The 56,388-nt window shown below is 41.3% G+C and carries 55 protein-coding genes (1 of these 55 cut by a window edge); 11 read left to right on the top strand and 44 right to left on the bottom strand.

What is annotated here, in order from left to right; translation table 11 throughout:
* Positions 1 to 763 precede the first annotated feature (763 nt).
* Entirely contained in the window at positions 764 to 1,228 is a 465-nt protein-coding gene (locus AC07E5_RS04005; RefSeq protein ID WP_004976754.1) for a MarR family winged helix-turn-helix transcriptional regulator, read from the top strand.
* A gap of 54 nt (positions 1,229 to 1,282) precedes the next feature.
* Here the strand turns inward: AC07E5_RS04005 and AC07E5_RS04000 are convergent, their stop codons facing one another.
* The 5 genes from AC07E5_RS04000 to AC07E5_RS03980 form a co-directional block, all read right to left on the bottom strand.
* The gene (locus AC07E5_RS04000) at positions 1,283 to 1,960 is read right to left on the bottom strand and encodes an SOS response-associated peptidase family protein (RefSeq protein WP_096901413.1); all 678 of its coding nucleotides are present in this window, start codon (positions 1,958 to 1,960) and stop codon (positions 1,283 to 1,285) included.
* A gap of 115 nt (positions 1,961 to 2,075) precedes the next feature.
* Entirely contained in the window at positions 2,076 to 3,518 is a 1,443-nt protein-coding gene (locus tag AC07E5_RS03995) for an aldehyde dehydrogenase family protein (protein ID WP_136144233.1), read from the bottom strand.
* Positions 3,519 to 3,717: 199 nt separating this feature from the next.
* Positions 3,718 to 5,883: a malate synthase G gene (locus AC07E5_RS03990; RefSeq protein WP_096901411.1), complete on the bottom strand. Its 2,166-nt coding sequence runs from the start codon at positions 5,881 to 5,883 to the stop codon at positions 3,718 to 3,720.
* Positions 5,884 to 6,241: 358 nt separating this feature from the next.
* On the bottom strand, positions 6,242 to 7,396 hold the full coding sequence (gene zapE, locus AC07E5_RS03985) for a cell division protein ZapE (protein ID WP_004976758.1): 1,155 nt from the start codon (positions 7,394 to 7,396) through the stop codon (positions 6,242 to 6,244).
* 89 nt (positions 7,397 to 7,485) lie between these two features.
* The gene (locus AC07E5_RS03980; protein ID WP_171501106.1) at positions 7,486 to 8,493 is read right to left on the bottom strand and encodes a helix-turn-helix transcriptional regulator; all 1,008 of its coding nucleotides are present in this window, start codon (positions 8,491 to 8,493) and stop codon (positions 7,486 to 7,488) included.
* Positions 8,494 to 8,661: 168 nt separating this feature from the next.
* On the opposite strand from AC07E5_RS03980, the gene AC07E5_RS03975 reads away from it, so the two are divergent.
* Together AC07E5_RS03975 and AC07E5_RS03970 are read left to right on the top strand one after the other, a co-directional pair.
* Positions 8,662 to 10,140, top strand: a complete 1,479-nt coding sequence (locus AC07E5_RS03975; RefSeq protein WP_498624655.1) for a flavin-containing monooxygenase — start codon at positions 8,662 to 8,664, stop codon at positions 10,138 to 10,140.
* 67 nt (positions 10,141 to 10,207) lie between these two features.
* Positions 10,208 to 11,113: a LysO family transporter gene (locus AC07E5_RS03970; protein WP_278517450.1), complete on the top strand. Its 906-nt coding sequence runs from the start codon at positions 10,208 to 10,210 to the stop codon at positions 11,111 to 11,113.
* Between the two features lie 121 nt (positions 11,114 to 11,234).
* On the opposite strand, the gene pyrF is transcribed toward AC07E5_RS03970, so the two are convergent.
* The 28 genes from pyrF to AC07E5_RS03830 all read right to left on the bottom strand — a co-directional run bounded on the left by pyrF (position 11,235) and on the right by AC07E5_RS03830 (position 33,295).
* Positions 11,235 to 11,915: an orotidine-5'-phosphate decarboxylase gene (gene pyrF / locus AC07E5_RS03965; protein ID WP_019836519.1), complete on the bottom strand. Its 681-nt coding sequence runs from the start codon at positions 11,913 to 11,915 to the stop codon at positions 11,235 to 11,237.
* 182 nt (positions 11,916 to 12,097) lie between these two features.
* On the bottom strand, positions 12,098 to 12,463 hold the full coding sequence (locus AC07E5_RS03960) for a lipopolysaccharide assembly protein LapA domain-containing protein (RefSeq protein WP_004976771.1): 366 nt from the start codon (positions 12,461 to 12,463) through the stop codon (positions 12,098 to 12,100).
* A gap of 17 nt (positions 12,464 to 12,480) precedes the next feature.
* Positions 12,481 to 12,786, bottom strand: coding sequence for an integration host factor subunit beta (locus tag AC07E5_RS03955; RefSeq protein ID WP_004976773.1), 306 nt, complete (start codon positions 12,784 to 12,786; stop codon positions 12,481 to 12,483).
* Between the two features lie 159 nt (positions 12,787 to 12,945).
* Entirely contained in the window at positions 12,946 to 14,622 is a 1,677-nt protein-coding gene (rpsA, locus tag AC07E5_RS03950; protein WP_278517454.1) for a 30S ribosomal protein S1, read from the bottom strand.
* A 119-nt stretch (positions 14,623 to 14,741) separates the two neighbouring features.
* Positions 14,742 to 15,434: a (d)CMP kinase gene (gene cmk, locus AC07E5_RS03945; protein ID WP_154320795.1), complete on the bottom strand. Its 693-nt coding sequence runs from the start codon at positions 15,432 to 15,434 to the stop codon at positions 14,742 to 14,744.
* Between the two features lie 16 nt (positions 15,435 to 15,450).
* Entirely contained in the window at positions 15,451 to 15,882 is a 432-nt protein-coding gene (locus tag AC07E5_RS03940; protein WP_278517456.1) for an SRPBCC family protein, read from the bottom strand.
* A gap of 101 nt (positions 15,883 to 15,983) precedes the next feature.
* The gene (gene tadA, locus AC07E5_RS03935; protein WP_004976782.1) at positions 15,984 to 16,475 is read right to left on the bottom strand and encodes a tRNA adenosine(34) deaminase TadA; all 492 of its coding nucleotides are present in this window, start codon (positions 16,473 to 16,475) and stop codon (positions 15,984 to 15,986) included.
* Positions 16,476 to 16,502: 27 nt separating this feature from the next.
* Positions 16,503 to 17,624 carry an enoyl-CoA hydratase/isomerase family protein gene (locus tag AC07E5_RS03930; protein ID WP_498624651.1) on the bottom strand — a complete coding sequence of 374 codons (1,122 nt, stop codon included), beginning with the start codon at positions 17,622 to 17,624 and terminating at the stop codon, positions 16,503 to 16,505.
* Positions 17,621 to 18,334 carry a uracil-DNA glycosylase gene (gene ung, locus AC07E5_RS03925; RefSeq protein WP_278517459.1) on the bottom strand — a complete coding sequence of 238 codons (714 nt, stop codon included), beginning with the start codon at positions 18,332 to 18,334 and terminating at the stop codon, positions 17,621 to 17,623. The genes AC07E5_RS03930 and ung overlap by 4 nt, the downstream gene beginning before the upstream one ends.
* 37 nt (positions 18,335 to 18,371) lie before the next feature.
* Positions 18,372 to 18,968 carry a 6-pyruvoyl trahydropterin synthase family protein gene (locus AC07E5_RS03920; RefSeq protein ID WP_104851897.1) on the bottom strand — a complete coding sequence of 199 codons (597 nt, stop codon included), beginning with the start codon at positions 18,966 to 18,968 and terminating at the stop codon, positions 18,372 to 18,374.
* Positions 18,969 to 19,150: 182 nt separating this feature from the next.
* Positions 19,151 to 20,134 carry a type II secretion system minor pseudopilin GspK gene (gene gspK / locus AC07E5_RS03915; RefSeq protein ID WP_278517462.1) on the bottom strand — a complete coding sequence of 328 codons (984 nt, stop codon included), beginning with the start codon at positions 20,132 to 20,134 and terminating at the stop codon, positions 19,151 to 19,153.
* 13 nt (positions 20,135 to 20,147) lie between these two features.
* A complete protein-coding gene (gene gspJ, locus AC07E5_RS03910; protein ID WP_498624649.1) occupies positions 20,148 to 20,771 on the bottom strand; it encodes a type II secretion system minor pseudopilin GspJ in 624 nt (207 codons plus the stop codon).
* Complete coding sequence (gspI, locus tag AC07E5_RS03905; RefSeq protein ID WP_004976793.1) at positions 20,768 to 21,148, bottom strand: type II secretion system minor pseudopilin GspI; 381 nt, start codon at positions 21,146 to 21,148, stop codon at positions 20,768 to 20,770. Before gspI ends, gspJ begins: the two co-directional genes overlap by 4 nt.
* Positions 21,138 to 21,689, bottom strand: a complete 552-nt coding sequence (locus tag AC07E5_RS03900; protein WP_178318413.1) for a prepilin-type N-terminal cleavage/methylation domain-containing protein — start codon at positions 21,687 to 21,689, stop codon at positions 21,138 to 21,140. Before AC07E5_RS03900 ends, gspI begins: the two co-directional genes overlap by 11 nt.
* 6 nt (positions 21,690 to 21,695) lie before the next feature.
* Positions 21,696 to 22,310 (bottom strand): TetR/AcrR family transcriptional regulator, encoded by a 615-nt coding sequence (locus AC07E5_RS03895; protein WP_004976797.1) that lies wholly within the window; start codon positions 22,308 to 22,310, stop codon positions 21,696 to 21,698.
* 93 nt (positions 22,311 to 22,403) lie between these two features.
* Positions 22,404 to 23,177, bottom strand: a complete 774-nt coding sequence (locus tag AC07E5_RS03890; RefSeq protein WP_004976800.1) for a TatD family hydrolase — start codon at positions 23,175 to 23,177, stop codon at positions 22,404 to 22,406.
* 24 nt (positions 23,178 to 23,201) lie between these two features.
* Complete coding sequence (locus AC07E5_RS03885; RefSeq protein ID WP_026438361.1) at positions 23,202 to 23,543, bottom strand: PilZ domain-containing protein; 342 nt, start codon at positions 23,541 to 23,543, stop codon at positions 23,202 to 23,204.
* 10 nt (positions 23,544 to 23,553) lie between these two features.
* Positions 23,554 to 24,543, bottom strand: a complete 990-nt coding sequence (locus AC07E5_RS03880; protein ID WP_178318412.1) for a DNA polymerase III delta subunit-related protein — start codon at positions 24,541 to 24,543, stop codon at positions 23,554 to 23,556.
* Positions 24,544 to 24,557: 14 nt separating this feature from the next.
* Positions 24,558 to 25,319: a 3-deoxy-manno-octulosonate cytidylyltransferase gene (gene kdsB / locus AC07E5_RS03875; protein ID WP_498624646.1), complete on the bottom strand. Its 762-nt coding sequence runs from the start codon at positions 25,317 to 25,319 to the stop codon at positions 24,558 to 24,560.
* 11 nt (positions 25,320 to 25,330) lie between these two features.
* Positions 25,331 to 26,344 (bottom strand): tetraacyldisaccharide 4'-kinase, encoded by a 1,014-nt coding sequence (gene lpxK, locus AC07E5_RS03870; protein ID WP_178318411.1) that lies wholly within the window; start codon positions 26,342 to 26,344, stop codon positions 25,331 to 25,333.
* Positions 26,345 to 26,347: 3 nt separating this feature from the next.
* Positions 26,348 to 28,075 (bottom strand): lipid A export permease/ATP-binding protein MsbA, encoded by a 1,728-nt coding sequence (gene msbA, locus AC07E5_RS03865; RefSeq protein WP_178318410.1) that lies wholly within the window; start codon positions 28,073 to 28,075, stop codon positions 26,348 to 26,350.
* Complete coding sequence (locus AC07E5_RS03860; protein WP_178318409.1) at positions 28,075 to 28,497, bottom strand: ExbD/TolR family protein; 423 nt, start codon at positions 28,495 to 28,497, stop codon at positions 28,075 to 28,077. Before AC07E5_RS03860 ends, msbA begins: the two co-directional genes overlap by 1 nt.
* A gap of 9 nt (positions 28,498 to 28,506) precedes the next feature.
* On the bottom strand, positions 28,507 to 29,154 hold the full coding sequence (locus AC07E5_RS03855; RefSeq protein WP_004976814.1) for a MotA/TolQ/ExbB proton channel family protein: 648 nt from the start codon (positions 29,152 to 29,154) through the stop codon (positions 28,507 to 28,509).
* Between the two features lie 31 nt (positions 29,155 to 29,185).
* Positions 29,186 to 30,073: a ParB/RepB/Spo0J family partition protein gene (locus AC07E5_RS03850; protein ID WP_131261484.1), complete on the bottom strand. Its 888-nt coding sequence runs from the start codon at positions 30,071 to 30,073 to the stop codon at positions 29,186 to 29,188.
* Positions 30,070 to 30,852: a ParA family protein gene (locus AC07E5_RS03845; protein WP_096901175.1), complete on the bottom strand. Its 783-nt coding sequence runs from the start codon at positions 30,850 to 30,852 to the stop codon at positions 30,070 to 30,072. Before AC07E5_RS03845 ends, AC07E5_RS03850 begins: the two co-directional genes overlap by 4 nt.
* 22 nt (positions 30,853 to 30,874) lie before the next feature.
* Positions 30,875 to 31,507, bottom strand: coding sequence for a 16S rRNA (guanine(527)-N(7))-methyltransferase RsmG (rsmG, locus tag AC07E5_RS03840; RefSeq protein WP_131261485.1), 633 nt, complete (start codon positions 31,505 to 31,507; stop codon positions 30,875 to 30,877).
* 84 nt (positions 31,508 to 31,591) lie between these two features.
* Positions 31,592 to 32,281: an N-acetylmuramate alpha-1-phosphate uridylyltransferase MurU gene (murU, locus tag AC07E5_RS03835; protein WP_070154601.1), complete on the bottom strand. Its 690-nt coding sequence runs from the start codon at positions 32,279 to 32,281 to the stop codon at positions 31,592 to 31,594.
* Positions 32,282 to 33,295, bottom strand: coding sequence for an aminoglycoside phosphotransferase family protein (locus AC07E5_RS03830; RefSeq protein WP_498624642.1), 1,014 nt, complete (start codon positions 33,293 to 33,295; stop codon positions 32,282 to 32,284).
* A 120-nt stretch (positions 33,296 to 33,415) separates the two neighbouring features.
* On the opposite strand from AC07E5_RS03830, the gene AC07E5_RS03825 reads away from it, so the two are divergent.
* Both AC07E5_RS03825 and AC07E5_RS03820 read left to right on the top strand, forming a co-directional pair.
* Positions 33,416 to 35,863 (top strand): LPS-assembly protein LptD, encoded by a 2,448-nt coding sequence (locus AC07E5_RS03825; RefSeq protein WP_498624640.1) that lies wholly within the window; start codon positions 33,416 to 33,418, stop codon positions 35,861 to 35,863.
* The gene (locus AC07E5_RS03820; RefSeq protein ID WP_104851883.1) at positions 35,863 to 37,161 is read left to right on the top strand and encodes a peptidylprolyl isomerase; all 1,299 of its coding nucleotides are present in this window, start codon (positions 35,863 to 35,865) and stop codon (positions 37,159 to 37,161) included. The genes AC07E5_RS03825 and AC07E5_RS03820 overlap by 1 nt, the downstream gene beginning before the upstream one ends.
* A gap of 169 nt (positions 37,162 to 37,330) precedes the next feature.
* Here the strand turns inward: AC07E5_RS03820 and hfq are convergent, their stop codons facing one another.
* The 4 genes from hfq to tsaE form a co-directional block, all read right to left on the bottom strand.
* On the bottom strand, positions 37,331 to 37,849 hold the full coding sequence (hfq, locus tag AC07E5_RS03815; protein ID WP_498624638.1) for an RNA chaperone Hfq: 519 nt from the start codon (positions 37,847 to 37,849) through the stop codon (positions 37,331 to 37,333).
* Positions 37,850 to 37,941: 92 nt separating this feature from the next.
* The gene (miaA, locus tag AC07E5_RS03810) at positions 37,942 to 38,886 is read right to left on the bottom strand and encodes a tRNA (adenosine(37)-N6)-dimethylallyltransferase MiaA (protein ID WP_168419030.1); all 945 of its coding nucleotides are present in this window, start codon (positions 38,884 to 38,886) and stop codon (positions 37,942 to 37,944) included.
* 6 nt (positions 38,887 to 38,892) lie between these two features.
* Positions 38,893 to 40,872, bottom strand: a complete 1,980-nt coding sequence (gene mutL, locus AC07E5_RS03805) for a DNA mismatch repair endonuclease MutL (protein WP_498624636.1) — start codon at positions 40,870 to 40,872, stop codon at positions 38,893 to 38,895.
* Positions 40,865 to 41,341, bottom strand: a complete 477-nt coding sequence (tsaE, locus tag AC07E5_RS03800) for a tRNA (adenosine(37)-N6)-threonylcarbamoyltransferase complex ATPase subunit type 1 TsaE (RefSeq protein WP_096901184.1) — start codon at positions 41,339 to 41,341, stop codon at positions 40,865 to 40,867. The genes mutL and tsaE overlap by 8 nt, the downstream gene beginning before the upstream one ends.
* Positions 41,342 to 41,557: 216 nt before the next feature.
* Here tsaE and AC07E5_RS03795 point away from each other — a divergent pair, with 216 nt between their 5' ends.
* The 3 genes from AC07E5_RS03795 (at position 41,558) to AC07E5_RS03785 (ending at position 43,476) form a co-directional block, all read left to right on the top strand.
* Positions 41,558 to 42,472, top strand: coding sequence for a pseudouridine synthase (locus AC07E5_RS03795; protein ID WP_498624634.1), 915 nt, complete (start codon positions 41,558 to 41,560; stop codon positions 42,470 to 42,472).
* Between the two features lie 110 nt (positions 42,473 to 42,582).
* Positions 42,583 to 42,939: a type II toxin-antitoxin system RelB/DinJ family antitoxin gene (locus AC07E5_RS03790; protein WP_498624632.1), complete on the top strand. Its 357-nt coding sequence runs from the start codon at positions 42,583 to 42,585 to the stop codon at positions 42,937 to 42,939.
* Positions 42,940 to 43,032: 93 nt separating this feature from the next.
* Complete coding sequence (locus AC07E5_RS03785; protein ID WP_004976850.1) at positions 43,033 to 43,476, top strand: GNAT family N-acetyltransferase; 444 nt, start codon at positions 43,033 to 43,035, stop codon at positions 43,474 to 43,476.
* Positions 43,477 to 43,577: 101 nt separating this feature from the next.
* Here AC07E5_RS03785 and AC07E5_RS03780 read toward each other — a convergent pair whose 3' ends face one another.
* The gene (locus tag AC07E5_RS03780) at positions 43,578 to 44,300 is read right to left on the bottom strand and encodes a pseudouridine synthase (protein ID WP_104851878.1); all 723 of its coding nucleotides are present in this window, start codon (positions 44,298 to 44,300) and stop codon (positions 43,578 to 43,580) included.
* Between the two features lie 158 nt (positions 44,301 to 44,458).
* Here AC07E5_RS03780 and AC07E5_RS03775 point away from each other — a divergent pair, with 158 nt between their 5' ends.
* Positions 44,459 to 44,914 carry a DUF441 domain-containing protein gene (locus tag AC07E5_RS03775; RefSeq protein WP_004976854.1) on the top strand — a complete coding sequence of 152 codons (456 nt, stop codon included), beginning with the start codon at positions 44,459 to 44,461 and terminating at the stop codon, positions 44,912 to 44,914.
* A gap of 85 nt (positions 44,915 to 44,999) precedes the next feature.
* On the opposite strand, the gene AC07E5_RS03770 is transcribed toward AC07E5_RS03775, so the two are convergent.
* The 5 genes from AC07E5_RS03770 to AC07E5_RS03750 form a co-directional block, all read right to left on the bottom strand.
* Positions 45,000 to 46,175, bottom strand: a complete 1,176-nt coding sequence (locus AC07E5_RS03770; protein WP_498624629.1) for an MFS transporter — start codon at positions 46,173 to 46,175, stop codon at positions 45,000 to 45,002.
* A gap of 130 nt (positions 46,176 to 46,305) precedes the next feature.
* A complete protein-coding gene (locus tag AC07E5_RS03765; protein ID WP_004976859.1) occupies positions 46,306 to 47,226 on the bottom strand; it encodes a LysR family transcriptional regulator in 921 nt (306 codons plus the stop codon).
* Between the two features lie 283 nt (positions 47,227 to 47,509).
* Positions 47,510 to 48,493 carry an ion transporter gene (locus tag AC07E5_RS03760; RefSeq protein WP_498624627.1) on the bottom strand — a complete coding sequence of 328 codons (984 nt, stop codon included), beginning with the start codon at positions 48,491 to 48,493 and terminating at the stop codon, positions 47,510 to 47,512.
* A 140-nt stretch (positions 48,494 to 48,633) separates the two neighbouring features.
* Positions 48,634 to 50,346, bottom strand: coding sequence for an AAA family ATPase (locus AC07E5_RS03755; RefSeq protein ID WP_019837405.1), 1,713 nt, complete (start codon positions 50,344 to 50,346; stop codon positions 48,634 to 48,636).
* A gap of 103 nt (positions 50,347 to 50,449) precedes the next feature.
* Complete coding sequence (locus AC07E5_RS03750; RefSeq protein ID WP_498624625.1) at positions 50,450 to 52,453, bottom strand: hypothetical protein; 2,004 nt, start codon at positions 52,451 to 52,453, stop codon at positions 50,450 to 50,452.
* Between the two features lie 465 nt (positions 52,454 to 52,918).
* Here AC07E5_RS03750 and mdh point away from each other — a divergent pair, with 465 nt between their 5' ends.
* Positions 52,919 to 54,091, top strand: coding sequence for an iron-dependent methanol dehydrogenase (gene mdh / locus AC07E5_RS03745; protein WP_004976867.1), 1,173 nt, complete (start codon positions 52,919 to 52,921; stop codon positions 54,089 to 54,091).
* A 246-nt stretch (positions 54,092 to 54,337) separates the two neighbouring features.
* Positions 54,338 to 55,333 carry an alpha/beta hydrolase gene (locus tag AC07E5_RS03740; RefSeq protein ID WP_498624624.1) on the top strand — a complete coding sequence of 332 codons (996 nt, stop codon included), beginning with the start codon at positions 54,338 to 54,340 and terminating at the stop codon, positions 55,331 to 55,333.
* A 47-nt stretch (positions 55,334 to 55,380) separates the two neighbouring features.
* Here AC07E5_RS03740 and AC07E5_RS03735 read toward each other — a convergent pair whose 3' ends face one another.
* A protein-coding gene (locus tag AC07E5_RS03735; RefSeq protein ID WP_180112444.1) for a sigma-54-dependent transcriptional regulator family protein crosses the window boundary here: on the bottom strand, positions 55,381 to 56,388 show its 3' portion. Its footprint extends 174 nt past the window's final position; 1,008 of the gene's 1,182 nt are visible here — the last part of the coding sequence; its start codon lies beyond the right edge, outside the window; the stop codon is at positions 55,381 to 55,383.

The following is a 56,388-nucleotide window of genomic DNA, read 5'->3' as shown; positions in this document are numbered from 1 at the left end:
TTGTTCCATTTTAGAGATTTGTTTAAGATAAGATATAACTCATTGAGATGTGTCATAGTATTCGTCGTTAGAAAACAATTATTGTGACATTATTTCAATGAGTTATCTATTTTTGTCGTGTACAGAGTTTTTTTGAATAAAACTAAACAGTACGATCTATAAGATGGTTTTTACTTTATTTTTCACATTCTTAATTTTTTTAGAGCGATGACAGCCAAACAAAAGCCGTGAGAATGGATTAAAAATGTCAAATGAATTGTAATGTATTTTTAGACGCATTAGTCATAGATTACAACTGTAAGCCAACCCACACTTTAATCTAAACTTAAAATATTGATAAAAAACAACTATTGTTAAAAGATTAGACCAAAGCTTATAATTTTTTTGCAAAATTCAACGCAATAACCCGCACTTTTACCTAAAAGCCAAGTGTACAAATGTATTTTTTTAACTAAAATGCAGCCTAAGTTGATGGTTAAATTGATAATTCAACTTATAAAACCAGATAACTCACTACTAATCCAAACTAAAACAATTCTATAGGATTAATTGATATGACACATGAATATGGATTGAACTTAAACAAATGCCTACGCGCTTGGAAAAATAGCCATTTCAAAGCCAGCTTCTAAATCGAGATTCATCATATTTCGTCAGATTTCAACCAAATTTTAGCCACTGAAAGCATCTTGCTAAGCACATGAGTTTTCACATAAAATGTGAAATATCAAAAATACAATTAAAACAATGCAGGGAATATGCAATGTCCAAGAAATATTCAAAATTTCTACCATCCGCCGACCAATATGATATTGAACAATTTCCGTATTATTGGGTCACACAAGTACATGCTCAATATGTACAGAATGTCGATCAGGCACTTAAAAAGTATGGTTTAGATAATTCTCGCCGTCGTATTTTATTGGCATTAAGGTCAAAAGCACATGCGAGTGTGTCTGATTTGTCAGACATGGTGGTGTCAAAAATGTCAACTACAACTAAAATTGTTTATCGTTTAAAAGATGAAGGTTTGGTTGAAACTTATTCTTGTGATGATGATGCGCGTATCACTCGTGTCGTGCTTACTGAAAAAGGTAATGAGATGACCAACAAAATTAATGATCTGACTAGCGTTGTTTTAGAGCAGTCATTTGATGGTTTAACTCCACTACAAATTGAAAAAATGATGGAAAGTTTACGTCATATTTTTAATAATTTAGCACGCTAAACATCACGTTATTGTTCCACATCTGTTCTTATCCTATATAAGCACAAGATGTACTTAAAGATCGAAAAAATTGAGCTGGGGGCTTACTTTTTCGATCTTTGCTTTTGGTACATGTGAACACTCAAACTCGTCTAAAGGAAAGCCCTGCACAAAGCTGTGTATGTTCGGTGTTTTCAAACTTAGCCATTCATCTAAACGTGCATGTGGAATAACAATAACAGAACGTTTGACTGGCCCAGGCTCATGAAATTCCTTCATCATCGCGTGATCAATTGCGTCCATGGTAATCATACTCGCAGAACGGACAATTTCTTCCGTGCCTTGCCCATCCTTTAAACGGCAAATTTCATACAGTGCTGCAATAAAAAAGGCCTGTCCATCTTTACGACGTACACCCCAACGCTGCGGTTTACTGTCTATATATTTGGATTCATAAAATTCTGACACAACAATCGCGCCAAATTTACACTTATAAGCAGCTTCACTAAAACTTGGTTTTTCTAATAAAGTTTCGTTACGGCAATTATAGGTTTTTTGCGCAATACTTCTGTCTTCCGCCCATTTGGGAATCAAGCCAAAATTCACCGAGCGCCACTCTAAACCTTGTTCAGACTTAAACAATAGTGGCACACTCGAATTTGGATACGCTTCTTCAGCATATTCAAACGGAATTTCAGGCAGACCTAATGCAGATAATTGCGCTATGCTTATTGGTTTAAAATTGGCACACATATACAAATTGGATGATTAGACACACGCACTATATTATGCGTTTTGATAATGAACAGTAAGTGCGCACCCACGCATTCCTTCTTACTCAAACAAAACGCAGGACAAATAATTACCGTTAAGCTGGCAATGTCAGCCAATGCGTGCGGGTAAATTCTTCAAATATCCAGCGCCCATTAAAACGACCCAAGCCTGAGTTTTTCTCACCACCAAACGGTGCATTGGCATGATCGGCAACGGTAATACCATTAATATGTGTCATTCCAACATCAAACTGTGCTGCAAATTCTGCACCGCGTTCTACATTTGTAGTGCATACAGCAGCAGATAAACCATAGCGTGTATCGTTCGCTAACTGTAAGGCATGTGCGGTATCTGCTGCTTTGAGAATCGGTAAAATAGGTCCAAAACTTTCATTTTGTACAATTTCTGAATCGGCAGCGACATTCACAAAAACATGTGGTGCAACTAAGTTCCCCGTAACCCCGCCCGCATAAACCAATTCTGCACCCTGCGCCTGTGCTTTTTGAATAATATGCTGATGCTTTTTCACCTGTTCTGCATTAATAATTGGCCCAATCAAGGTGTCATTTTTATTCGGATCACCTACTACTAATTGCGACACACTTGCTAACAATTTTTCAAGATAGGCTGCATAAATAGACTGATCGACAATGACCCGATTGGTACTCATGCAAATTTGACCTTGATGCAAAAAGCGCCCCATCACAGTTAGTTCTACGGCCAAATCTATATCTGCATCATCCAAAATGACTAAAGGTGCATTGCCACCGAGTTCTAAGGCGACACGTTTTAAATGCTCACCCGCAACGGCCAGTTGCCCTACATGCTGTCCAACTTCTGTAGAGCCTGTAAATGAAATCATTTTAGGAGTTGCATGCTCAACAAAGTAATCACCAATTTCACGACTCGCACCCGCCACCACATTGAGTACGCCTGCAGGCAAGTCTGCTTCTTCGAACAGTTTACCGAGTATAGTTCCACCTGTGACTGGCGTATCACTGGCAGGTTTGAGCACTACACTATTACCACAAGCAATCGCTGTAACCACTGAACGCATAGACAAATGGAAAGGGAAATTCCACGGACTGATCACAGCAATAACACCCAAAGGTTTACGCAAAACAACACTACGGACTTTCGGATCTTTGCTTTCCAGTTGCGTCGTGGTCATTTGCTCGGGAAATTGTGCAGCTTCTTGAATAATCCCTAAAGCAGCATCGACTTCGATATTGGCTTTTAAACGGGTACTGCCCGACTCATCAATCAGCCACTGGATAATTTCTTCGCGTCGTTGCTGAATGACTTGCTCTAAGTTCTTAATGATGTATTGACGCAGACTTGTGGATTGAATCAATTGTTCATCAAAAGCTTTTTGCGCTGTACTATAGGCACTATCAACATCTACCACGCTGGCGCCCTGCATCTCAAAAATTGTAGTTTGATGATATGGATTCAAGTTTGGAATGGTTTTAGTAGATGTCCCAACCGACCACTTGCCGCCAATAAATTGTTGATTCAAATCTTGATATGCTGGCATGTATTTGTCCTTGCGCTACTTTTTATATATGACTTTCACTCTACTCCGCAGCTTGATGTTTTTCTAGCAGCAAGTACATCCTGTAACTATTCAGCTGCAAAATTTTCAAAAAACCATAAGCAAAATACAGGCAACAAAAAAGCCTCCGAAGAGGCTCATTTGTTTGTATTACACAATCAGTAAATCAAATCCTAAAGGATTAATCACCTGTATAACCTTTTAACTTTAAACGCGCTGCGTGTAAAAGTGGCTCTGTGTAACCAGAAGGTTGCTCGCCACCTTTGAAGATCAAGTCAGATGCAGCTTGGAATGCAATGTTATTAGCAAAGTCGTTAGACATAGGCGTGTATAGTGGATCATCAGCATTTTGTTGATCTACAATTTTCGCCATGCGCTGCATTACTTCTTCAACCTGTTCACGCGTTACAATTCCGTGACGTAACCAGTTGGCAACGTGCTGAGAAGAAATACGTAAAGTTGCACGGTCTTCCATCAGGCCCACATCATTGATGTCTGGAACTTTAGAACAACCTACACCCAGATCAACCCAACGAACGACATAACCCAAGATACCTTGGCAGTTATTTTCCAGTTCTTTTAGTTTCTCTTCTTCAGACCAGTTGGTATCAGTTGCAAGAGGTGGAGTTAACAAATCATCTAAAGGCAATGCTTCAGTTGCAAGCAATTCTTGCTGACGGTTTGCTACATTAATTTGATGGTAGTGAATCGCGTGAATCACTGCACCTGTTGGAGACGGAACCCATGCACAGCTTGCGCCTGCTTCAGGATGTTCAGTCTTGGTTTTGTACATGTCTAACAGCATGTCTGGTTTTGGCCACATGCCTTTACCAATCTGTGCTTTACCACGTAGACCTGTTTGTAGACCTACCATGACGTTACGGTTTTCGTAAGCTGGGAACCATTTTTGGCCTTTGATTTCGCCTTTACGAACAAATGGACCTGCTTCCATGAAGGTATGGATTTCATCACCTGTACGATCCATGAAACCGGTGTTAATAAAGATGGTACGGTCTTTCGCCTGAGCAATACAGTTTTTCAGGTTAACAGAGGTACGACGCTCTTCATCCATGATACCGATTTTCAGGGTTTTAGCAGGTAAGCCAAGCGCTTGTTCAGCACGTTCAAACAGCTCAACCGCAAATGCTACTTCTTCTGGACCGTGCATTTTTGGCTTAACGATATACATAGAACCGGTACGTGAGTTCTTGATCGTGTTCTCACCACGGATATCAGCCACAGAAAGCAATGGAGTGACCAATGCATCCATGATGCCTTCATAAATTTCTTCGCCATCTACAAGGATCGCCGGGTTTGTCATCAAGTGACCCACGTTACGAAGCAGCATCAATGAACGGCCATGAACCTTGGTCTCACCGCCTTCAACATTTTTGAAGGTGCGGTCAGCATTTAGTTTACGGGTAATGGTCTTGCCATTTTTCTCGATAGACTCTTCAAGCGTACCTTTCATCAAGCCTAACCAGTTACGGTAGCCTTCAACTTTTTCTTCAGCATCAACTGCTGCAACAGAGTCTTCCAAGTCTTGAATCGTCGTTACAGCCGCTTCAAGCACAACATCTTTCACGCCAGCTGCATCTGTCTGTCCAATTGGGCTGTTTGCATCAATCTGGATGATTGCGTGCAGGCCGTTATTTTTCAGTACGATTTCAGTTGGTGCAGAAGCTTCGCCATTGTAACCAACGAATTTAGAGCTATCCGCAACAGTTGTTGTAGAACCATCTTTTAGGCGAACAACAAGTTTGTTTGCTTCTACAGCATATTGAGTCGCGTCGGCATGTGAACCTTGCGCCAATGGGAAAGTTTCATTTAAGAAGTTTTTCGCGAATGCAATTACTTTTTCACCACGAACTGGGTTGTAGCCTTTACCTTTTTCTGCGCCATTTTCTTCAGAAATAACGTCAAAACCGTAAAGTGCGTCATATAACGAACCCCAACGTGCGTTTGCTGCGTTCAAGCAATAACGTGCGTTACGTACAGGTACTACGAGCTGTGGACCAGCCAATAATGCGATTTCTTCATCAACATTTTCGGTGGTAATTTGAAAATCTTCTACTTCTGGTAATAAGTAGCCAATTTCAGTCAAGAAAGCTTTGTAAGCTTCTAATTCAAATGTATTATTGCGGTGCCATTCATCAATTTTAGCCTGAAGCTCATCACGCTTTGCGAGTAATGTTTTGTTCTTAGGGCTAAGATCGACAACGACTTGCTCAAAGTTTTTCCAGTATGTATCACTGTCCAAACCAGAACCTGGTAATGCTTCATTTTCGATGAAATCGTAAAGTTCTTTAGCAATCGCTAACTTGCCTTTTTGAATACGTGCAGTCATTGTCTTTCCTGATATTGCTACTTTTTATACAAGAGATTCTAGTATACTGATTTATATTTAGCTGAATAGTATTATCACATTTCAAAATAACGATCATTTATTACAAGATGAATGACAACAATCATCATAAAGCCTGATCAGAAACACGACACTATTACTCATCTAAATACACTTTTACAGTGTATAAAGTTTTTGAAATGTCGAAATTAGACTTAAGTTCAGATTTTGTTGTAAAAATCGGCGTCAGTCTTATTGCAACCCTTCAAGATTAAGCCATGTTTATGACAAAATGTCGATAAAACCAACAGTCACATCTTTTCTATCATAAAAAAGCGCCTAGTTCTAGGCGCTTAAAAGATCAACTGATTTGATGTTTGGCTTCGGTGGCCTGTATCTGTCGATGTTCTTCATTTAAGTAATCATCAGACTGCATTTCCAATAAACGTGAACGTGTGCGTTCAATTTCAAATGCCAGTTTTTCGCCCTGATAAATTTCAATAATCGAATCTTCAGAAGTCAGTAATAACTTGACACCACGATCATAAAATTCATCGACCAAATAAATAAAACGACGTGTTCCTTCAGACAAGAAGTCTGTTAAATGCGGTACATTGCTCACCAAAACCGTGTTGTAGATGTTGGCAATTTCAATAAAGTCTGCAGGACTACGCGGTTTAAAGCACAGTTCTGAAAATTCACACCACAACACATCTTCAGTATGCGCAATTGTTTCAACAATACGTTGGTTGATAATAATTGGCTCAGAAGAATAATGTTGTGTATTACTCAAAGCACTGAAACGCTGTGCCATCCAGTTTTGATTATCATGCGTTAAAGGCGATTTAAATAATTGCGCCTGTTTCAAAACACGTAAGCGATAATCTACACCAGCATCGACATTTAGCACTTGGCAATGTTTTTTGACCATTTCAATGGTTGGAATAAAACGATCTCGATGGATACCATTTTTATATAAACCGTCTGGGGCGATGTTAGATGTTGCCACCAAAGTAATGCCACGATGGAATAATTTTTGGAACAAGTCACTCAGAATCATCGCATCAGTCACGTTAGATACGAAAAATTCATCGAAACAAATCACCACTGCATCTTTATAAATTTGGTCTGCAACAGAATCGAGCGGGTTACGCTGCCCTGAAAGTTTGTTCAGTTCACGATGCACATGCTGCATAAAGTGGTGAAAGTGCATACGTGTTTTACGTCTAAATGGAATCGAGTCGTAAAACTGATCCATGAGCCATGTTTTACCACGACCTACACCACCCCACATATAAACACCCTGTGGTGCTGTTTGGCGGCGGAAACGGCGGAACGCTTTTTTTGATGCTTTATAGCGTTGAATTAATTCCTGCCACACACGCTCAAGTTCGTGTACAGCCTGCGCCTGCGCATCATCTGGCATAAATTGTCCAGAGGCTAACGCTTGTGCATAACGCTCCGCAGGCGATAATGGAGTAAAGGCTGTGGTTTGTGGCGAATTAAAATCAGACATATTCATCAGTACTTATTTGGGCAAATAGATTATAACGAAGATCGAATCACGAGATATAGCACTTTGGCATAGTTTGCAAAATACTTAGGCTATTTTGTATATTGGCGTGGACTTTGTCCAAACCACCGCTTAAAGGCATGATTAAATGCTGCGGGTTCTGAATAACCAAGTAACTCTGCAATCATTTCAATTGAATATTCCTGATATTCAATTAATCGCAATGCTTTATCTTTGATGAGATCTTCACGAATTTGTTTATAACTGGTGTTCAGTTGTTGCAGTTGATGGCGCAATGTCCGTTCAGGAATTTGCAAAGCATGTGCTGTTTCTGCCATGCTCGGCATACTGCCCTGTTGTAACTCCAAATAATCTTTTACGCGCTGCACTACCGAAGGCGCATCATCTTCAAGTTTAAGTCGCTCTAACTCAATCACACACTTGGCTTCATAACTGCTAAAAGTGACTGCATCGGCAGAGGGAATACGTGCTGTGAGAACTGCATCATCAAACCAAAATGCTGCTTGTGATTGATTAAAAACAATATCTTGACCGTAATAATCATAAAAAGTTTGCAAAACTTCACTTTGCTGCGGCTGTACAAATGGCAATTCTATGCGAATACGTGGCGCACTCATTCCCATCATTTTATATAGGTCTTGAATAAATTTGAATGTGCCTGAAATTTCACACTGCGCACGTAATACACCTAAACTACTATGTAAATCATTGGGTTGATAACACAATGCAATATGTCGCGTGCTATGTTGTAAACTTAGTTTCCCGCTTAAATGCGTCAATCCCTGATATTGAATCCCTTTTTCTAATGCAGTGGCAATATCTGGACTGGTCACCAATAACATCAATAAAGGACCATAACCTGCCAAAGCATAATGCTGTCCAATAAACAGCCCCATTTCAGGTTCTACATCTTCACCAATGACTTTTAGAATATCCCATTCCAAACTCGGATGAATGATTGAACTGGTATCTAGCGCATCTGCACGCAAGCCGATACTTTGCAATTTTGCATCGACATCAACGCCTGCTTTACGCATGCCTTGTATTAAATACATTAAGCCAAGTATGGATCTTTTCATAAAATGAACAGTGCGAAACGGAATATCCTTTTACCCGATTCATCCACAGATAGAAATTGCCGAAAATATCAATTTTTATGTCAGCACGATCATGTTACCACATGCTGGCTTATTCTATCCTGACTCAAACAAACTCAAGTCAAACAAAATAAATATAAGGATGTCTTCATGCAGGATGCAGCAGCTCATTATCAAGTCGCAATTATTGGCGCAGGCTTTGGTGGATTAGCCATGGCGATTCGTTTGCTACAACGCAACATTCATAACTTTGTGATTTTAGAAAAGTCTAATGAAGTGGGTGGTACTTGGCGTGAAAATCAATACCCTGGCGCGGCTTGTGATGTGCAGTCGCATCTGTATTCATTGTCATTTGTACCCAAAACTGACTGGTCAAAACGCTATGCCGAAGCACCAGAAATTTTTCAGTATATTCAAGATGTGGTGCAACAGTTTAATCTGCGCGAATATTGCCAATTTAACAGCGAAGTGGTGCATACCGAATACCATGAAAAAGACTGTGTATGGCATGTTGCGTTAAAAGATGGCAGACAATTGAGTTGCCAATATTTAGTCTTTGCTTCTGGCCCACTGCATGTGCCACAAATCCCGCACATTAAAGGCATTGAAAAGTTTCAGGGCAAGGTTTTTCACTCGTCTCAATGGGATCATCAATACAACTTAAATAGCAAAGTTGTGGCATCTATTGGCACAGGCGGCAGCGCGATTCAATACATTCCTGAAATTGCACCTCAAGTTAAACAGTTATATGTCATGCAACGTACAGCTGCATGGGTCATTCCACGAGATGAACGCAAATATCTGAATATTGAGAAAAAACTGTTTAAACAAGCAGACTGGTTTAGAAAGTTGCATCGTGCGCGTTTGTATTGGTCGAATGAATCACGTGCAATTCCAATCATGCAACCTAGCGTGATGAAATATACCCAAAAACTGGCAGAAGCCTTTATTCGTTTTCAGGTCAAAGACAAACAATTGGCACAAAAACTCACGCCTGACTACATTATGGGATGTAAACGTATTTTAGTGTCCAATAAATACTTCCCAACTTTTAACCGTGACAACGTCGAATTAGTGACTGATGCAATACAGGAATTGACTGCAGACAGCATCATCACCAAAGATGGTAAAATGCGAAAAATTGATTGTCTGATTTATGGCACAGGCTTTATTACCGATCCGCGTATCTATCTACAGCCATTTAGCTGCATTGGTGAACATGGCGTTGAATTAAAACAGGCATGGAAAGATGGCGCAGAAAGCTATTACGGCATTAGCCACAAAGGTTTTCCGAACCTGTTTCAGTTGCTTGGGCCAAATACAGTTTTGGCGCATAACTCGGTTATTTTTATGATCGAATCGCAAGTCGATTACATTCTGCAAATGATGGATTTGGTGGCACAATCACAGAGCAATGCAAATGTAGTAAAAGATCAAGTACAAGATCAATTTAACCACGATGTGCAAGACATGCTAAATAACACGGTTTGGCAATCTGGCTGTGTAAGTTGGTATCAACAAGATGGTGGAAAAAACTTTGCACTTTGGCCAACCTATACTTGGAAATATTGGCTAAAAACCAAGTCGCTGCATCCGAGTGATTTCAGATTAATCAGTAAAGCGGCATAAATTTCCGCTTTTAAAAGCAAACTGGCATAATCAACAGGTTTTTATCTATCTCCCACCTGTTGATCTCATGCAATCTCTTTGGCTGATTTTCCAATTACTCTGCTGTTTATGTCTAGGCCTTGTACTGGCAAAACGCCTCCCTCGAATAATCGAAAAAATTGCGTTTCAACTGCTTCCATATTTTAGCTATATCCTGCTAATTGCAATTGCGATGGAATTTTCACAAACGCTCGGTTCACTACAGCAGCCATCGCATATTCTATCTACAGCTTTACAGATTGCATTTGCTACATCAATTGGTGCTTTTCTGTGTTGTTATTTGCTTTACAAAGGTTTGGGGCTGCAAGCAACGCAAGGCAAAGTTTCATTACAGTTGTTGATTCAATCCTGCATCAACATCAGTTATGCCTTTTTTGCACTATTGGCAGGCTACGTGCTGCATCTACTTTTTAGTGCTATGGATTTCCAAGTTCAGATCAACACTTGGTATTTACTGTTGCTGTTTATGTGGATGATTGGACTCGATCTCGCTTATTCGCCTTTAGATCGTTCTTGGCTGAATTGGAAAATTTTAATGGTGCCCGTAGGCTGTATTTTCGGTTCAGTTGCAGGGGTACTACTTTGCGCACTTTGGCTCCCCATCGCTCTACAAGATTTGCTTATGCTCTCACAAGGTTATGGATTTTATTCCATGAGCGGGATTGTGGTGTCGGAACTTCGCAATGCCGAATTGGGTAGTATTGCGTTAATGAATGATTTATTCAGAGAGATTTTTGCGATATTGCTGATGTATATTTTGGGATGGCGTTATCCACGTGCTGCAATTTCTGCCGCAGGCGCAACTGCCATGGACGTCACTTTGCCCATGGTAAAACAAGCCTGTGGCAACGATTTTATTCCACATGCCATGGTCAGTGGATTTGTATTGTCAATCCTTGCACCCATTGCTGTAAGTGTATTGGCTGCTATTTAAAAAGAATCAACAATTGTCCTCTCTCCCTCTGGGAGAGAGTTGGAGAGAGGGTTTGCGCTCTATTTAGGCGAGAGTTAGAGAGAGGGCTTATCTCCCTTTTAGAGAGTCAGCGATAGTAAAATTAAAGCGTCGCTAAAATATCTTTCAAAGTCTGACGTGGATTTTCAGATTTTGTAATTGGACGACCAATCACCAAATGCGTAGAACCATCCAGCATAGCTTGTTTGGGAGTCACAATACGTTTTTGATCATCGGCATTTGAGCCTTCAGGACGAATCCCTGGAGTTACTAAGGCAAAATCCTGCCCTAAGATTTCACGCAACATTTTGGCTTCTTGCGCAGAACACACCACACCATCTAAACCACTTTCTTGAGTGAGTTTAGCTAAACGCTGAACTTGCTCAAAAGGCTCAATATCTAAACCTAAATCTTTTAAATCTTCACGCCCCATAGAGGTTAGTACAGTCACTGCAATCAGTTGAGTCTGATAATTCCCTGCTTTTAAACGCTCCACACAGGTTTCCATCATTTTACGACCACCTGAGGCATGCACGTTGACCATCCATACGCCTAAATCTGCTGCAGCACATACAGCCTGAGCCGTTGTATTTGGAATATCGTGAAATTTCAAATCTAGAAAAACCTCAAAACCTTTGTCATGCAAGGCTTTCACGACTGCAGGACCTTCATGGGTAAATAACTCTTTACCAACTTTTACTCGACATAATGCAGGGTCTAATTGTTCTGCAATGGTTAAGGCGTCATATTGGCTTTTAGCATCGAGGGCAACAATGATACTCAAGAGAATTACCTATGGATTTGACAAAGAGTCGCTATTATAAAGTGATTCGTGCCAAGCAGATAGTCAAAAAGACAGCTTATCCCCCATCGCAGCGATAATCAGCCATTCGTCAAAGGCACACATAAAAAAACACCCCAAGATAACCTTGAGGTGTTGATGATCAATTCGCTCAACAGAGCAAATTAAAGTGCATTAGAAGAACGATCTTCAGTATGCACATCTAATACCGTTTTTTCATGACGAGTATGCGCAGCAGCTTCAGCAGCAGCCAGTTGAGCTGCATGAATTTGCTCTTTGCGTAGGTATTCAATATCTTTACGTAGTCGCTTAATTTCCCAACTATTTTGGAATACACGGAAAACCTGCACGCCCAACAATAACCCTAGCACCAAACCAAGTGCCAATGTAATCAGTAGCAATAGACCCAAACGCATTGCAGGCACTTGAGTAAATAACAGGTCAACTGAAAGTTCAGTGCCGTTTTGCAAAACCAATGCCAGAGAATATCCAAATAGAATAACTAAAATAGCGACTAGAACGTAACGCATAAACCCCCCTAGGAATTTTATTTATTTACAGACTCGTTTACTGCATCACGTAGTGCTTTACCCGGTTTAAAGTGCGGTACAGCTTTAGCCGCAACTTCTACAGACTTACCTGTTTTTGGGTTACGACCTACACGTGGTTCACGGTGATGCAATGCAAAACTACCGAATCCACGAATTTCAATTCGGTTATCTGCCGATAGTGATGCAATCATTTGATCAATCATGATCTTCACAGCTTCTTCCACCAATGGCTCAGCCAAATGTGGATTTTTCAAAGCAATTCGTTCTATCAAGTCAGACTTATTAAGTGCTTCAGTAGTCATCTGCGACCTCTTTAATTATCAAGCTACTTTTACCTAAACTGATAATAACCTGTTTAAATACAAAACGGTAGCGTAATAATTGAATACTACGCTACCGTTTACAGTATTTGTGTAAAAAGTATGTGCTAATTTACATTAACCATACAGTTTACCCGCAACTTAGTTGCCCATTTGAGCTTTGATCAAGTCACCAATTGTCTTAGGACCATTGTCTTGACCGCTAGTTGCAGTTTTCAAGTTAGCAACAGCTTCTTTCTCTTCAGCTTCGTCTTTCGCTTTGATAGACAAGTTGATAGAGCGAGATTTACGGTCTACGTTGATGATTTTCGCTTCAACTTCTTGACCAACTTCCAAGAACTTAGTTGCATCTTCAACGCGATCACGGTTGATTTCAGATGCTTTAAGTGTTGCTTCAACTTCGTGAGCTAACTTAACAGTTGCGCCACGAGCATCAACAGCAGTTACAGTACCTTTAACCAAAGCACCACGTTCGTTAGCAGCTAAGAAATCGTTGAATGGATCGCTGTTCAATTGCTTGATACCAAGGCTGATACGGTTGCCTTCAGCGTCTACAGAAAGGATAACCGCTTCAACAGTGTCACCTTTCTTGTAACGACGAATAGCTTCTTCGCCTTGCTCGTTCCAAGAAATGTCAGACAAGTGAACTAGGCCATCGATACCGCCTGGTAAACCGATGAAGATACCGAAGTCAGTGATTGACTTGATTGTACCTGAAACTTTTTCACCTTTGTCGTGGTTCTTAGCAAACTCTTCCCATGGGTTAGCACGAGTTTGTTTGATACCAAGAGAAATACGACGACGCTCTTCGTCCACTTCAAGAACCATAACGTCAACTTCGTCACCAATCTGAACAACTTTAGATGGGTGGATGTTTTTGTTAGTGTGGTCCATTTCTGAAACGTGTACTAAACCTTCAACGCCTTCAGCGATTTCTGCGAAACAGCCGTAGTCAGTTAAGTTTGTTACGCGAGCTTTAACGATAGAACCTTTAGGATAACGGCTCATGATCGCTAACCATGGATCTTCGCCTAATTGCTTAAGACCTAAAGATACGCGGTTACGCTCTTTGTCAAATTTAAGTACTTTAACAGTAACTTCTTGACCCACTTCAACCACTTCTGATGGATGCTTGATACGTTTCCAAGCCATGTCAGTGATGTGAAGAAGACCGTCAATACCGCCAAGGTCAACGAATGCACCGTAGTCAGTAAGGTTCTTAATCGTACCAGTAACAGTTTGACCTTCTTCAAGCTGAGCAAGAAGCGCTTCACGGTCAGCTGAAGATTCAGCTTCCATAACTGCACGACGAGATACAACAACGTTGTTACGTTTAGCATCAAGTTTGATAACTTTGAACTCTAACTCTTTACCTTCAAGGTGAGTTGTGTCACGGATAGGACGAGTGTCTACCAAAGAACCTGGTAAGAACGCACGAACTGGACCGATGTCTACAGTGAAACCGCCTTTAACTTTACCAGAGATAACACCAGTAACGATTTCGCCGTCTTCAAAGATTTTTTCAAGTTTAGTCCAAGTTTCAGCACGTTTCGCTTTTTCACGTGATAAAACAGTTTGGCCCATACCGTTGTCAAGTGCTTCAACAACAACATCAACGGTGTCACCAACTTGAACTTCAAGTTCGCGTTGTTCGTTTAAGAATTCAGCGCGGTCAACAACGCCTTCTGATTTAAGGCCAGTATCAACTGTTACCCAGTCAGAGTCGATGCTTACTACAACGCCTTGGATGACAGCACCCTTTTCAACGTTGAGGTTTAATTCGCTTTCTTCAAAGAGGGCTGCAAAAGATTCGGTCATGATATACCTGATAAAGTCAGCGGTCTTGGATCAGACAAGGCCGGTTTAGTTAAGCGTCTACATAGTCCGTATAGAACTGATCAAGCTATGCGTTCGCTGAATAGGTTTATTTCACGCGGTTAAGCGCGGCAAATAGCAAGCTTCTGATCGACATAAGCCGTCATTAATGCAAACACTTCATCAATGTTCAACTCAGAACTATCAATGATGTAAGCATCTTCTGCGGGCTTGAGCGGAGCAACTGTGCGCTCCATGTCTCGTTTGTCGCGAGCCTGTATATTCGCTAAAATGTCGCTTATTTTAGCATCCAGCCCCATACCCTGCAACTGTTTTACTCGTCTTTGTGCACGCGACTCTGCCGAAGCAGTTAAATAAATTTTAGCCTGCGCATTTGGAAAAATACTGGTCGCCATATCGCGTCCATCTGCAACCAAGCCTGGTGCTTGGGCAAAGGCATGCTGACGTGCAAGTAATGCTGTGCGCAATTCAGGTACTGCCGCAACTTTTGAGGCATATTCCCCCACACGTTCGGTACGTATGGTTTGCGTGACATCTTCACCATCAAGCAACACTTGTGTGCCATCTGGCTGGGTCACAAATTGAATATTGAGCTGTGTTGCAATGGCAACGCATTGACTCAGTTCAGTATCAAGTTGATCTAGCAAATTCTGCTTATGTAACGCCAAACCCAACAAACGATACAACGCACCAGAGTCGAGTAAATGAAACTGATAATATGCTGCCAATTTTGCCGCGAGTGTGCCTTTACCTGAACCGCTAGGGCCATCAATGGTAATAATTTGAACCGTCATGATGTTTCCAAAATGATTAAAGAGATTTTGCAAGTTTGGATAAACCAATTTTAATTGCAGTTTTCAACTGAGCGAGAATAATTTTACTCACAAATGGAACACGTACTTGTAACTCAATGCGATACGTGACTAAGGTTTTGTTATCCGCCACTTGCTGAAATTCAAGTGTACCCAAATGATGTTTGATCAATGGATTTTTAATGATTTTATATTCAATCCGCTGATTCGGTTCAAGCACGGTAATTTGCTCTTGCAAAGGTTTAATTGGCCCAATCCCCATACGACGCACCGAACCTACACCATCTGGACGTTCAGGGTCAGCAGAGTCTTTAATGCGCACCACTTGCATTGGTGCAAATGCAATATTATAAGTTGCATGTTTAGAAAGTAATTCAAATACTTGCGCAACTGGCGCATTAAATTCTTTTTTAATTTGAATAGCGTGCATGGTTTGCCCTGATGATGAATGCTATGTTGTGTTTGATTTAGTTTAACGCAAATCAAGCCTAAAACTCAGAACTGGTTTTGATCATGGAGGTCATTTATCAACTATTGCTGCTTTTGTTGTTTCTTTTGCGCACGGCGCATCTTAAAAAAATCACTCAACTGGGCTGAACATTGCTGCTCTAAACAACCTGATTGATACTCAAAAATATGATTGTAATAACCCGACTCTAAAAGCTTTCTGGCACTGATCAATGAGCCAGCTTTGGGTTCAGTTGCTCCAAACACTACTCGTTTAATTCGCGCGTGAATGAGCGCCCCCACACACATGGTACAAGGCTCCAGTGTGACATAAAGCGTGGCATCTTCAGGTAAACGATAATTTTGAATATGATCACATGCTGCACGGATTGCCACAATTTCGGCATGTGCGGTTGCGTCGTGTAAGGAAATAGGCGCGTTATAACCCGCGCCAATCACTTGATTTTGACTAACGATGACAGCCCCCACAGGAATTTCCCCCTGTGCTGCAGCCAAAGCAGCCTGCGCATAGGCAAGCTGCATCCAGTCTTCATCACTATAGTTCTGTTCTGACATTTAAATATGAGTAAAAATCAATACGAATTAAATAATCTCGTATTGTTTCAATAACTCATTCCAGCTTTCAATGCTCGTCACAGGTGGATTGTCTGCAAAAATGGTTTTGAGCTGCACTGGCCCATTTTGCTGCCAAGCTGGTGCAAGGTCTTTATCGACCAAACGTGCGCGCACACCTTCGACAAAATCTGCGTGGCGAATTTTCCAGTCTGAAATTTGCGTTTCCAGTTCAAACACTTCATTCCAAGCGTGAACCTTCTTACCCCATTGCCATAGTAACCACGTTAAAGCTGCTGTAGTTGGTGAACCTTTTTGCAAGTTTTCACTGGCTTGACGTAACCAATCGCTACGTGCATCGCTTAGACCAATGATGGATTCATAATCACTTTCAAAACTCACACCACGGCACACGCTTTGAATCATATCCAAAGAATTCTGTAGCGGCCCAGGCCCTACAGGACGGTGCATGCTGTTCAAGGTATCATCAATGGCACGGAAGTCACCTGCAGGGTAATGATTCCAGTCAATATTAATGACTTTTTCTAATACAGAAGCGCGTTGTGCATCACAAATATGGGTTGCCCAACCAATACCATACGCACCTGCAGCAGTCATAATTGAACCCGTTAAACCTGTGAACAAGCCAATCGCACCACGGTCAGCCAAGAAACGAGTTGCCCCTACATCTGGGTATAAACCAATGTTAATTTCTGGCATAGCTAAACGTGAATACGGTGTCACCAAACGGAATGGTGCAGCCATAAATAGACCTAAGCCACCACCCATGACATAACCTTCACCCCACACTAAAACAGGCTTGGCATAGTTATGTAGCAACAAGTCCAACGCATATTCTTGCTCAAAGAATTTATTGGCAGTTGCAACCTCATCATTAATGACAAGCTGACGTAATTTACGCACATCACCGCCTGCACAAAATGCTTTTGGTGTGGTCGAATCTAGCCAAATTGCTTTTACGCTATCATCGGTATGAAAGTCTTCAAATACTGCCAATAATGCAGAAACAATAGATTCATCTAAAGCATGCAAAGATTTTGGGCGATTCAAACGTACAATGCGCCAACCGTTATTTGCTTCTTCGACAATTAAATCCGAATGATATTCTTTAGAAATGGGAGAATGTGTCATGCGTCCAGCTGCCAGTCTATAGGCTCAATGCCATTTTGTTTAAGATAATTATTTGATTTTGAAAATACTTTACATCCAAAAAAACCACCGCGGTTTGCTGCCAATGGGGATGGATGCGCTGCCTTCAAAATCAGATGTTTATTTGGATCTATACGTTGTCCTTTACGTTGTGCATACGCGCCCCACAAAATAAACACAATATGCTCACGTTGTTGATTTAACACATCAATCACATGATCTGTAAAATCTTCCCAACCCTGCTTTTGGTGCGAGGTTGGTTGTCCTGCTTCTACCGTTAACACGCTGTTGAGCAGCAATACCCCTTGCTCTGCCCAATGCGTTAAATCACCGTGTCTTGGAATAGGCACACCTAAATCTGTATGTAACTCATGGAAAATATTACGCAAAGATGGTGGCAATGCAACCCCTCTTTGTACAGAAAAACTAAGTCCATGTGCCTGATTAGGTCCATGATAAGGGTCTTGCCCAATAATCACGACTTTCACCTGATCTAAAGGCGTGGTATTTAGAGCATTAAATATCAGTGAACTTGGTGGATAAATCACCTTATTCTGTTGTTTTTCCTGCAACAAAAAACCGCGTAGCGCATCCATTTGTGGACTCAATAAAAATTCAGCTAGATTGTATTTCCAACTCTCATCTAACTGAACTTTATTTAAGCTCGCATATTGCTGCTCAGTAAAAGACATACCGCTATCAATCCTTGTTGATGTCTAATGATGTGATTTAAAGTTTAACTTGTAACTCGACATTCGGGTTTTGGAATGTCATCCCCTGTTTTAATTTTTCATACATTTGTGGGTCTGACCATTCTGTCTGTACTTGCTCAGAGAAATGAATTTGATCCAGACTTAGCAATCCCATCTGCGCATTTTCAATATCTTCCAAAAAGCTTTGTGCATAGCCTGTATCAGTTTCATGTACAATCACAGAATAGACCTCTACATCACCTTCCCCATTTTGTGTGATGGTTGATGCCAAAACTTGTTGTGCCAAATAAAAGAAAATACGTGAAAACTGCTCTGCTGATGGCGATACTGGTAAAGATACCCAACGTGCGCTGAACGTTTTGCAGGCTTGAATATATGCAGGGTCATCCTGCTCCCAAAAACAAATGGCATGATCGAAGGCATCAAATAATTCTTTGATTACACCTTTAAGCAAACCAAAGTCATACACCATTTGTCCATGATCAAGTTTTGAAGCTTTCAGTAATAATTCTACTTTATAGCTATGACCATGAATCGAGCGCTTACAGCGGTCTGAAGTGCAATTACGCACAATATGCGCATTTTCAAACTTAAATAACTTTCGAATTAACATGGGTCTTAACGTCATCAAAATATTTGGGGGATATTCTTTTTAATTATAATGCAAAACGTGAACAATAAGCCAATTTTAGCCCGCAGATTGCCAGACAAAAATCGTAATGATCAGTTTCAGTACAGATATGCAATGCATTTGCATCCGAATAACAGCAACTAAGTCAAGGTTAATGCTAATACTTAAAATGGCGCCAGACTTCGCCCACTGACATTGACAGATTTTTCGCTACGCACCAAATCACTGCTAAATTGACGTTTGCGTTCGCCCAATACCACTTCAATTTTGGCTTTAAAATAATGGGATTGCACACCCAATAAACTTGTAAATTCATTGCGTATCGCGCTATCGACAGCTTGAAAGCCATCTAACTCCCACAAAGCATTTACATTGCTAAAGTGCTCTAAATTGGCATTACGACGATCAAGTAGATTTTGCACAGCAACCACATCCAATTTTTCATCAAAGCTCGCCAAAACTAAAGCAGGTGCGGTATTAATATTGATAGTGGTATCTCGTTTTGGCAAGGCACTCACATAAGGTGCAATTTGCTGATACTTCGCACCTTCAAAACCACGGACTTGTTTTAATTCTTCCGCACTATGAAACAAGCTATTGGGTGGTAAATAAGGAATTGGCAAACCTTGGTAATAACTCGACTCTGCACCCATGGCACCACTCGGTTCATCATCTGCATCTTGCCAATCAATCACAGCTTCACTTAATTGCGCAGGTAGCCCAACACGCTGCAATAATTTTTCAAAATATTTTTTTGCTTTTTCGTTTACTTGATCTTCGGTTGTCAGCAAACTATTTAGATTAAATTTCCCTGACTCATCTTGCAACACGCCCGATACATAACCATCTTCGACTGGAAATGGCGGCATCGGTTTTGCCCAACTTTCTTGCAAGTGATCGACTTGACCTGCATTTTCAGCATCATCTTGCAGTAATTCTGCAAAAAATACTTCAGCACTTTTGGTATATAACAATGCCTGATTTTGACGCATCAAATAGGCGGTATTTTCACTGGTGTACATTTGCCGCTTGGCAATGGTCGCTGCCAAAATCGTAGCTAAGGCAACCAACATCAAAATCGTAATCAAGGCAATGCCTTGTTGTGACTTGATGATGCTGCCTATGCGCTGAGTCGATTTTGAATACATTGCCATTGTGCCTTTAATTGTCTTTCTTCTTTAAAAAATCAGTCTGCAATAAGCTAAATATCCATTCATATTGCACGTCACGCACGGTTAAATTTATTTTTATTCCTTTCGGGAGTAGCCTTAATTGTTCAGTTTGCTGAGTATCAATACTGCTTTCAGGCCAACTACTTAATTCATTTGGATTCAATACCATAATCTCAAAGGCTTCGACTTCATCCAACATCACGCTCGACTCAGGCTGATCATTGCCCGTTTGATGCAAATTACGATATTTTAAACGATACAATTTTTTTTCATCGGCACGATATTGATATTCAACACGCTCATGGGGTGAAATACCCTGCTGCAAAGGATCGGTCACCCCTGTTTTACTGAAATTAAAGCGTCCATTTTGTAAAACTAAAGCAGGTTGTTGCTGCCCTTTAACATTGGCCGTTAATGGAACAGCCTGCATCGTGTCACGTAAAATTTGTTGATAGCTTTCTTGCAACTGCTCTAAATTGGCCTCATGCATCGCATTGCGGTCTTTGACTTTGGCGAGATAATCAAATACTTTCCAACCCAAAGCAGACAGCACTGCAAAAATTGCAATAGCGACTAGCAACTCAACTAAAGTGAAGCCTTTCTTTGTACTCATGATTGCTGCTCACGGGCATTAAAAAACACCAAAGAAGTCACGCCTGCTTCAACTTGTCCCGTGTCTTGATTGTACAAACTGATTTGAAGATCGACACGTTGCACATTTGGGCTAATGGTTGGCTGTGTAGACTTGTCAATTTGCCATGTTTCGCCTTGTTGGGTCACTTGCTTCGACTCTGTTCCACTTAACCATTGCCGATTCATTTCCATCAATGCCACTTCATTCAAAGCCACAAATTGTGCTTTGGTTCTTAAAATGGCATTGGCGGTGGATTGGGTATATTGCATCGCCACTTTGGTCATTGCCATAGCTGCTGTTGCAAAAATTGCCAAAGCCACCATAACTTCAAGTAGTGTAAATCCTTTAGCTTTCATGGATTTTTCCTAAATGATCGACCTCTATTTCCGCACCCACAGGACGCTGTTCTAAATAGAACTGAATACGCACAGGTTTGGCTTCACCATTGCCCAGCCAAATCAGTGCAGGCACATTACCTTGCAACAACTCACTGTTGTTAGCATTTGGATAGCTTTGTTCTAAAGATAAAATTTGGATAGAAACTTGTTCAGGTAAAGTTCTTCTTTTAAATTCGCTATAGCTTTGCCATTTTTGATTATTTTGTAGGCTTAATTGTTGTTCTGTGGCATAAGGCTGATATTCCAACACATCATAACGCGCAGGCGAAACATCGGTTGCTTGATGCAAATTGAGTGCAAAAATACGCGCTTGATCATTGGCTTCACGATTCAGCTTACGCAAATCCAATAAAAACACTTCCCGCGCCTGCATAGCTTTACGCTGATCAACACCACCGATATTCATTAAAACCAGCGATGCCATAATCGCCATAATGACTATCACCACCATCAATTCAATGAGCGTAAAACCGCGAACCGAAGATAGTGGTGTGTTCATAGCGTATTAATTCAATTGCTCGAAAGATTGTGCTTGTTTGGGCATCGCCAACGCTTGATCGATATAGGCCACACGTAAAGTATCCCGGGAACCTAAATAACGCTGATAGAAACTTGAGTTTAAAATGGCTGCCGCACCATGCGTAAGTGCCCAAATTGAAGCCAGATAATCACGCACTTCCATGTGACTATTAATAGATTCCAAATATTGTTCAGTCATACGGATAATGATGCGTAATCGGCTTTTACGAACCTGATATAGTTCACTAAACAACAAGCCAATGCCAACACCCGTTGTAGAAAGGCGTTCTTCAATTTGATGAAAAAGCACAGTACGTTCAGGATGATGTAAGTGATGCAGCATAAAAAATGCTAGATGTTCAGGAAACTGTTTTTCCGCATCTTTAATCATTTCTAGCAACATGCGCTCATTACGAATAATAAGCAACATATATAGTTCATCTTTACTTTGAAAGTGTTTATATAGAGTACCTTTGGCCAAATCCAGTTCTGCTGCCAAAGCATCAAGGGTCATTCCTGCTTCACCATTTTCCAAAAGCAACTGCTCTGCCACTTGGAAAATTAACGTTTCTCTTGCTCGAAACTGAGCCTGACGATCCATCTTCACCCGATAAACTCTCTTTTCACTATTCAATCAATGGAAATTTTTAATATCACCAGAACATTAAATTTTTGCATCATTCCACTATGCAAATTAATGTCCTTTGAGCAGGTTTTCAAAGTTTTGTGTTGTTATGAAAGCCATTTCCTCTAAGGACTTATCATATACATCACTTAGGGCTTTGGCTACATACGGAACGTATTTTGGCTCATTTGTCTTACCGCGATATGGCACAGGTGCCAAATATGGGCTGTCTGTTTCAATAAGCACACGATCTAAAGGCACTTGTTTGGCCACATCACGTAAATCTTGTGCATTTTTAAAAGAAACAATGCCCGAAAATGACACATAATAACCGCAATCTAGCACCGCTTTGGCTGTTGCCCAATCTTCAGTAAAGCAATGCAAAACGCCATGGGTCGATTTTTCAGCACGGATAATATCCACCGTATCTTGCTTGGCAGCGCGGGTATGCACTACAACTGGTTTCTTCACAGCTTGCGAGGCATGAATATGGCGCGCAAAACAGGCTTTTTGCTCCGCAACAAAATCGGTACTGTGAAAATAGTCTAGACCTGTTTCGCCCAAAGCCCAGACTTTGTCTGCTTGTGCTAAAGCAATCAGTTGCTCGGTGGTGGCACGCGCCATATTTTCAGCATTTTCACAAGGATGCACACCCACGCTATAACCAACATCGGCATGGCGTGCTGCAATTTTTGACAATGCAATATGATCGTCTAAATCGACAGAGATACCCATAATTTTAGACACACCCGCTAGGCGTGCCTGTGCAATTGCTGCATCTAAGTCACCATCATAAGGGCTTAAATCCAACATCGTTAAATGACAATGTGTATCTACAAACACGATTTTTTCCTAAAAGCAAACAACCTACATAGTGTAACTGTTACGGTTGTCAGACTTAAGCCCCGCAAGGATTCTTTCGGCTTCAGATTTGTAATAAACGCCTTTTTCACCGCTCAGTTGAATGCCAAAGCCCTGCAATTTGATGCCGTTTTGCTTTTGCGAAATCCAGATGACTTTTCCTGTAAGTGGAATTTTTTGTGATTGTTCAGGCAAAGTTGCAAGCACGAAGATTTCTTCACCCATTTTTACAGGTTGTTTTGAGGGTACAAATAAGCCACCGCCCACAACGTATGGCATATAACTTAAATATAGCGTTTCGACATCAGGAATATTGGCCTGAATAATACCGCCCATACGTGGTTGCATCATGTTCCCCTTAAATATTCATCAACTTAATACATAATTGATCAAGCACTAGATTACTTTGCACGTTTTGCTCAAGCATTGGCTTGGCTTGCTGTAATTCTGCATATAAACCAAACAGACTTTCTAAGTCATATTGTTCAGCCAAATGCTGCAAAGCGGTGCTTAAATCCAAATTTTTAATACTTTGATTTAGCTTGACACAAATTAAATCACACAACAAGTATTCAAACATCTGACTAAAATCAGTAAAGCTCAGCGCCTTGTTCCACTTGGTTGCGATTGCCATCGGCATATTTTTTTGCGTCACCAGTTTATACCAGTCTTTCAGAAAATCTGTACGCTGTTCCAGCCATTCTGCCTGTGCCAACTGCAAAGCCTGCAATGGCATTTGATTAGACAAATTCATCAACAATTGCTGTTTGTTCGCATCTAAATCGGGCAAATGCTGCTGCAAATATGCCGTAGCCTGTGCAGCATCAATACGGTCTAAAGCAAAATGCTGCAAACGGCTACGAATGGTTGCAGGTAATTTAAGATAATGATCTGCCAGCGAAATAATCACGATGCGATCACCCGGTTCTTCGAGGGTTTTCAGCAACGCATTGGAAGATGCAATATTTAAGGCTTCAGCAGGTTCAATCACAATTACCCGCCAGCCATCTACCGTTTGCTGGACAAAAGGTAATAAATCACGGATCTTCTCGATCTTAATTTTCGCGTTTTGCTTTTTATTCTCTTCATCGGTGCTGATATAGACATAATTCGGATGTGTATCTGATTTTAACCACTGACAACTGCTACATTCACCACAAGGCTGTGACTGCACATCACGCTGTTGGCATAAAATCCAAGCCACAAATTGCTGTGCAAAGGCTTCTTTACCACAACCCTGTTTGCCAAAAAACAATAAACCATGCCCCATTTTGGGAAATCGCCCTGTCAGGTTTTCCCAAACTTGTTGCTGCCAAGGATATACTTGTCCAATTACATCACGTTGCATGGTCGGTGATTCACTTACTCAAAATGGGCAATATCCATTGCATTTAAACGGTCTAAGTCTGCTTGGGTATCTACACCCGGTGGTAAATTGGCTTCTGCAACTGCAATGGCAATACGATGTCCATTTTCCAAGACACGCAATTGCTCTAGGCTTTCCAGCTTTTCCAATGTTCCCATTTCCCAAGTCACATATTCTTGCAGCAATTCCACACGGTACGCATACAAACCTAAATGGCGATACGCATGTGCATGCAATTGTGGTGTCGCTGCTTTCGCACCATCGCGGTCATAAGGAATCGTGGCACGGCTAAAATACAAAGCCTGGTTGTGTTTAGACATGACCACTTTAACAATGCTGTCGCGAGTAAATTCATCTAGTTGCTGAATCGGCTCACATAGCGTAGACATCGAGCATTCAGGTTGAGCTTCTAACAACTGCGCCACTTGTTGCACCAATTGCGCAGGCAAAAGTGGCTCATCGCCCTGCACATTGACGATAATATCGTTTTTATCCCAACCTTTAATGCGCGCCACTTCACTTAAACGATCTGTACCTGATGGATGGTCTGCCGAAGTCAGCACTACATCTACGCCTTCGGCACGGCATAATTCTGCAATACGAGCATCATCGGTCGCCACACACAAGTCATCAAAACCTGCCACTTTTTTTGCCTGATCAACCACATGTAAAATCATGGCACGACCATGAATTTCCAGTAAAGGTTTGCCTGGCAGGCGTGAACTGGCATAACGTGCAGGGATAACAATGTGCTTCATAATTTTCCTTATCATGGTCTTTCAGGCAGGTTTAAACCCAATTGTTTCAATTGTTGATGTAAGGTGACATAGCAGGCCAATGACAATACTGCATCTACAGGTACAACCCAAATTTCACGCTGAAAATCTGGATATTGTTTTAACAGAGGCAATAACTTTACTGCATCTTTTTCTGTGGTAATAATCGGTTGCGAATCTTCAAACTGCAAATCGGTAATTTCATAGTCATGGTGGTCTGGAAACTCATGGCATTGAAATTGGGTCACACCCATCGACTCTAAAGTTTTATAAAACCGCTCAGGAAAGCCAATGCCCACGACAGCATAAAAATTTTGGGTCGGATCAAAAATTAATTCTTGTGCGGGATGCAATAAGTATGGCGCTGCAACGGCCAAATGCATATTTAATTCAGAACTCGGTTGCGCTGCATGTTCAATCACCGTGGCATGCTCTAATCGAGATTTTGGTTCACGCAAATAACCTTCGGGCAATATTTTCTCGTTACCCAAACCACGATTATTATCTAAAACAATCCATTCCAATTGACGGTTTAAAGCCAAATGCTGCAAACCATCATCACTAATAATTAAATCCAATTCATGCTGTGCAAGTAACAATTCAATACTTTTTTGACGATTTGGCCCCACAGCCATCGGTACGCCTGTAGATTGCACAATCAAAGTCGGTTCATCGCCCACTACGTCAACATTAGCGTCAATGCTGACATAGGCTGGAAATGGGCCTTTTCCGCCATAACCACGGCTAATCACGCCAACACGAACATCTAAACTTTGTAGATATTTGACCAAGTGAATCAGCAAAGGGGTTTTGCCGCTGCCACCCACAGTAATATTGCCAATCACCATCACAGGTACGGGCGCGGTATAAGCGGTTTTAATACCTGAACGATATAAGTTTTGATTGAGCAAACTCACGCCACGGTACAATAAAGACAAGGGCCTAAGCACAACCAGCCATTTGGCTTGTTGCTGCCAAGCGTCCTGAATAAATTGTGCCAAAGCCATGAGTTAATGTTCCTCGAAGTTACGCTGATGCAACTGAAAGTACGCGCCTTTTTGCGCCATGAGTTCCTGATGAGTACCTTGTTCTAAAATACGTCCCTGATCCATCACTACAATACGGTCAGCATTTTCGATGGTAGATAAACGGTGTGCAATGACAATGGTGGTACGGTCTTGCATAGCCGCATCAAATGCACGTTGAATAAAGTATTCAGATTCATTGTCTAAAGCACTGGTGGCTTCATCTAAAATTAAAATTGGTGCATTTTTTAAGATTGCACGTGCAATGGCAATACGTTGTCGCTGACCACCCGACAAATTCAAGCCTTGCGCACCTAATGCTGTGTCGTAGCCTTGCGGTAAAGCCATAATAAAGTCATGTGCATAAGCCGCTTTGGCTGCAGCAATCACTGCTTCATCACTCGCACCTTCAAGCTGACCATAGGCAATATTTTCACGCACCGTACGGTTAAACAATACCACTTGCTGATTGACCATAGCAATTTGTGAACGCAGGCTATTCAGCTCAATGTCACGAATATCCTGCTGATCAAACAAAATTTGCCCTGAAGATACTTCCTGAAAACGTACCAACAGATTGACCAATGAGGTTTTACCCGCACCTGAACGCCCAACTAAAGCCACAGTTTCACCTGCTTTGACATCCAGATTAAAATCATGAATGGCATGATGCCCATCGGAATACACCAAATTCACATTCTTAAATTGCAAATTACCTTTTAAGTCTGGTGTAAGCGTCCCGTGATTATCTTCTTCAGGCATATCGAGCAATTCAAAAACCGAATGCGCCGCTGCCAAACCGCGTTGTAATTTTTCATTAATATCGGTAAGGGCTTTAATTGGTTTGCTCAACATACCTGCGGCAGTAATGTAGGCTACAAACTCGCCTGCTGAAATATCACGTAGAATTTCTGGGCGTAAGGCAATCCAGATAATAATTGCCAAAGCAATGGACATAATGAACTGCACCACAGGGCTGTTCAATTGCTGCACTGCCACCATCTTTAAACCACGACGCAGGTTTTCTAAAGAGTTTTCTTTAAATCGGCTTTGTTCATAGGTCTGACCACCAAAACCTTTGACGACCAAATTACCATTCACCGTTTCTTGCACCACGTGGTTTACATCCCCCATGGTGTCTTGTACTTGAATAGATAAACGACGCATGCGTTTTGCAGCTTTACGAATCAGCAAGCCAATTAATGGGCCAAATACCAATATACATAAGGTCAAACGCCAGTTGGTATACAGCAAATAGCCGAGCAAGCCGAGTGTAATCAAACCCTGTTGTACCAATGTACGCAGCGATTCTGTAGATGCAGCGGTCAACTGCTCTACGTTATACATAATTTTGGCAGTAATGTGCCCACTGGTATTATCTAAGTAATACTGTGCAGGTAAACGCAGCAATTTAGCAAAGACTTCCTGACGGATATTGAATACCAAATTACGTGAAATCACTGCGGTATAGTAACCGCCAATAAAAGTTCCCAAACCACGGAAAAACATCAGTGCAATGACTAATAGCGGAAATAGTGTGGTGAAAGATTGGTCACGCTCCTGAATGGCATTAATAATTTTTTCCAAGAGTTTTGCCACAGATACTTCTGTGGCTGCATTAATGGCGAAACCGATAATCACCAAGATTGCTAAGCCCCAAAATGGGAGCAAATATCTCAGAAGACGGCGATAGACCTGTAAATCCTTCTTCACTAATAACCTCGAGTTGGGACTTTCGTACTGATATTGATGTTGACGAAACCAAGTTGTCCTGCGATATCCATCACTCGAATCACATCTTGATGAGTGGCTTTGGCATCTGCAGCAATGATAAACATTAAATCACGTCGATCTTGAGAAATTTGTTTAATTGCTGTGCTTAAATCTGCCACTTCCTTAGTCGAAAGTGCCTGACCATTGACAGAATAATGCCCTGAAGAATCTACCACCACTTCAATTTTATGTTCATAAGATTTTGGTGGTACACCTTGCGCATCTGGCAAAGTTAAATTCATACGGCTAAATTGGTTAAATGTGGTCGAAAGCAACAAAAACACCAAGATGAACAGCAAACAGTCAATCATTGGGGTCAGGTTAATATGAATATCTTCAACTTGCGAGCGTTTGAATTTCATAAACTCACCTTAGCTTACTTTTTTCACATCTTGCACATCCGCATCAAGCTGATGAGGTTGACTCTGATGAAATAATCCTGCGTGAAACAAAGTCGCTTGCTGCTCTAACTCAGCAGTATATTCTTGCACCAAACGCTGAAAATAACGATAGGCAAATAAGGCTGGAATTGCAATTAACATACCTGCAGCAGTGGTAATTAAGGCTTTAGAAATCCCTGGAATCATTAAGGTTGGATTACTTGCACCCACATCAATCACTAAAAATGATTCAATAATCCCAAGCACTGTACCCAATAAACCCAATAATGGCGCAACTGCACTGAGCGTACCCAAGAAGTTGATATTTTTTTCTAAATAACCAATTTCTTGTGAAGCTGTCGCTTCCATTTGTGCACGCGCATAGTGTTCTGATTGTTGTTTGTTACGCGCACCCGCCTCAAAAATACGGCCTAATGTACTGTTTTTTAAGTTGGCACTTTGATTCAGTTGTTGCAACACAGTCGCTAAACTTTGCCCGCGGTTGAGCAACAACGCATTGGGCAAAATACCTGCTCTCTTTAAACGCATAAAACGCTCAATGGTAATTGCAACGGTAAATACCGAGCACAACACCAACGGCAGCATCAGCCAGCCACCTGCTTTTACCAATTCCCACATTCGCTTTTCCCCAATAAAATACGAATTAAAATTAATCGGACAGGCAAATATTTAAAATACCATCCAGCTCTTCCAGAGAGTGATAACTGATGGTCAATTTGCCCTTACCTTGCTTGTTATAATCAATTTTAACATCTGCACTAAAACGCTCAGAAAGACGTTGCGTGAGTTGTTGAATATCAGGCGCAATAGCCGTTTTCGGCTTTTCTTGTTTTGGCGCATTAAAGTCACGTACCAACTGTTCGGTTTGACGTACCGATAAATTCTTTTCAATTACATGCTGCGCGACTTTGAGCTGATCTTTAGCTTTCAAAGTTAAAATAGCACGTGCATGACCCATATCTAGCAAGCCTTGCTGCATCAACTCTTTAACAGGCTCAGCCAAAGTGAGTAAACGCAATAAATTACTGACCGTGGTACGTGCTTTACCTACTGTTTCGGCAATTTCTTGATGACTCAAGCCAAACTCATCGTGAAAGCGTTGCAGCGCCATTGCCTGATCAATCGGATTAAGATCTTGGCGCTGAATGTTTTCAATTAATGCCAAAGCAATCGCGACCTGATCGGTCAAATCACGCACAATTGCTGGAATTTCAGTTAAACCAGCCAACTGTGCAGCACGCCAGCGACGTTCACCTGCAATAATTTCATAAGGATGTAGTTCGTCATCAATAGGACGAATCACAATTGGCTGCATTACACCATGTTTTTCAATAGATGCCGCCAGTTCCTGCAAATCTTGTTCTTGAATAAAACGACGCGGTTGATATTCACCACGTTTTAATAAATTGACATCAATTTGTTTGAGCTGACCATGATCTAAAGATTGCACTTCAAGTTGTAATTTTTCTTTCTGGATTGACCCCAATAAGGCATCCAAACCACGACCTTTGGCTAATCCGCGTTTTTTTGTGGTCATGCTTTACTTCCTTTTTTCACTTTGCTTTTTTTCAACATTTCAGCTGCTAAATTCAGGTAGGCAACTGCACCCTTCGAGCTTTTTTCAAAATAAATGACGGGTAAACCGTGTGCGGGTGCTTCTGCCAAGCGTACATTACGCGGAATCACGGTATCGTATAATTTTTTACCAAAATAGTGCGATAATTCTTCAGACACGTCACGGGTTAAGGCATTGCGCGCATCATACATGGTGCGTAATACACCAATAATTTCTAAATCAGGATTGAGTGCTTGTTGAATACGGTCAATGGTTTGCGTCAGGTCAGCCAAACCTTCAAGTGCATAATATTCGCACTGCATTGGAATGATTACACTTTGCACTGCTGCTAAAGCGTTTACTGTAATTAAGCTTAAACTTGGTGCACAGTCGACAATAATATAATCAAAGTCTTTGGCAACTTCTTGCAAGGCATTGCGCAAAATAAACTCACGCCCCTCTTGCTCAGCAATCACCAATTCAACCCCAGCCAAATCACGATTGGCACCCAAAACTTTATAACCAACTTCTGCCTTGCTAATTGCAGTTTCAATCGGCACTTCGCCCAACAATACATCGGTCACTGAATACAGCAAATCATTTTTTTGAATGCCTGAACCCATGGTGGCATTGCCTTGTGAGTCCATATCGACCAATAAAATGCGCTTTTTCAAAACAGCCAAAGATGCTGCCAAATTTACTGCGGTTGTGGTTTTTCCGACACCACCTTTTTGGTTCGCAATCGCAATAATTTGTGCCATGATCACCCCAGTCCTTTGAAAATTAGATACGTTTTAATAAAAGTAAATGACGTTGTTCGTCTAAGCGCGGAACTTTAAGCTCGATAATTTCACAGCTGAATTCATCTTTCAATGCCTCTACTTCATCGGCAGGAATCAAACCTTTCATAGATGCAATAATACTTTGCTCATGCATAAATGGTTTTGACGCGGCTACAAAGTCAGTTAAAGATGCAAAAGCACGACTGGTAATTACATCAAACTGACCTAACTCGCGGATGCTGTCTTCATTTTCAACACGGGTCTGAACTGCCACGACGTTTTTCAGTTTTAAATCGGCAATAAACTGTTTTAAGAAACGAATCTTTTTACCATTCGAGTCCAATAACACGCAATCGCGCTCAGGCTGACACAAGGCAATAATCATGCCCGGCATACCACCGCCAGTACCAATATCCAGTAAACGACCTGCAGGCAAATCTTTGAGGATGCTCAGACTGTCTAGCAAATGCTTCACTAGCATTTCTTTCGGGTCACGAATTGCAGTGAGGTTGTACGCTTTGTTCCATAGCACCAAAGCATCTTGGTATTTGAGTAATAAATTTAAAGCCTCATCACTGAGCTCTAAACCTAAAGCCTGACTACCTTGCTTGAGTTCCTGAAAAAACGAATGCATCACAATTCACATCTCGAAAAAGTTAATGGAAGTATACCGATTTATAGTTGCAGTCATAGGGGCGAATGCTTAGTGAATATGCACTTAAGCGTACACACCCTGCTGAATTTGTTGATCTAGCGCATTTAATCGTTCAGGAGTGCCAACATCCACCCAAACACCTTGCAATTTCTGTGCAGAAATTTTTTCTTGCTGCATGGCCTGTTTGAGCAATGGCGCAAGCGGACGTTTGCCCGATTCCAAACCGTTAAACATTTGCGGATGCATCACCGCCACGCCACTATAAGTTAGATTTTCACCTGAGCGTGCTTGCTCAAAAGTATAGGCTTTGTTTGCAGCCAAAGTGAAATCACCTTGTGGATGCTGCACGGGATTTTCCACCAAAACCAAATGTGCCAAGTCATCTTGAAGCTGCACATTTAATAATGGTGCAAAATCCATGGTGGTCCAAACATCGCCATTCACCAATATAAAAGGTTCATTGCCCAATAATGGCAACGCATTGATGATGCCACCTGCAGTTTCTAAGCCTTCGCCTTCATGCGACCACAAAATTTTCACACCAAACTGAGAACCATCACCCAAAGCATCTGCAAGTTTTTCACCCAACCATGCCGTATTGATGACAATTTCCTGCACACCCATCTTTTGTAATTTTTCGATGTGCCACACAATTAGAGGTTTTCCACCGACTTCCAATAAAGGTTTAGGCGTATGCAGTGTTAAAGGACGCATACGATTGCCCATTCCTGCGGCAAGAATCATGGCTTTCATTTAGGCAACCACCTCATACTGACCATATTTAGCAGTAAATTTTGGCATTACTGTCGTGTGAATAAAGTGCATAAATGGTTGTAATTCTGGATAAGGTTTACTTTCTTCAAGTAAATACCACATTACGCGCGGTAAATCCTTGAGATAACCCGATTTACCATCACGCTCAAATAAACGCACAAAAATACCTAAAATTTTGATATGACGCTGAATCGCCATCATATCGGCATCTTTTTTAAATTGTTCAAAATCACGGTCTTGCTTAGATACTTCTGGCAACAAGTCATAGAACATTTTAAACCAACGATACACATGCTCAGCATTCCACTGCACATAAGCATCACGGGTAATCGAAATTAAATCGTATGTATCTGCACCAATGACCGCATCCTGAAAATCAATCACACCAAGCTCGGTGTCCTCACCAACTTTCATTAAGTTACGACTATGAAAATCACGATGCACAATCACTTGCGGCTGTGCCACAGCTGCATTGGCTAAAATAGCAAAAGTACGTTTAATTAAGGCACTTTCTTCTGCGCTTGGCTGAATCTGTAAGGCAGGCAATAACCAATCGGTGAGCAATTCCATTTCACTGATGAGTTTGTCATAGGAATACTCAGGGAAATGTGCAGTGCCATCAATATCTTGTAATTGAATTAACTGCTTAAAGCACTGCGCATAGTAGTCATCTACAGTCTGATCATTCAGCAAGGTAGATAATAAGACATCACCAAAATCTTCAAGCAACAAAAAGCCTTGTGTCAGGTCTTTAGCTACAATTTTTGGCACGCGCACGCCATGGGCAGCAAAAAATTCATCAATCGTCACAAAAGGACCACAATCTTCTTTTTCTGGTGGTGCATCCATGAGCATAAATGTTTTATTATTCAACTTGATTCGTGCGTAACGACGAAAACTTGCATCGCCTGCTAAAAAATGAGTTTCAAATTGATCTGAACCAAGTACAGATGTTATCCATGTTTGTATCAATTGTTCGCGTTGTGTATTCATTTGCAATAAATTCTAATACAGGCTGAGTTTTTAAAGTGCTAAGTGTAGCTACTTCTGCGCTTTTTCTCTATGATGCGACAATAATTAATTGCGATTAAGCATTCTTGGTTGATGAGATAAATGAAGCATCAGTTTAAATTTAATCCTTTAGCGACTGCGGTCTTAACTCTGTTATGTGGTCACTCTGTTTCCAGCTATGCGCAGACCACAGATCAGACTTCATCTGTCACAAATCTCAATAACCAGCAGCTTAAACACACCATTCAGGAAACTTATCCTGGGCAGCAGTTCTTTGAGCAATATTATGTTGATAAAGCTGCACCTGAAGCACAACAACAATTTAGGCACACTCAAAGTTCTGCCTATTGTGAAGGTGCATGGCTAACGCCAATCAGCTCAGGTACTGTTGCGGTAGATGCTGCAAATGCCACTTCTACAGTGACTGCCGATTATGGGCACTATGACCCAAATGGTGATTCAGTCTTAGAAGGCAACGTGGTGATTGACCAAGAAGGTCGTCAAATTCGTGCCGATAAAATTACCATTGATCAAACTCAGACCTTTGCCAAAGCCGAAGGTCGGGTACAAATGGCGCAAGCGGGTTTACTGGCGCAAAGTGATGAAATTAATTACAACCTAAAAACCCAGCAAGGTGACTTAAACAACAGTTTTTATATTGCCGAAGAACAACATGCACACGGCATGGCAGAAAAAATTGCACGCACCTCAACCAATACCATGGTACTCAATAACGCCACCTACAGCACCTGCCCACCCGAGCAAGCGCCAACCTGGAAAATTCAAGCCAACGAAATTAAGCTCAATCAGGAAACTGGACGCGGTGAAACACGCGGTACAAAACTATATGTAAAAAATGTACCGGTCATGGCTGTGCCTTATTTTAACTTTCCGATTGACGACCGCCGTACCACAGGTATTTTGACGCCTAGTTTTGGCTTTACCAATGATGGTGGTGTCGAGCTGTCTGTGCCTGTGTATTTAAACCTTGCACCGAATTTTGATGCAACCGTTAGCCCGCGTTATATTGCCGATCGTGGCGCGATGCTAGAAGGTGAATTCCGTTATTTAACTGAAAATTTTGGTTCAGGTAAAATTTGGGGCGGTTATTTAGCATCGGATGCCAAATATGATGACCAAGACCGTAAAGACTTACATTTTTTACACGGCTGGCAAATCAACGAACAATTTTCAACCAACTTAGAATATAACTATGCATCGGACAAAGACTACTTTGCCGATTTAAATAACAACCCGAACTCTAAAACCGACCTAAATTTACGTCGTGCTTGGGAGTTGAATTATCGTAACGGCATACCGGGTTTAAAAGCACAGCTCAAAGTTGAAGATTTCCAAACCCTGGATAAGACGATTCCATCTGTGGATCGCCCTTATGCACGCCTACCACAATTTTTATTGAACTATAAAACGGGCAATCCTCAAGGCTTCCAAGTCGAATTTAATAACGACACAGCTTACTTCAAAAAAGATCTAGCTGCGCAAGATGGGGAACCAAGTGGTACGCGTATTTATAATGACTTTGCAGTGCGTTACAACTACCGTAACCCGTGGTCATTTGTGATTCCAGAAGTATCGTTACGCAACATCAACACCTTCTATGATAAAGAAACTCTAAGTACAGACACGGATAAATCTTCAAGTAAAAGTGAGTCGGTTACTGTTCCGCAATTCACTTTAGACACAGGGATTACCTTTGAAAAAGATGGTCGCTTCTTGCAAGCCATTACCCCGCGCGCGTTCTATGCCTATGCACCGTACCGCAATCAAAACGACCACCCAAACTTTGACTCTGCAACAGCTTCGATTAATTATGACCAGTTGTTCAGTCCAAACCGTTTCTATGGTCATGACCGTTTAGAAGACAACAACTTTTTGTCTTTGGGTTTAAACTATAGCCTATTTGATGAAATTGGTTTGGAACGCCTTAGAGCAGGAATTGGTCAAAGTTTTTACTTTGAAGATCGTCGTGTCACGCTGGATAATACCGAAGACGAATTTAATACGGAAAACCGTACTGGGCCAATTGTTAGCCTAACCAGTCAGCTAAGCCAAAACCTTAGTGTAGGTGCCAATGCTGCATGGATGTCAAATGGCGACAATGCACAGCGCAGTGTCAATATGCTTTACACGGGTGATCAAGGCAACTTATATAGCTTTGGTTATATTAACCGCCGTGTTATTCCAAACCGTCAAGATCATTATGATCAAGTCGTGGCATCGTTTATTCAACCTATTCACAACAACTGGCGTATTTTAGGTCATGCGCAATACGACCTAGACCATAGCGTCGCCCGTGAATATTTGCTAGGTGTGAACTATGAGTCGTGCTGTTGGGGCATCTCAGTCTATGGTCGCTCTTACTATAACGACTTGGATGATGTGACGGATGCGGGCGTTAAACCCAAACGTGCCATTATGGCAGAGTTAAATTTAAAAGGTTTAGGCAGTTTCAATAATAAACTTGCATCTTTACTTGAAAACCGTATTTTAGGTTTTAATAAAATTAATCAATCTTGGACACAACGTTAATGAAAACAGAACAGTTAAAACGATTTTTAAAAGCATCAACCTTAGCACTTTGCATGACAGCAGCGCTGCCTGCATTTGCTGCGAATGATCAAATTGTGGCTGTAGTTGACAATAGTGTCATTTTAAAAAGTGATTTAGCGCAAAGCGTGGTTGAACTCAAACAACAACTTGAGATGCAAAAGCGCCCTGTTCCACCACAACACATTTTAGAACAACAAGCTTTAGAACAACTGATTGTACGCCAAGCGCAATTAGAGCAAGTCAAACGCTACAACATTAAAGCTGATGAAAAATCTTTAAATGAAGCAGTTTTAAAAGTTGCACAGCAAAATGGCGCAAACAGCCTAGAAACTTTTCAGCAAAAATTAGATAAATCTGCACCAGGCAGTTATGCGTTTTTACGTAACCGTATTGCTGAAGATTTGGCAATGAATCGCTTACGTCAGCAAGTCGTAATGTCACGTATTCAAATTAGCGACCAAGATGTTGATAATTTCCTGAAAACACCACAAGGTCAGGCTGCCTTAGGCAATCAAGTACATATTTTGCATGTGCGTGTTTCTGGAGCAGAAAATGCCGCACAAGTTGCGCAACAAGTCAAAGCTGAATTGGCGCAGAACAATGACATTCAAGCCATTAGTAAAAAATATACAGGCAATGGTGTAACCGTTCAGTCTGCAGACATGGGTTTACGTAACTTGACCGATATTCCCGCGGAACTTGCTGCACGTATTACGCCATTAGATGTGGGGCAAACCAGTGAACTGATTGAAGTCCGTGATGGTATTCATGTCGTAAAATTACTGGAGCGCAAAAGTACTGAGCAACGTGCACTAGTTCCACAATATCAAACTCGACATATCTTGATTCAGCCAAGTGAAGTCGTAAGCCCTGAAAATGCGAAACACATGATTGACAGTATTCACAACCGTTTAAAAGCGGGTGAAGACTTTGCAACCTTAGCAGCGACGTTCTCTAATGACGCTGGCTCTGCACGTGATGGCGGCAGTCTAGGCTGGGTGAATCCTGGCGTGATGGTGCCAGAATTTGAAAATCAAATGAAAAATACTGCAAAAGGTGAAATTAGCGCACCATTCCAAACCCAGTTTGGTTGGCATGTACTGCAAGTGACCGATACACGCCAGCAAGATATGACTCGTGAATACCAAGAACGTATGGCACGTCAAATACTAGGTGAACGCCAGTTTGATACTGAATTGGATAGCTGGTTACGTGAAACACGTAACAATGCTTTTGTAGAAATTAAAGACCCAAGCTTAGACCGCAAGAAAAACTAAGCTTAAGTTTTCTGCTATTTCCAAAATTAAAACCAGTGTAGCAACACTGGTTTTTTATGCTTTTTTACCATATGCACTTCATCTTAGCCACTACCAAAATACGACTTTGATAAAAAAACCATAGACATAAAAAAACCTCTCATTTCGAGAGGTTTTTTAAGAAGATCAATTAACGGTTGTTATCGTCTTCTGAAGATTCTTCAAATTTAGAATCGTTGTCAAAACCGCCTGTTGCTTGACCGCCACCGAAGCCACCTTGACCGCCGAAGCCACCTTGACCACCAAAGCCGCCGCCTTGACCGCCAAAGCCACCTTGACTACCGAAGCCGCCGCCTTGACCACCGAAGCCGCCTTGACCGCCAAAACCACCACCTTGACCACCGAAGCCGCCTTGACCACCGAAGCCACCACCTTGACCACCGAAGCCACCGCCTTGACCGCCAAAGCCTGCGGCTTGACTACCAGCAGGTGCACCAGCAGGACGTGGATTACGTGCAGGAACAACTGTAGAAATTGCATGTTTGTAAACCATTTGGCTTACTGTATTTTTTAATAAAACAACATATTGGTCAAAAGATTCAATATGGCCTTGTAGCTTAATACCGTTCACAAGGAAGATAGAAACAGGAATACGTTCTTTACGGAGAGAATTCAAGAACGGATCTTGTAAAGTTTGACCTTTAGACATGTTATAACTCCAAAAATAATTAAAAATCAGCGCAAAAACTATCTCTATTTTTCAATTAAAAATTATAAAAAAGACAGTAGGTAAATTTTGCTTTATCCGTAACAGTTTCGCAAGTCTTCTTGAGCCTGCTTTATCGTAAAATATGTGTGAAATTTATGCGATTCTTGCAACGATCTGAGCCAAGTATATTGACGTTTCGCGAGTTGTCGTGTCGCGAATAGCGCCTTGTCCTCCATTTCCTGCATTTTTTCGCGACTTTCATCACCGTTTTGCAAAAACTCTAAAGCTTGACGATAGCCAACTGAACGCATAGAGGGTAAATTAGCATCTAAATCGTAATTTTCAATAAGATGTCGCACCTCATTCAAAAAACCCATTTCCCACATAATCTCTAAGCGTTTTTGAATACGCTGATGTAATTCTACCCGATCAGGCATCAAAGCGTGGTTATGAAAAGTGTAACGATATGGTACATTTTTGGGTTGTTCTGCCTGAAGCTGGGTAATTGGCGTTCCTGTTAATTTATAAACTTCTAGTGCACGAATAATACGTTGTTTATCTGACACCTTAAATTTTTCACCCGCCAGTGCATCTACTGCACATAACTCTGCATAGACCGCTTCCCAACCTTCGCGTGCAGCTTTATCTTCAATTTCTGCACGGACGTCGTAATTGGCACTGGGTAAATTGGAAGATAGTCCTTCAAGCAAAGCTTTAAAATACAGCATAGTTCCACCCACTAAAATTGGGGTTTTGCCACGTGCGTGCATATCATCAATTAAGGCGCAGGCATCTTCCACAAACTGCGCAGCAGAATAAACTTCAAGCGGGCTAATAATATCAATCAAATGATGCGGATAACGCGCCTGTTCCACTTTAGTTGGTTTGGCTGTACCAATGTCCATATCTCGATAAACCAGCGCAGAATCGACTGAAATTAGCTCAAAATGACCTAATTCATAGAGTTCACATGCCAAAGCAGTTTTACCACTTGCAGTTGGTCCCATTAAATTGATGACCGGCAATTGTTTTGACATGTAACACTACTCTCCTCGAGCAAAAAGTTTATCTAATTGAGCCAATGGAAAAGCACGCCATGTTGGACGACCATGATTACATTGGCTGGCAAATTCAGTTTGTTCCATTTGACGTAACAAGGCATTCATTTCAGAAAGACTCAGCATCCGATGTGCACGCACCGCGCTATGACACGCCATACCCGCCAAAATATGATCACGTTTTTGCAGTAATGCCTGCGCTTCATCATTTGGGTCTAAATCATTCAGTAATTCAGGAATCAACTCTGCAAAATCTGCTTTATGCAAAATGGCTGGCACACCGCGCACAATGACTTGCTCATCGCCATATTGGTCAACATCCAAACCTAAACGTGCCAATTGTGGTTTTAAATCATCTACACGCATGGCCTGCATACGACTAATGCTGATGACTTTGGGAATGAGCAATTGCTGCGAAGTCCAAAACTCTGGTTTATCCCACGCAGCTTTCATCTGCTGTAAAACGATACGTTCATGTGCGGCATGCATATCGACAATAATCAAACCTTCGCTGTTTTGCGCCAGAATATAAATACCGTGCAATTGTGCAATCGCAATTCCAAGCGGGTGTTCATCTACAGCTGTCGTCGATTCATACGCTACGCTAGTTGAATCTTGAGAGTCGACATCACGTAAAGGTGCGAGATAGCTTTTTAAGGCATTATTCAGTTGTTTCGAGCCTTGATAACTGCCTTGCATCGCTTGGCCGTATTGCACAGTTTGCGGATGGCTACGATCAAACTCGGTAAGTAGATCACTACCCGATGCTGTATTGGATACCTGATCTGCATCTACCCTTTGTTCATACGGATTCAGAGGGTTGGTCTGCACAGATTTGTGCAGCTGAAATTGTTCTTGGTAACGTGGCTGTACGACATAAGGTACTGCTTGCTCTACTGAGTCGGCTTTCATTGCCGTCGCAAGATCAGCTGTTGCAGTTTGAAATTGTGCCAAGGTTTCTTTGGCATAATGCCGTACAAACTCATGCACTTCACGCTGATTTAAAAAGCGGATTTCGTGCTTAGTTGGATGCACATTGACATCAATATTTTCAGGTTCTACTTCTAAAAATAGCAAATATGCAGCATGTTGATGTCCATGCAAAATACCTTCGTATGCCATACGCAAAGCATGGGAGATGGTCTTGTCTTTTACAATACGTCCATTCACATACACATACTGTAAATCGGCTTGTGAGCGTGCATCGGAAGGATGCCCCAACCAACCCGATAAGCGCATGGTGACACTATCAGCATCAATCCAATAGGCATTTTCGACAAAGTTTCGTCCTAAAAGTTGCTGCACGCGCTGAAAACGCAATTCGCCACTGTCTGCAATGGGTAAATTCAGTTTAATGCTGTCGTTGTGTTCCAAAACAAAACGAATATCAAAATGTGTCAGCGCCAAACGACGGACAATTTCTTCAATATGTCCAAATTCTGTACCTGCTTTTTTCAGGAACTTACGTCGTGCAGGCACATTAAAAAATAAATCCTGCACCCGAATATGTGTGCCTTTTTGTGCAGCAACGGCCTGAATATCTTGATGGTCAAAGGCAGTGCCATTGACTTCAACCTGATAACCAACACCATCTTCAGTTTGGCTGCTGACCAAAGTCAAACGCGATACTGCTGCAATTGATGCCAGTGCTTCTCCACGAAAGCCTAAACTGACAATGGCATGTAAATCATCGGCCGTTTGAATTTTACTGGTCGCGTGACGAGTCACCGCCAAAGGCAAGTCTTCGGCATGAATGCCACGACCATTATCAATAATTTCAATGAGTGTACTGCCGCCTTGTGCCACACGAATAATCAGCTCGGTTGCACCTGCATCAATGGAGTTTTCTAGTAACTCTTTGACCACAGAGGCAGGACGCTCAATTACCTCACCCGCAGCAATTTGGTTGGCTAAGGCAGGTTCAAGCGTGTGGATCCGACGTAGATTTAACACATCATTAGGCATGATTAAATTGTTGCTCCAAAGCTTGTTGTAATGCAACCGAAGACGAACTTAGCGTTGCAGTACGGCTTAATTCATCTTCCGATTTTTTAATTTCAATGATCAGGTCTGCGGGCGGAATTTCATCGCCACCTTTTGATGGCCATTCAAATAAAAACAAGGCATTTGGGGTTTCTAAATAATCACGAATGCCCATCAGCTCTAATTCATAAGGATCATTTAAACGATATAAATCAAAATGAAAAATATCTTGTCCTTGTATTTGATAAGGTTCCACCAAGGTGTAAGTCGGGCTTTTAACCGCGCCCTGATGCCCCAAATGCTGTAGAAAATAACGCGATAAAGTGGTTTTTCCTGCGCCTAAATCACCAATTAAATAAATCACACCCGACCGAAAATGCGTTGCCAAAACCTGCGCCAGATTTTGGGTATCTTGCTCATTATTTAAAGCCAAATTAAATGAATACTGCATAACGCTCACGACATGATTCAAAAGACCAATTATGATAGCATCGCACTGCTTTAAAGCCTATGTACTGATGGATAAAACTGTGTAAATGTGGACAATTTATAACAAGTTTAGACAAGGCAATGAATCAAGATTGTTAAGCTTAGCACCCAAACTGCTTAGGCTATTTTCAATATGATGAAAAAGAAACTCTCCCACCTGAATATGAGCAATTTGCAGATGAAGTCGACTCATCCCAACACCTTTGTTCCACCCATGCTAGATGGTGTGAGCGCCAGCAAATTGCATTTACCCAAATTAAGCACACAGCCTGAATCAATTTTTCGTTATTTATGTGCCCAGTTTGCCCATATTTCTGCACAGGAATGGCTGCAACGCTTTGAGGATGGTCTGGTTTATGATGCCGAAGGCAAGCGTTTAGATTTAGATACACCTTATAGCGCACATCAGGATATTTTTTATTATCGTTTTTTAGCGCATGAAGTTGCCGTGCCTTTTCAGCATCAAGTTTTATTTGAAAATGAACACTTATTGGTTGTAGATAAACCACATTTTTTGACCATGAGCCCTACAGGGCAATATGTACAAGAAACCCTATTAGTACGCTTAAAAAAACAAACACAGAATGAGCAGCTCACACCTATTCATCGTTTAGACCGCGAAACTGCGGGTGTGGTGCTGTTTTCCAAACAACCAGAAACTCGGGCGGTGTATCAGCAATTATTTGCAGAACGTCAGGTGCAAAAAACCTACCATGCCATTGCGCCTTATCAAGCTAATTTGTCACTACCATGTACTGTGCAATTACGCATGGAAAAAGGTGAACCTTTTTATTTGATGCACGTCGTGGCAGGCACACCTAACACCGAAACAGAAATTCGTTTGCTTGAACATAATCAAACATGGGCAAAATATGAATTAAAGCCTACAACAGGCAAGCAGCACCAACTGCGTGTGCATTTAAATAGCTTAGGTATTGCGATTAAGAACGACCCGTTTTATCCCATTTTACAGCACAAACAAGCAGATGATTTTTCTGCACCGCTACAATTGCTTGCCAAGCATTTAAGTTTTTTTGACCCGATTAGCCAGCAACAATTCCACTTTAGCGCACAGCAAGAATTGACATTGTAATATGTTTGTCATTACAAAATAGTGGATTTTCGTTGTAGTCATATTGAAATTACAAATGAATTGTTTACAATATTGCTAAAATTTAAATCTATTTCCTTCTATTAAAAATTATGAGAAAAACTGAAGTCTATCAAGTACGCTTGGACTCTCAAGAGAAAAAACAAGCCTTTGCTGTGTTTAAACAGTTGGGGATTACGCCTGCGCAAGCGGTACGTTTGTTTTTTAAGCAAGTCGTGCTGACTAAATCAATTCCCTTTTCAATTGAAAATCAGAATATTAATCTGGAACAATTGATTAAGTTACGCAAATTAAAACAAGAGCAAAAAGCAACGCTAGTGGATGCAACCCCAAGCAATGATGCATCTGTAACTGGCAATAATAGTGTTGAAGATTTTGAACTGGATGATGAACATCTAGACTTGTTTGATGAACTCAATGCAATTTTGGGTGAAACTGACAAAAATTAACAGTGTTGCATTTTTAAACAATTCTTTAAAAATTTACTTTAAAAACTTAGCTATGCTTCATGCAAGGACAATAAAAAAGCATGGAGTATCGTAATGATTGTAAGACGTGCCACTTTAGAAGACTTAGACCAGCTTGCTGTATTGTTCGATGAGTATCGTCAGTTTTATGGTGCATCCTCGAATTTAAGCCTTTCAGCAGCATTCTTAAAACAGCGTTTTGAAAATCAGGAAAGTGTGATTTTCATTCATATCAAAGATCAAAAAATCACTGGATTTGTATTACTTTATTTAGGCTTTTCTTCGGTTGCCTGCTCGACCTACTATATTTTAGATGACGTTTATGTCACCCCTGTTTTTAGACGACAAGGTTCGGCCAAACAGCTCATTGATACTGCAATTTTATTTGCACGACATGAAAATGCGCTACGGATTAGCCTTGAAACACAAAAAAGTAATTACCAATCCCACCAATTGTATGAAAAGATGGGCTTTGTCAAAGATGATGAATTCCAGACTTATCACTGCTTTTTAAAATAGTCACCTGATCTGACGATTACGGCTTTAGGCAAAGGGTTTAAATTTAATCTGACGTAAGCCATTGATCATAAGCTATTGATGAAAGTTCAGCAGAACCTCATTTATTCCATACGGTTTTTTGCCAATTCGACTTGTTCAGGGCTTAAATACATCCATTCACCCACATCTAAAGCCAAATCAGTCAAGTTTAATGCACCAACTTGCTGACGATGTAATTGTTCTACTTTATTGCCCACTGCTGCCAGCATACGTTTAACTTGGTGATAAACACCTTGATGAATGGTCATCTGCAATTCATGTTCAGCAAGCTGTTGTACCTCTGTTGCAGCAAATGTCCCTGATTCATTGCGCAATGCGACACCCTGCTCAAGTTGCTGGATTTGTGTTGCATTAATCGGGTCTGCGGTGTGCATAGCATACACTTTTGCCACATGCTTTTTAGGATGGGTCAATGCTTGTAAAAACTGTCCATCATCCGTCAGCAATAACAGCCCTGTGGTGTCCTGATCTAAGCGTCCAACACACTGCAAACCACGATTCAGCAATACATCATCAAACAAGTCAAACACACTAAAATGATGGGTCGCCTGATGCGAACACTCATAGCCTTGTGGTTTATGTAAGGCGATATAGACCTTTTCACGATATTGATAATTTTCCCCATACACCGAAAATTGCAAAACCGTTTCAGGCGCAATTTTTATCGCGAATTTAGGATTGGTCTGGGTTTCGCCCATAATGGTGACTGCACCATTTTTAATGAGTTGTTGGCAATGTTTACGTGATCCAAAGCCTTGTGATTGCAACATTTTTTCCAACAACATGATGAGCGACCTAATGATAAAAGTATAAATATATTTGCTGCTATTCTAAACCAAATACACCGTAAATTCTGAACACATTGCGTACCTTGCCCGCTTGTAGTTCAAAACAGTTACAATAACTGCACTTTTCCAATTTATTTCCCCTTTTATGGATCACCATGCTCTCTCAATTAGACCTTAACCTGATGGTGCTGATCGTTCTACTCGCATGCGGTATTTTTAGCCAAAATACGGCTGTGACGATTGCCGCAGCAGTACTGATTGTTTTTAGAATTACGCCGCTAAGTGAATTTTTCCCACTATTGCAGCAGCATGGCTTAAATCTGGGCATTATCATTCTCACCATTGGCGTACTGACACCCATTGCCAGTGGCAAACTTCCAGGCGAAGCAATTCTAAAATCTTTCCTGAGTTGGAAATCTTTACTTGCGATTGCAATTGGTGTTTTTGTGGCATGGTTAGGCGGGCGTGGTGTCAAGCTCATGACCAATCAGCCTGATGTGGTCGCAGGCTTATTGATTGGTACAGTCGCAGGTGTTGCTGTGCTACGTGGCGTGCCTGTGGGACCACTGATTGCAGCAGGAATTCTCACCTTGTTTATTGGCTATTCTTAACATAGATTTAGGGACGCTTGGTTTAGATGGTTTTGCTTGAATTCATCGTCTTGTATCAACCAATTCCAATAAAAACCATCCAAATCTAAGCCACTTTGCGAAACAAGATAGATGTTAATATCATTCCCATTGCAGATAAAACGGCCATTAAAATACCAACCCAAAGCCATGTTCCTGTGGCAGATACGATAGCTGCGACCACAGGCGGCAATAAAAATTGTGAAATTGCCGAGCACTGCAACACCAAACCTACGGTGGTACTAATCGCAATCGGTTGTGGTGCAAAATTAAGTACTTGCGCAAATACCACAGCTGCGACTAAACCACCAAATAAAGAGAAATGGATGACCAATAAAAACTGCACAATGAATGGTAAAACATCACGCAAAATATAAAAACTCAGTGCGCATAGCATCAATACCGCAAAACCCATTTGCATCAACACTTGCGCTCTCAGCCCACGCTGTAATAACAACCCACATACAAATGTACCCACCGCATTTGCCATTGCAACCATAGCTGTGAGCACACCTGCGGTTTGTAAAGATATTTGATATTGCTGATAAATGGTCGGCAAAAAACCCACCAAACTGAACCACTGCCCTGCATAAACACCAAAAACCAAAGCCAATATCCATGCGGGTGGATGGCTCAAAGTGCTTTTAATCAGTTCAAAGATGGCAATGGCTTGCGTGCTGATCTGCACACTCGGTACGGCTTTATAAATGATGATTGCGAGCGCAAAGGATAACAATCCCAAACACATCCACACGCCTTGCCAATCCAAGATGGTCAGTAAAAACGGCGTACTTAGTAAACCAATACCCATCCCACCGCCCATATAGGCACTCCACAGCCCCATTTTGGCAGGCAACTGCTCCACTGCAACCAGTTGACGAATAAATGTAGGGCCGCTGAGTGTAATCAGTAAAAAACCAAAACCTTCAATTACACGCAGACTTAATAGTGCGGAAAAGCTATGTACAAAACCACCGACAAAACTTGCACCTGCCAATAAAGACAAACCCAAAAGTACACAGCGTTTTAAGCCAATTTTTGCGGTATAACTGCCTAGCAACAACGCCAAAGTCATGCCTGCAGCTTGTACTAAAGACAGCAAAAAGCCTGCCTGAACCAGACTAATTCCGAGTTCAGCTTGAAGGATAGGCACAGTCGGTGGCAACTTGCCAATATGCATTGCTGCCATAAAACCCGCAGCAACAATCCACAAATCCTTTGTCAGCCAACGTACCGAACTCACTGCGCTCTCCCTTAATTTTCGCAAGGCAAGCTTAGCAAGAACATCTCACTGTTTTTAGTGGAGATTTAGATGAGCTTAGTGTTTTTAGCGATAAATTAGCATTCTCTTTACGATGCTGATCGTACGATTTTTAACTTGAATAATATTGTGTGCGTTTTTGGGAAAATTTCTCTAATTGCTTCAAAAAGCCTTCAAAATAGCTCTTTTCTTTTTCTTCGCTACGATAACCCGCATACAAGGTACGGCGTAATCCTCCCGCAGCAACGCAGTCTAAACGACGTGAAGTTACCCAGCCTTTTTGCTCATATTCATTCACCACCCAATCTGGCAATGCGCCAATCCCTCGCCCACTCGCCACCAGTTGAATCAACATTTGGGTTAAATCTGTAGTACGAATAGCTTTTGGCTGAATATTGGCTGGAATGAATAGCTTAGACATAATATCTAAACGGTGTTTATCGACAGGATAGGTAATCAGGGTTTCTTCTGCCAACTCCTGTACGGTAATGCGCTCGGCACGTACTAAAGGATGAGTATTTGACAACACCAAACGCGATTCATATTCAAAAATTGGAAAATATTCGATACCTTTTAAGGCAATCGGGTCTGCAGTAATCAATAGGTCAAATTCTGCGTTTTGCAATAATTCATGCGGATTGGCTTCAAAACCTGAAGCAAAATCTAAATCTACATCAGGGTATTGCTGACGATATTGATTCAGCAGCGGCATCAACCAGTCAAAGCAACTATGACATTCCGAAGAAAAAATAATCCGCCCCGTTTGCCCATGCACAATGCGGGTAATATCGGTTTGGGTAATTTGAATTTGTGGCAAGACATCATCCGCCAGTTTCAATAAACGCTGCCCAACATTGGAAAATGTCACAGGACGACTACGGCGATTCACCACTTCTACGCCATACCAATGATCTAGTTCTTTGAGTTGATGAGAAATGGCAGATGGCGTCAGACATAAATCATTGGCGGCAGCAACCAAAGAACCATGTTCACGCAGGGCTGATAGCGTTTTTAAGTGGCGAATTTCAAGCATTGCTTGTTCCTAGTTTTTCAAGTTATTGACTGCATGTTTAGACCTAGGTCGCATTTTTATTTTGCAAAATAAGAAACAAAGCCAAACATGATTCAATTTAATAATGAATTAATTTAATCTTAGCATGTAAATAATGAGTTTTCTTCATCTTAGTTTCTATTCGATGATATTTACTACGAAATCAATACAATTCCATAAAAATAATATGGCTTTCAGCAAGCATGTTTTAGGCTTCCAACGTGCAGAGCCAAACTAGAATTGAAATTCTTAACCCAAGCCTCGCTTACTCCGACAACTTCTCTCCACAATGTGGGCAGTATTTATAAGGCTCCTGTTCTAAACGCAGCTCTTCTTCACGACGCTCACGAATTAACTGCAATAAAATATCTTGGGTTTGCTCAGTGTTTAAACCGACTTGTTTGCGTAAATCTTCAATTTTTTCTTGATCATTTAACAGATCAATCTCACTATTTTGCAATAGCTCTCTAAATTTCAACCCTAAATGCTGCTTACGTTGTTCAAGTTCGTTGGCTAAACCTGTGGCTAAAATACCTGCAGGCAATGCTGCCAAGCCGACACCCAATACCGTAATTAACGCACCTAAAATTCTGCCCCAAGGGGTAATTGGTGTGACATCGCCATAACCGACTGTGGTTAAAGTCACCACTGCCCACCACATCGAAGCGGGAATTGAGCTAAAGGCTTCAGGCTGTGCCTTGCTTTCCACCACATACACACCTGCGGCAGACATCACAATCATAATAGAGAGAATAAAAATGACTGCCTGAAATGATCCTTTTTCCCGTTCGATCACTCTTAATAAAATTTGCAATGATACAAAGTAACGTGTCAGTTTTAACAAACGCAGCAAACGTAAAATTCTTAGGAACCGTAAATCTAGATGCACAAAGAAGTTAATATAAGCAGGTAGAATCGCCAACAAATCTATAATTGCCCCACCGCTGGTAAGCCATTTTACACGCTGTTTCCACGGCGAAATAAACGGGTCTTTTTCGGCAATACTCCAAATCCGCAGCAAATATTCAAGCGTAAACACTGCGATGGAAAAGTTTTCAAAATGGTCAAAAAATACCTGATAGGCAAGATAGACATCATTCACCGACTCTAAAATAACCGCACTGGCATTGCTTAAAATCAGTAAAATTAAAAAATAGTTAATGCAACGACTAAACCATGTTTCATAGTCATCGTCGTGTAAGTTGTTATAGACAAATTTTCGAAATGTGTACCACGGTGTAAATGCCATACCGAATATTATATTTTAAAGCTTACAGTGATGGCAGTTTAACCGAAGTTTTTCTCAAAACGATAGTATTTTATGTGACGTTAAGCGGGCATTTTTAATGCAGAATTGCAGTATAAGTCATCATTATCCAAATGACTAAACTACTGAATAAACAGCAATGCTAAACGCACCTGATCATAGCCCATGCGTGGACTAGTCGCTTCAACAATCGGGCGCAGTTTAATTGCGCCATCATCGCTGAAGTGCTCTGCATTTTGACGCTTCATTAATCGCTTATAAATTTTACGGACCTCTTCCACCACTTCTTCACCTGGATGTGCCACTGAAATATCCAGATTTTGTTCTTTTTGCAAACGTGCCAAATGGTTGATAATAGTTGCAGGAGTTAAACCTCGCTCTACTGCAATATCCTGAATATCATAACCTTCTTCAAATAAAGCGCGGGTTTCATCTAACGTGGCAGTCGCATAATTGGTTTTTCCACCTTTGGCAATTTTCTTTTCATTGCGCAAAATTTCGGTTTCGTTCAACGTGCCACCACAGTGACGAATAAATGCATTATGTTGTGGTGTTAAATCCATCAGCTCATAGTGCGTTTCAGCTTCTTCAGACAATTCCTGAAAACGGCGGTCAGCCTTAATCGCTAAACTGTCGAGTTCCAAAGCTTGGCTATTAAATCCCAATAAACGCAAACCGCTTAACGATTTTAATCGTGACAACGCCACATAACCCTGCCCTTTTTCAAAAGTATGGCTAAGATTGATTTCTGCCGCTTCTAAGGTCATACCTTGTGATTTGTGGATGGTAATTGCCCATGCCAAACGCAGCGGAATTTGCTGGAAACTGGCAATGGTTTTGCCTGCATCATTATCCACCGACCAAGTTTCAGGCTCGACCAGTAATACTGTGCCATCGGTCAATTTTACTTTAGGCAAAATACCGTGATCGTCATCTTCTTCAAAGCCAATCACTTCGCCCAAACTGCCGTTGATATAGCCCATATCGAAGTTGTTTTTAACAAACATCACTTTGGCATGTTTTTTTAGATTTAAAATTTCAGGCGCACGTACGGATGATTTCAGCGTTTCAATCAACTTTTCATTGCCATCACACACGGCATCAAACTGCTTGCTCTCAGTTTCAATTTCATTCAGATGCTTAAAGTTGATATTGTCCACGTCCATATTGTGCGTATATAAACGCGTGAAAGTGTCGCCAATATCTTGATGGCGGGTGTGCTCCAAAGCCTGAATATGTTGATGATCAATACTTTGTGCACGAATTGCATTGAGAATGTCATTTAAATAATCGTCGCCCTGACGGTGCTGCTCAGTTAAATAACAGACTCGAAATTTAGCTTCGACCCACGCCTCTGACATAAAACAGAACTTGTCACGATTGCGCTCATCGTTTTTTCCTACAGGCGGTAACTGGAAAAAATCTCCTGCGACAATCACTTGAATGCCGCCAAAAGCGTCATCACTGTCTTTAAAATATTTTAAAACTTGATTGACCAAATTCAGTTGTTTGGCATGCAACATCGAAATTTCATCAATAATCAGCACTTGCGCATTTTCTAAATGTTCTTTGAGATATTTGCGCTCTTTCATATTTTTCAGGTCGGCATCGGACAAAAAATCTTTAATGCCTATGCCTGCCCATGTATGAATGGTCATGCCATTCATGTGCGTTGCTGCAATGCCTGTAGATGCCGTAATTGCCACGGGCACTTTACGCGCTTTTAAATAATTGATGTATTGATTCAGGGTATAGGTTTTACCCGCACCAGCCGAGCCTGTTAAAAAGACATTTTCGCCTGCTTTTAAAAGTTTAAGTGCAGTTTCCTGTTTCATAAGACCTATACCATGATTGAACGGCTATAGCCTAACGAGTTTTGAGCCAAAAGTTAAGGCTCAAGTCCGTGAATACGACAACGGTTGTCTTATGACTTGTAACTTATGACTTTGATGGTAATTGTGGATTCAGCCATGCAATAAACTGCGCTGCGATGGTAACCAACAATTGTTCTGCTTTTTGATTATTAGGATATTCCAATTGATCAAACACAAGTTGCCCATTCCTAAAGTGACAGCCCAAGGTCAATTGCTGCGCATAATGTGGCGATGCCATGTGAAATGCCACATATTGTCCTTCACTCATGGCTTTGGCATAGCTCAGTGCCAAACAGTGTTTAAAGTTTTTCGATTCTTCAATAATACGGTCTAAATCGGTCAGTTCTTCAAAACACCAACCCGAAAAGTACAATATTTGCTGCGGGCTTTTCGCCTGCCATGTGCTACATGGAATTTCTTTTTTCAGTTTGGCAAATAGCTCTGCTTTATACACTTGTTGATGCCAATGCACCGCTTGATGAAACAACCCCAACCAACTCAAACTTTTTGGAATATGCGTATGCGCTGCAAAATACTCCAGTAAATAGTCACGCACATAACTGTCAAATACCGAAATACGTGTATTGTGCGCACGTAAATAAAAACGCTGCCGAAAATCATCAGGCTGAATCTGATAACGCTGCAATACCGTATAAAAGTCACGTCGCTGCTGACTTTCTGACTGAATATAGTCCAACAAAGCAGTCGGTAAATCTTGAGTGATTTGCTGTAAATACAACATATAGCTTTGCATGACACGACTTAAACGCCGAAATACATGCTTGACCAAATGCTCATCATGTTGTGCCACGGTTTTCAGCAAAGTCATCCACTCATCCAAATACAAAATAGAAGGACTAATGGCAACTCGCGGATCATCCAACGATTGTTTTTCGCCATGCGGCATTAAACTGACATTATGCGCATGTGCGAACCACGCTTGCTGTGTCGCATATACATTACAGCTTTGAATGAACATACGTGCGGCTGAATATTGAAAATATTGCAAAGTTGCCAAAATAATCCGTGGATGTGCCTGACTACAATCGACAAAACTGAGCGCAGTCACTGCCACCCGCACACTGGTATGATGAATATTTAAACTGAGCCAATCCAACACTTGTGCAGACTGTTTAAACAGCCAATTCACCGCACGTGGATAATCAAATAACGGCAGTTTGGCGACTTTCTTTTGCCAAATTAAAGGGCAAGATTTTAAAAAATGCGGTTTCGCCAAAGCATCGGAACGCTGCCACACCTCACGGTGCATTAAACGCGCAAAAGCCAATAAATGCCCATGTTCTTCGGCATGTCGATACAACAACCGAATATCATCCTGATGATCGATTAAATCCTGCAAATTAAATCGTTCAGGAAATGAAATACTTAAAATACGATGCATGGCTTTAGGTAAAAATTCTGCCGCACTAAAACTAAAATCATCATAACTTTGCATCAGTGCTTGCACTGGCAAAAAGGTTTCACCCTCTACAAATTCCAAAGCACACAGCATCGATAAGTTAGTTAAAACATCATCAGGAATGTGCTGCCCTTGCTGCACAAATTTGGTCAATACTGGTTGATACTGATCGTCTGCCTGCATTAATGCCTGATCTAAAATTTGTGCCTGCATTGCATCTAAATGCAATAACAATTGCTTAACCCGTGCTGCACCATCTACCCACAGGTAAACTTGCTGCAGAATCAATTGTCGCAATTGCTGCGCCTGATTACGCAAAAATAAAGAATGCTGCGGTTTTAAATCCCCAGTCAAAAAATGCAGATCATGTAAGAAAAAATCTTCAAATGCTTCTTGCTGTTTCCCCGCAAATTCAAAGTGAGTTTCTATTAAATTTGTATGCGATTTTGGCGGATAAAATTCAAGACTAAACAGACCATTCAGCAATTCGACCCGATGCTGCAAAGGATCGATCCGAAACAAATTTTGTGCTGTAAAATGTCCAACCAAATCCATTTGATCTTGATAGATTTCTGCGGCCACACTGGAAATACGAACCAATTGCTGTGCAACGGCATGCAACTGGCTATGCTGGCAAATTGGCTGCATATACGCTCCTCATGCTTAAGTGCGGTCTATCTAAGTGTCATCTTATTTTTATTTGATTGCACCGACTAGACCCATCACGTGATACATCCCTATTTTTTGTTTTTTATTTCCATCTGCAAAAAGTGGACAATTCTTCAATCGAGCTTAAGCCACTTATTAATTGAATTACACCTGAAATTTATGTGAACGGTATCTACACCTTAAAATTAGAGATACAAAAACACCATAAACAAGATTTAAGCCCTTGCCTATAGCCTGCGCACAACTTCAGATAAAATAAAAACCCATTAAAAAACAAATAAATTTCAATTGATTAGTTTGCATTATTTACTCAGAAAATAGGGTTGGTGTTTGGTAGGTAGGATTTCACCACAAAGCATTGTATAAATTGTATACTCAAATCACGGTTCAACACCGCGATAACAACACATTATTCCAATACCCAATGCAAGAAGGAATCTGAGCATGGCTTTTAAAAATATTGCAGATCAAACCAACGGTTTTTATATTCCTTGTGTGTCTCTCTTCGGCCCTGGTTGTGCCAAAGAAATTGGCGTAAGAGCGCAAAATTTAGGTGCTAAAAAAGCCCTGATTGTGACAGATGAAGGACTGTTTAAATTTGGCGTAGCCGATACCATTGCAGGCTATCTCACCGAAGCAGGCGTTGCTAGCCATATCTTTGCAGGTGCTGAGCCAAACCCAACCGACATTAACGTACATAAAGGTGTCGATGCCTACAATGCCAATCAATGCGACTTTATTGTATCTTTAGGTGGTGGTTCTTCACATGACTGCGCCAAAGGCATTGGCTTAGTTACCGCAGGTGGTGGGCATATTCGTGATTATGAAGGCATTGATAAAAGTACCGTGCCAATGACCCCGCTAATTGCCATTAACACCACAGCAGGTACAGCATCGGAAATGACCCGTTTCTGTATCATTACCAACACTGACACGCACGTTAAAATGGCAATTGTCGATTGGCGCTGCACACCACTCATCGCTATTGATGATCCAAAACTCATGATTGCCAAACCTGCAGGTTTAACCGCAGCAACAGGCATGGATGCTTTAACTCACGCTGTAGAAGCCTACGTTTCAACTGCAGCCAATCCTATTACCGATGCCTGTGCGGAAAAAGCTATTCGTATGATTAGCCAGTGGCTCAGCCCTGCTGTGGCAAATGGTGAAAATATTGAAGCACGTGATGCCATGAGCTATGCGCAATATTTGGCTGGTATGGCATTTAATAATGCCTCATTGGGTTATGTGCATGCCATGGCGCATCAACTCGGTGGTTTCTACAACTTGCCGCACGGCGTCTGTAATGCAATTTTACTGCCGCATGTTTGCGAATTTAACCTGATTGCCTGCCCTGAGCGTTATGCAGATATTGCAGAATTGATGGGAGTCAATACTGACGGATTAACCACCACAGAAGCCGCCTATGCCGCGATTGATGCTATTCGTGAACTATCTAGCTCGATTGGTATTCCAACAGGTTTAGCAGAGTTAGGCGTGAAAGAAGATGACTTGGCGATTATGGCTGAAAATGCACAAAAAGATGCCTGCATGCTCACCAACCCACGTAAAGCCAATCATGCACAAGTGGTCGAAATTTTTAAAGCCGCGATGTAATTTGAATTTCCTGCTGAGTGAATCAAGATTTGCTCAGCATCTCCCATCCTTTTTTTCAATTTTCCTCTTTTGCTGTTTTATTTTATCCTTCCCTTTGGCAGAACCATCTCAGATGCGTTCTGCTTTTTTTGCTGTTCAGAACAAAATGAACTCGCAGCATAAAACTAAAGCGATTTAGATGCAGAGGGTTTGCATAATTCAATTTGACAAATGCGCACAGCTCATCAAGGATATAGTCAAAATAAAATGGATGACGAACACCTTATGCTGTTAAGTAAAAAACAAAAAACAACACCAAGCTATCAACCCGATATTTTGGGTGCCGATTACCAACAAATGACGCTGGATTTTCCTTCGGATTATGAAGGCAAAGTGATTGCTACCTTGGTACGCAAAAAGGCCGAACAAGAAACCCGTAAAGCTGTGCTCTATATTCATGGTTTTATTGATTATTTTTTTCAGACTGAAATGGCAGAACAGTTTAATCAACATGGTTATGACTTTTATGCGCTCGATTTACGGAAATATGGCCGCTCACATTTGTCACACCAGCACTGGTATAACGTGCGTAACCTATCTGAATATGATGCAGAAATTTCGGCTGCACTTGAGCAAATAGCGGCCGAACAGCATGATTCCGTTATTTTATGTGGTCACTCTACAGGTGGATTAATCACCACACTCTATGTGGCACATCATCCAAATCATCCTCTGATTCGCGGCCTATGGTGTAACAGCCCTTTTTATGATTTCAATATGACCGAAATTGAGAAAAAAGCTGGCGTACCACGCTTAAGCCAACTCGGGAAGTTATTTCCAGATTTGAAGTTTCCAAGCCGGCTAAATCCATTTTATGTACCCAGTCTACACAAGCAATATCATGGTGAATGGTTATTTAATTTAGAATGGAAGAAACCGCGCTATCCTAAAGTGCGATTAAGTTTTGTACGTGCAATTCATGAAGCGCAAAAAGAAATTCATGCCAGTGTGCATTTGGGTGTACCAACCTTAATTATGCATGCGAGTCAAAGTAGTTATCCACGCCAATGGAATGAGATTGCGCAACGTACTGACGTAATTTTAGATGTTGCGGATATGCAAAAATATGGGCATCACATGCATGGTGATATTCAGCTTTGCCAAATTGAAGATGGCGTGCATGATTTGGTGCTTTCTGCGCCCGAAGTCCGTGCGGAAGTATATCAGTCCTTGTTTGACTGGTTAAACCGCAAAGGGCTATAAAAACTAAAGGACAGTGAAATGAAAGCCTAAATGACTTGAGTCGTCCTTTAGGCTTGGTATTTTAATAAAATTTGATGTGCAGGATGATGCTTTGGCATCAATTCAATTAAACGCTCCACCGCGTCAATCGCTTCAGGGCTGCGTGCCAAATGTTTTAGTAATACATCGGTATCTTGTGCATTAAAAATGGCATCACTCAGGCGTGATTCTAAACAATCTCGCCATGCGCATAAAAATGGACTTTCAGTTTTCGCCAAAAATACCCCTGCACACGTTTGCAAGGCAGACTGCACATAACCTGCATCTAAAGCCTGCTCAGCTTGTAAAAAATCGGCTTCAATATGCGCCAAAACTCGGTAAGGACGCGAGCCGAGCATCCCCCCTAAAATATCGCGTAATTGCGACATTTCAGCTTTTAGCGTTCCCATGCTGACTTTACGCTCACCATATAGTGCTTGGTGTAAAGTGTCTAAACTCATGCCTTGTGGGCAAAGTGCCAAAATCACCAATATTTCAATTTGACGCGGTGTCATCACCACCACTTTGCCATTAAATAACACCTGTGGCACACGAAACGCGCGAATATAAAGCTGCTGTTTTTGCTGTTCCAGCAACGCATTTTGAATTAAAGAAGCACAGCGCTCTGCTGCCAACAAACCCAAACTGTTATGATTTTTCCAAGTGGTCGATAAATCAATCACGCCCAACACTTGTTTGGAATGTGGGTCTAAAATTGGTGCGGCATAACAAACCCAGTCATGTAACGATGACATATAATGTTCACTGGAAAACACACAACTGGCTTGCTGAGTTTTGAGTGACAAAGCCAAAGCATTGGTACCCACCAACTCTTCACGCCACTGTCCACCCTCTACAAAATGTACTCGTTCCGCCACATTACGCATTTGAGCGCTCGCTGCCGTCCAAATAATCGTACTGCCCACATCGCCCACGGCTGCCACCATGTCGGACTGCTGCGCGATATGTTTTAAATCTTCTGCGCAATTTTGCACAGCTCTCTGTAAAGCCGAACCGCCTTGCGGATGCGATAAACT

It is taken from the genome of Acinetobacter seohaensis (assembly GCF_056431365.1).
The sequence above is the reverse complement of the archived record's forward strand: the minus strand, read 5'-3'. Positions and strand labels throughout refer to the sequence as shown.

Excerpts from the sequence above, each read along its gene's own strand:
- AC07E5_RS04000 (WP_096901413.1), bottom strand. The coding sequence starts at position 1,960 with ATGTGTGCCAATTTTAAACCAATAAGCATAGCGCAATTATCTGCATTA.
- AC07E5_RS03795 (WP_498624634.1), top strand. The coding sequence starts at position 41,558 with ATGAAGTCGACTCATCCCAACACCTTTGTTCCACCCATGCTAGATGGT.
- AC07E5_RS03980 (WP_171501106.1), bottom strand. The coding sequence starts at position 8,493 with ATGAAAAGATCCATACTTGGCTTAATGTATTTAATACAAGGCATGCGT.
- AC07E5_RS03995 (WP_136144233.1), bottom strand. The coding sequence starts at position 3,518 with ATGCCAGCATATCAAGATTTGAATCAACAATTTATTGGCGGCAAGTGG.
- AC07E5_RS03955 (WP_004976773.1), bottom strand. The coding sequence starts at position 12,786 with ATGACTACTGAAGCACTTAATAAGTCTGACTTGATAGAACGAATTGCT.
- AC07E5_RS03775 (WP_004976854.1), top strand. The coding sequence starts at position 44,459 with ATGCTCTCTCAATTAGACCTTAACCTGATGGTGCTGATCGTTCTACTC.
- AC07E5_RS03740 (WP_498624624.1), top strand. The coding sequence starts at position 54,338 with ATGGATGACGAACACCTTATGCTGTTAAGTAAAAAACAAAAAACAACA.
- AC07E5_RS03885 (WP_026438361.1), bottom strand. The coding sequence starts at position 23,543 with ATGCAACCACGTATGGGCGGTATTATTCAGGCCAATATTCCTGATGTC.
- AC07E5_RS03895 (WP_004976797.1), bottom strand. The coding sequence starts at position 22,310 with ATGGATCGTCAGGCTCAGTTTCGAGCAAGAGAAACGTTAATTTTCCAA.
- AC07E5_RS03845 (WP_096901175.1), bottom strand. The coding sequence starts at position 30,852 with ATGGCACAAATTATTGCGATTGCGAACCAAAAAGGTGGTGTCGGAAAA.
- rpsA (WP_278517454.1), bottom strand. The coding sequence starts at position 14,622 with ATGACCGAATCTTTTGCAGCCCTCTTTGAAGAAAGCGAATTAAACCTC.
- AC07E5_RS03970 (WP_278517450.1), top strand. The coding sequence starts at position 10,208 with ATGCAATCTCTTTGGCTGATTTTCCAATTACTCTGCTGTTTATGTCTA.
- AC07E5_RS03975 (WP_498624655.1), top strand. The coding sequence starts at position 8,662 with ATGCAGGATGCAGCAGCTCATTATCAAGTCGCAATTATTGGCGCAGGC.
- AC07E5_RS03930 (WP_498624651.1), bottom strand. The coding sequence starts at position 17,624 with ATGACACATTCTCCCATTTCTAAAGAATATCATTCGGATTTAATTGTC.
- gspK (WP_278517462.1), bottom strand. The coding sequence starts at position 20,134 with ATGTATTCAAAATCGACTCAGCGCATAGGCAGCATCATCAAGTCACAA.
- AC07E5_RS03880 (WP_178318412.1), bottom strand. The coding sequence starts at position 24,543 with ATGCAACGTGATGTAATTGGACAAGTATATCCTTGGCAGCAACAAGTT.
- lpxK (WP_178318411.1), bottom strand. The coding sequence starts at position 26,344 with ATGGCTTTGGCACAATTTATTCAGGACGCTTGGCAGCAACAAGCCAAA.
- gspI (WP_004976793.1), bottom strand. The coding sequence starts at position 21,148 with ATGAAAGCTAAAGGATTTACACTACTTGAAGTTATGGTGGCTTTGGCA.
- AC07E5_RS03830 (WP_498624642.1), bottom strand. The coding sequence starts at position 33,295 with ATGAATACACAACGCGAACAATTGATACAAACATGGATAACATCTGTA.
- zapE (WP_004976758.1), bottom strand. The coding sequence starts at position 7,396 with ATGTCTGATTTTAATTCGCCACAAACCACAGCCTTTACTCCATTATCG.
- miaA (WP_168419030.1), bottom strand. The coding sequence starts at position 38,886 with ATGTCAAAACAATTGCCGGTCATCAATTTAATGGGACCAACTGCAAGT.
- murU (WP_070154601.1), bottom strand. The coding sequence starts at position 32,281 with ATGAAAGCCATGATTCTTGCCGCAGGAATGGGCAATCGTATGCGTCCT.
- AC07E5_RS03780 (WP_104851878.1), bottom strand. The coding sequence starts at position 44,300 with ATGTTGTTGGAAAAAATGTTGCAATCACAAGGCTTTGGATCACGTAAA.
- AC07E5_RS03940 (WP_278517456.1), bottom strand. The coding sequence starts at position 15,882 with ATGCACGCTATTCAAATTAAAAAAGAATTTAATGCGCCAGTTGCGCAA.
- AC07E5_RS03860 (WP_178318409.1), bottom strand. The coding sequence starts at position 28,497 with ATGAAATTCAAACGCTCGCAAGTTGAAGATATTCATATTAACCTGACC.
- cmk (WP_154320795.1), bottom strand. The coding sequence starts at position 15,434 with ATGACGGTTCAAATTATTACCATTGATGGCCCTAGCGGTTCAGGTAAA.
- AC07E5_RS03825 (WP_498624640.1), top strand. The coding sequence starts at position 33,416 with ATGAAGCATCAGTTTAAATTTAATCCTTTAGCGACTGCGGTCTTAACT.
- AC07E5_RS03790 (WP_498624632.1), top strand. The coding sequence starts at position 42,583 with ATGAGAAAAACTGAAGTCTATCAAGTACGCTTGGACTCTCAAGAGAAA.
- mutL (WP_498624636.1), bottom strand. The coding sequence starts at position 40,872 with ATGCCTAATGATGTGTTAAATCTACGTCGGATCCACACGCTTGAACCT.
- ung (WP_278517459.1), bottom strand. The coding sequence starts at position 18,334 with ATGTCTTTTACTGAGCAGCAATATGCGAGCTTAAATAAAGTTCAGTTA.
- AC07E5_RS03765 (WP_004976859.1), bottom strand. The coding sequence starts at position 47,226 with ATGCTTGAAATTCGCCACTTAAAAACGCTATCAGCCCTGCGTGAACAT.
- kdsB (WP_498624646.1), bottom strand. The coding sequence starts at position 25,319 with ATGAAGCACATTGTTATCCCTGCACGTTATGCCAGTTCACGCCTGCCA.
- AC07E5_RS03760 (WP_498624627.1), bottom strand. The coding sequence starts at position 48,493 with ATGGCATTTACACCGTGGTACACATTTCGAAAATTTGTCTATAACAAC.
- AC07E5_RS03850 (WP_131261484.1), bottom strand. The coding sequence starts at position 30,073 with ATGACCACAAAAAAACGCGGATTAGCCAAAGGTCGTGGTTTGGATGCC.
- AC07E5_RS03820 (WP_104851883.1), top strand. The coding sequence starts at position 35,863 with ATGAAAACAGAACAGTTAAAACGATTTTTAAAAGCATCAACCTTAGCA.
- hfq (WP_498624638.1), bottom strand. The coding sequence starts at position 37,849 with ATGTCTAAAGGTCAAACTTTACAAGATCCGTTCTTGAATTCTCTCCGT.
- AC07E5_RS03785 (WP_004976850.1), top strand. The coding sequence starts at position 43,033 with ATGATTGTAAGACGTGCCACTTTAGAAGACTTAGACCAGCTTGCTGTA.
- AC07E5_RS03960 (WP_004976771.1), bottom strand. The coding sequence starts at position 12,463 with ATGCGTTACGTTCTAGTCGCTATTTTAGTTATTCTATTTGGATATTCT.
- AC07E5_RS03920 (WP_104851897.1), bottom strand. The coding sequence starts at position 18,968 with ATGTTAATTCGAAAGTTATTTAAGTTTGAAAATGCGCATATTGTGCGT.
- tadA (WP_004976782.1), bottom strand. The coding sequence starts at position 16,475 with ATGTCAGAACAGAACTATAGTGATGAAGACTGGATGCAGCTTGCCTAT.
- rsmG (WP_131261485.1), bottom strand. The coding sequence starts at position 31,507 with ATGCATTCGTTTTTTCAGGAACTCAAGCAAGGTAGTCAGGCTTTAGGT.
- AC07E5_RS03750 (WP_498624625.1), bottom strand. The coding sequence starts at position 52,453 with ATGCAGCCAATTTGCCAGCATAGCCAGTTGCATGCCGTTGCACAGCAA.
- AC07E5_RS03855 (WP_004976814.1), bottom strand. The coding sequence starts at position 29,154 with ATGTGGGAATTGGTAAAAGCAGGTGGCTGGCTGATGCTGCCGTTGGTG.
- AC07E5_RS03900 (WP_178318413.1), bottom strand. The coding sequence starts at position 21,689 with ATGAACACACCACTATCTTCGGTTCGCGGTTTTACGCTCATTGAATTG.
- tsaE (WP_096901184.1), bottom strand. The coding sequence starts at position 41,341 with ATGCAGTATTCATTTAATTTGGCTTTAAATAATGAGCAAGATACCCAA.
- AC07E5_RS03990 (WP_096901411.1), bottom strand. The coding sequence starts at position 5,883 with ATGACTGCACGTATTCAAAAAGGCAAGTTAGCGATTGCTAAAGAACTT.
- AC07E5_RS03755 (WP_019837405.1), bottom strand. The coding sequence starts at position 50,346 with ATGAAACAGGAAACTGCACTTAAACTTTTAAAAGCAGGCGAAAATGTC.
- gspJ (WP_498624649.1), bottom strand. The coding sequence starts at position 20,771 with ATGAGTACAAAGAAAGGCTTCACTTTAGTTGAGTTGCTAGTCGCTATT.
- AC07E5_RS04005 (WP_004976754.1), top strand. The coding sequence starts at position 764 with ATGTCCAAGAAATATTCAAAATTTCTACCATCCGCCGACCAATATGAT.
- mdh (WP_004976867.1), top strand. The coding sequence starts at position 52,919 with ATGGCTTTTAAAAATATTGCAGATCAAACCAACGGTTTTTATATTCCT.